At 64.8% G+C, this 54,785-nt stretch carries 55 protein-coding genes (1 of these 55 running past the window's edge); 34 read left to right on the top strand and 21 right to left on the bottom strand.

Going from position 1 to position 54,785, the window contains the following annotated elements; genetic code table 11:
• The 3 genes in view from AB6724_RS09050 to AB6724_RS09040 are tightly spaced (at most 24 nt apart) and all read left to right on the top strand, a layout consistent with a single transcriptional unit that may run on beyond the window.
• Positions 1-114 carry the final stretch of a DEAD/DEAH box helicase gene (locus tag AB6724_RS09050; RefSeq protein ID WP_369338188.1) on the top strand. 1,695 nt of this gene lie to the left of the window's left edge, so only the last 114 of its 1,809 coding nucleotides appear in the window; the start codon falls outside the window, past its left edge; the stop codon is at positions 112-114.
• A gap of 24 nt (positions 115-138) precedes the next feature.
• Positions 139-1,044 carry a DUF6731 family protein gene (locus AB6724_RS09045; RefSeq protein ID WP_369338187.1) on the top strand — a complete coding sequence of 302 codons (906 nt, stop codon included), beginning with the start codon at positions 139-141 and terminating at the stop codon, positions 1,042-1,044.
• Positions 1,001-1,543, top strand: coding sequence for a hypothetical protein (locus tag AB6724_RS09040; RefSeq protein WP_369338331.1), 543 nt, complete (start codon positions 1,001-1,003; stop codon positions 1,541-1,543). The genes AB6724_RS09045 and AB6724_RS09040 overlap by 44 nt, the downstream gene beginning before the upstream one ends.
• Before the next feature lie 1,555 nt (positions 1,544-3,098).
• On the opposite strand, the gene AB6724_RS09035 is transcribed toward AB6724_RS09040, so the two are convergent.
• The 3 genes from AB6724_RS09035 to AB6724_RS09025 all read right to left on the bottom strand — a co-directional run bounded on the left by AB6724_RS09035 (position 3,099) and on the right by AB6724_RS09025 (position 5,763).
• Positions 3,099-4,163, bottom strand: coding sequence for a sensor histidine kinase (locus AB6724_RS09035; RefSeq protein WP_369338186.1), 1,065 nt, complete (start codon positions 4,161-4,163; stop codon positions 3,099-3,101).
• Complete coding sequence (locus AB6724_RS09030) at positions 4,156-4,974, bottom strand: hypothetical protein (protein ID WP_369338185.1); 819 nt, start codon at positions 4,972-4,974, stop codon at positions 4,156-4,158. Before AB6724_RS09030 ends, AB6724_RS09035 begins: the two co-directional genes overlap by 8 nt.
• Positions 4,975-5,187: 213 nt before the next feature.
• Entirely contained in the window at positions 5,188-5,763 is a 576-nt protein-coding gene (locus AB6724_RS09025) for a flavin reductase family protein (RefSeq protein ID WP_369338184.1), read from the bottom strand.
• A 104-nt stretch (positions 5,764-5,867) separates the two neighbouring features.
• Here AB6724_RS09025 and AB6724_RS09020 point away from each other — a divergent pair, with 104 nt between their 5' ends.
• Positions 5,868-6,242: a VOC family protein gene (locus AB6724_RS09020; RefSeq protein ID WP_369338183.1), complete on the top strand. Its 375-nt coding sequence runs from the start codon at positions 5,868-5,870 to the stop codon at positions 6,240-6,242.
• 68 nt (positions 6,243-6,310) lie between these two features.
• On the opposite strand, the gene AB6724_RS09015 is transcribed toward AB6724_RS09020, so the two are convergent.
• Positions 6,311-7,468: an ankyrin repeat domain-containing protein gene (locus AB6724_RS09015; protein WP_369338182.1), complete on the bottom strand. Its 1,158-nt coding sequence runs from the start codon at positions 7,466-7,468 to the stop codon at positions 6,311-6,313.
• Between the two features lie 257 nt (positions 7,469-7,725).
• Between AB6724_RS09015 and AB6724_RS09010 the strand changes: the two genes are divergently transcribed.
• The 6 genes from AB6724_RS09010 to AB6724_RS08985 all read left to right on the top strand — a co-directional run bounded on the left by AB6724_RS09010 (position 7,726) and on the right by AB6724_RS08985 (position 12,835).
• Positions 7,726-7,968, top strand: a complete 243-nt coding sequence (locus tag AB6724_RS09010; protein ID WP_369338181.1) for a hypothetical protein — start codon at positions 7,726-7,728, stop codon at positions 7,966-7,968.
• Between the two features lie 174 nt (positions 7,969-8,142).
• Positions 8,143-8,754 carry a class I SAM-dependent methyltransferase gene (locus tag AB6724_RS09005; RefSeq protein WP_369338180.1) on the top strand — a complete coding sequence of 204 codons (612 nt, stop codon included), beginning with the start codon at positions 8,143-8,145 and terminating at the stop codon, positions 8,752-8,754.
• A 57-nt stretch (positions 8,755-8,811) separates the two neighbouring features.
• On the top strand, positions 8,812-9,570 hold the full coding sequence (locus AB6724_RS09000) for a hypothetical protein (RefSeq protein ID WP_369338179.1): 759 nt from the start codon (positions 8,812-8,814) through the stop codon (positions 9,568-9,570).
• A 99-nt stretch (positions 9,571-9,669) separates the two neighbouring features.
• Positions 9,670-10,494, top strand: a complete 825-nt coding sequence (locus AB6724_RS08995; protein WP_439329843.1) for a tRNA-uridine aminocarboxypropyltransferase — start codon at positions 9,670-9,672, stop codon at positions 10,492-10,494.
• A gap of 67 nt (positions 10,495-10,561) precedes the next feature.
• Complete coding sequence (locus AB6724_RS08990; RefSeq protein WP_369338178.1) at positions 10,562-11,317, top strand: sterol desaturase family protein; 756 nt, start codon at positions 10,562-10,564, stop codon at positions 11,315-11,317.
• 432 nt (positions 11,318-11,749) lie between these two features.
• Positions 11,750-12,835 (top strand): acyltransferase family protein, encoded by a 1,086-nt coding sequence (locus AB6724_RS08985; protein ID WP_439329842.1) that lies wholly within the window; start codon positions 11,750-11,752, stop codon positions 12,833-12,835.
• Here the strand turns inward: AB6724_RS08985 and AB6724_RS08980 are convergent.
• On the bottom strand, positions 12,832-13,488 hold the full coding sequence (locus AB6724_RS08980; RefSeq protein ID WP_369338177.1) for a DUF924 family protein: 657 nt from the start codon (positions 13,486-13,488) through the stop codon (positions 12,832-12,834). The two genes, AB6724_RS08985 and AB6724_RS08980, sit on opposite strands and share 4 nt — an antisense overlap.
• Positions 13,489-13,812: 324 nt before the next feature.
• Between AB6724_RS08980 and AB6724_RS08975 the strand changes: the two genes are divergently transcribed.
• Positions 13,813-14,343 carry a DUF1439 domain-containing protein gene (locus tag AB6724_RS08975; protein WP_439329849.1) on the top strand — a complete coding sequence of 177 codons (531 nt, stop codon included), beginning with the start codon at positions 13,813-13,815 and terminating at the stop codon, positions 14,341-14,343.
• A gap of 70 nt (positions 14,344-14,413) precedes the next feature.
• Here the strand turns inward: AB6724_RS08975 and AB6724_RS08970 are convergent, their stop codons facing one another.
• Positions 14,414-15,238, bottom strand: a complete 825-nt coding sequence (locus AB6724_RS08970; protein WP_369338175.1) for a substrate-binding domain-containing protein — start codon at positions 15,236-15,238, stop codon at positions 14,414-14,416.
• A gap of 169 nt (positions 15,239-15,407) precedes the next feature.
• Between AB6724_RS08970 and AB6724_RS08965 the strand changes: the two genes are divergently transcribed.
• A complete protein-coding gene (locus tag AB6724_RS08965) occupies positions 15,408-16,307 on the top strand; it encodes a LysR family transcriptional regulator (RefSeq protein ID WP_369338174.1) in 900 nt (299 codons plus the stop codon).
• Positions 16,308-16,319: 12 nt separating this feature from the next.
• Here the strand turns inward: AB6724_RS08965 and AB6724_RS08960 are convergent, their stop codons facing one another.
• Positions 16,320-17,333 (bottom strand): Bug family tripartite tricarboxylate transporter substrate binding protein, encoded by a 1,014-nt coding sequence (locus AB6724_RS08960; RefSeq protein WP_439329848.1) that lies wholly within the window; start codon positions 17,331-17,333, stop codon positions 16,320-16,322.
• Between the two features lie 174 nt (positions 17,334-17,507).
• Between AB6724_RS08960 and AB6724_RS08955 the strand changes: the two genes are divergently transcribed.
• From AB6724_RS08955 to AB6724_RS08945, 3 genes are all read left to right on the top strand, one after another.
• Entirely contained in the window at positions 17,508-18,230 is a 723-nt protein-coding gene (locus tag AB6724_RS08955) for a glutathione S-transferase N-terminal domain-containing protein (RefSeq protein WP_369338172.1), read from the top strand.
• 123 nt (positions 18,231-18,353) lie between these two features.
• Complete coding sequence (locus AB6724_RS08950; protein WP_369338171.1) at positions 18,354-19,400, top strand: pirin family protein; 1,047 nt, start codon at positions 18,354-18,356, stop codon at positions 19,398-19,400.
• A 100-nt stretch (positions 19,401-19,500) separates the two neighbouring features.
• Positions 19,501-19,986 (top strand): FKBP-type peptidyl-prolyl cis-trans isomerase, encoded by a 486-nt coding sequence (locus AB6724_RS08945; RefSeq protein WP_369338170.1) that lies wholly within the window; start codon positions 19,501-19,503, stop codon positions 19,984-19,986.
• A gap of 143 nt (positions 19,987-20,129) precedes the next feature.
• On the opposite strand, the gene AB6724_RS08940 is transcribed toward AB6724_RS08945, so the two are convergent.
• On the bottom strand, positions 20,130-21,047 hold the full coding sequence (locus AB6724_RS08940) for a phosphoribosylaminoimidazolesuccinocarboxamide synthase (protein ID WP_369338169.1): 918 nt from the start codon (positions 21,045-21,047) through the stop codon (positions 20,130-20,132).
• A gap of 435 nt (positions 21,048-21,482) precedes the next feature.
• Here AB6724_RS08940 and hpf point away from each other — a divergent pair, with 435 nt between their 5' ends.
• The 3 genes from hpf to hprK all read left to right on the top strand — a co-directional run bounded on the left by hpf (position 21,483) and on the right by hprK (position 23,469).
• Positions 21,483-21,845: a ribosome hibernation-promoting factor, HPF/YfiA family gene (gene hpf, locus AB6724_RS08935; RefSeq protein ID WP_369338168.1), complete on the top strand. Its 363-nt coding sequence runs from the start codon at positions 21,483-21,485 to the stop codon at positions 21,843-21,845.
• 156 nt (positions 21,846-22,001) lie between these two features.
• Positions 22,002-22,475, top strand: a complete 474-nt coding sequence (locus tag AB6724_RS08930) for a PTS sugar transporter subunit IIA (protein ID WP_369338167.1) — start codon at positions 22,002-22,004, stop codon at positions 22,473-22,475.
• Between the two features lie 34 nt (positions 22,476-22,509).
• Positions 22,510-23,469: an HPr(Ser) kinase/phosphatase gene (hprK, locus tag AB6724_RS08925; protein WP_369338166.1), complete on the top strand. Its 960-nt coding sequence runs from the start codon at positions 22,510-22,512 to the stop codon at positions 23,467-23,469.
• Here the strand turns inward: hprK and AB6724_RS08920 are convergent.
• From AB6724_RS08920 to fur, 3 genes are all read right to left on the bottom strand, one after another.
• Positions 23,466-24,680: a DUF1501 domain-containing protein gene (locus AB6724_RS08920; protein ID WP_369338165.1), complete on the bottom strand. Its 1,215-nt coding sequence runs from the start codon at positions 24,678-24,680 to the stop codon at positions 23,466-23,468. The two genes, hprK and AB6724_RS08920, sit on opposite strands and share 4 nt — an antisense overlap.
• Positions 24,681-24,701: 21 nt before the next feature.
• Positions 24,702-26,294 (bottom strand): DUF1800 domain-containing protein, encoded by a 1,593-nt coding sequence (locus AB6724_RS08915; RefSeq protein WP_369338164.1) that lies wholly within the window; start codon positions 26,292-26,294, stop codon positions 24,702-24,704.
• A 154-nt stretch (positions 26,295-26,448) separates the two neighbouring features.
• The gene (gene fur / locus AB6724_RS08910) at positions 26,449-26,874 is read right to left on the bottom strand and encodes a ferric iron uptake transcriptional regulator (protein WP_369338163.1); all 426 of its coding nucleotides are present in this window, start codon (positions 26,872-26,874) and stop codon (positions 26,449-26,451) included.
• A gap of 148 nt (positions 26,875-27,022) precedes the next feature.
• On the opposite strand from fur, the gene AB6724_RS08905 reads away from it, so the two are divergent.
• The 5 genes from AB6724_RS08905 to AB6724_RS08885 all read left to right on the top strand — a co-directional run bounded on the left by AB6724_RS08905 (position 27,023) and on the right by AB6724_RS08885 (position 30,360).
• On the top strand, positions 27,023-27,571 hold the full coding sequence (locus tag AB6724_RS08905; RefSeq protein ID WP_369338162.1) for an outer membrane protein assembly factor BamE: 549 nt from the start codon (positions 27,023-27,025) through the stop codon (positions 27,569-27,571).
• A 108-nt stretch (positions 27,572-27,679) separates the two neighbouring features.
• A complete protein-coding gene (dapB, locus tag AB6724_RS08900; protein WP_369338161.1) occupies positions 27,680-28,513 on the top strand; it encodes a 4-hydroxy-tetrahydrodipicolinate reductase in 834 nt (277 codons plus the stop codon).
• A gap of 58 nt (positions 28,514-28,571) precedes the next feature.
• Complete coding sequence (locus AB6724_RS08895) at positions 28,572-29,234, top strand: MotA/TolQ/ExbB proton channel family protein (protein ID WP_369338160.1); 663 nt, start codon at positions 28,572-28,574, stop codon at positions 29,232-29,234.
• A 12-nt stretch (positions 29,235-29,246) separates the two neighbouring features.
• Positions 29,247-29,690, top strand: coding sequence for an ExbD/TolR family protein (locus tag AB6724_RS08890; protein WP_369338159.1), 444 nt, complete (start codon positions 29,247-29,249; stop codon positions 29,688-29,690).
• Positions 29,691-29,982: 292 nt separating this feature from the next.
• A complete protein-coding gene (locus AB6724_RS08885; RefSeq protein WP_369338158.1) occupies positions 29,983-30,360 on the top strand; it encodes an HPF/RaiA family ribosome-associated protein in 378 nt (125 codons plus the stop codon).
• Between the two features lie 117 nt (positions 30,361-30,477).
• Here AB6724_RS08885 and AB6724_RS08880 read toward each other — a convergent pair whose 3' ends face one another.
• Both AB6724_RS08880 and AB6724_RS08875 read right to left on the bottom strand, forming a co-directional pair.
• Complete coding sequence (locus AB6724_RS08880; RefSeq protein WP_369338157.1) at positions 30,478-31,878, bottom strand: aspartate ammonia-lyase; 1,401 nt, start codon at positions 31,876-31,878, stop codon at positions 30,478-30,480.
• Between the two features lie 308 nt (positions 31,879-32,186).
• The gene (locus AB6724_RS08875) at positions 32,187-33,119 is read right to left on the bottom strand and encodes a pirin family protein (protein ID WP_369338156.1); all 933 of its coding nucleotides are present in this window, start codon (positions 33,117-33,119) and stop codon (positions 32,187-32,189) included.
• Positions 33,120-33,344: 225 nt separating this feature from the next.
• Here AB6724_RS08875 and AB6724_RS08870 point away from each other — a divergent pair, with 225 nt between their 5' ends.
• Positions 33,345-33,623, top strand: a complete 279-nt coding sequence (locus AB6724_RS08870) for a hypothetical protein (RefSeq protein ID WP_369338155.1) — start codon at positions 33,345-33,347, stop codon at positions 33,621-33,623.
• 70 nt (positions 33,624-33,693) lie between these two features.
• Here the strand turns inward: AB6724_RS08870 and AB6724_RS08865 are convergent, their stop codons facing one another.
• Both AB6724_RS08865 and AB6724_RS08860 read right to left on the bottom strand, forming a co-directional pair.
• Complete coding sequence (locus tag AB6724_RS08865; RefSeq protein ID WP_369338154.1) at positions 33,694-34,095, bottom strand: OsmC family protein; 402 nt, start codon at positions 34,093-34,095, stop codon at positions 33,694-33,696.
• 76 nt (positions 34,096-34,171) lie between these two features.
• Entirely contained in the window at positions 34,172-34,708 is a 537-nt protein-coding gene (locus AB6724_RS08860; protein ID WP_369338153.1) for a CcdC protein domain-containing protein, read from the bottom strand.
• Positions 34,709-35,139: 431 nt separating this feature from the next.
• On the opposite strand from AB6724_RS08860, the gene AB6724_RS08855 reads away from it, so the two are divergent.
• On the top strand, positions 35,140-36,306 hold the full coding sequence (locus AB6724_RS08855; protein ID WP_369338152.1) for a tetratricopeptide repeat protein: 1,167 nt from the start codon (positions 35,140-35,142) through the stop codon (positions 36,304-36,306).
• Positions 36,307-36,315: 9 nt separating this feature from the next.
• Here AB6724_RS08855 and AB6724_RS08850 read toward each other — a convergent pair whose 3' ends face one another.
• The 3 genes from AB6724_RS08850 to tkt form a co-directional block, all read right to left on the bottom strand.
• Positions 36,316-37,818, bottom strand: a complete 1,503-nt coding sequence (locus AB6724_RS08850; protein ID WP_369338151.1) for a rhomboid family intramembrane serine protease — start codon at positions 37,816-37,818, stop codon at positions 36,316-36,318.
• Between the two features lie 174 nt (positions 37,819-37,992).
• Positions 37,993-38,991, bottom strand: a complete 999-nt coding sequence (gene gap, locus AB6724_RS08845) for a type I glyceraldehyde-3-phosphate dehydrogenase (RefSeq protein ID WP_369338150.1) — start codon at positions 38,989-38,991, stop codon at positions 37,993-37,995.
• Between the two features lie 138 nt (positions 38,992-39,129).
• Positions 39,130-41,175, bottom strand: a complete 2,046-nt coding sequence (tkt, locus tag AB6724_RS08840) for a transketolase (RefSeq protein ID WP_369338149.1) — start codon at positions 41,173-41,175, stop codon at positions 39,130-39,132.
• A 143-nt stretch (positions 41,176-41,318) separates the two neighbouring features.
• Between tkt and AB6724_RS08835 the strand changes: the two genes are divergently transcribed.
• The 5 genes from AB6724_RS08835 (at position 41,319) to pyk (ending at position 47,141) form a co-directional block, all read left to right on the top strand.
• On the top strand, positions 41,319-42,086 hold the full coding sequence (locus tag AB6724_RS08835; RefSeq protein ID WP_369338148.1) for a nucleotidyltransferase family protein: 768 nt from the start codon (positions 41,319-41,321) through the stop codon (positions 42,084-42,086).
• A 280-nt stretch (positions 42,087-42,366) separates the two neighbouring features.
• The gene (locus AB6724_RS08830; RefSeq protein ID WP_369338147.1) at positions 42,367-43,215 is read left to right on the top strand and encodes a TSUP family transporter; all 849 of its coding nucleotides are present in this window, start codon (positions 42,367-42,369) and stop codon (positions 43,213-43,215) included.
• Positions 43,212-44,594 (top strand): aminopeptidase P N-terminal domain-containing protein, encoded by a 1,383-nt coding sequence (locus AB6724_RS08825; RefSeq protein ID WP_369338146.1) that lies wholly within the window; start codon positions 43,212-43,214, stop codon positions 44,592-44,594. Before AB6724_RS08830 ends, AB6724_RS08825 begins: the two co-directional genes overlap by 4 nt.
• 20 nt (positions 44,595-44,614) lie before the next feature.
• A complete protein-coding gene (locus AB6724_RS08820; protein WP_369338145.1) occupies positions 44,615-45,385 on the top strand; it encodes an abortive infection protein in 771 nt (256 codons plus the stop codon).
• Positions 45,386-45,704: 319 nt separating this feature from the next.
• Positions 45,705-47,141: a pyruvate kinase gene (gene pyk, locus AB6724_RS08815; protein WP_369338144.1), complete on the top strand. Its 1,437-nt coding sequence runs from the start codon at positions 45,705-45,707 to the stop codon at positions 47,139-47,141.
• Between the two features lie 177 nt (positions 47,142-47,318).
• Here the strand turns inward: pyk and AB6724_RS08810 are convergent, their stop codons facing one another.
• Genes AB6724_RS08810 through AB6724_RS08800 form a run of 3 tightly spaced genes read right to left on the bottom strand, consistent with a single transcriptional unit; the run spans position 47,319 to position 49,323 of the window.
• Entirely contained in the window at positions 47,319-47,903 is a 585-nt protein-coding gene (locus tag AB6724_RS08810; RefSeq protein WP_369338143.1) for a phosphatase PAP2 family protein, read from the bottom strand.
• A 33-nt stretch (positions 47,904-47,936) separates the two neighbouring features.
• Positions 47,937-48,674 carry a phosphatase PAP2 family protein gene (locus AB6724_RS08805; protein ID WP_369338142.1) on the bottom strand — a complete coding sequence of 246 codons (738 nt, stop codon included), beginning with the start codon at positions 48,672-48,674 and terminating at the stop codon, positions 47,937-47,939.
• A gap of 52 nt (positions 48,675-48,726) precedes the next feature.
• Positions 48,727-49,323, bottom strand: a complete 597-nt coding sequence (locus AB6724_RS08800) for a phosphatase PAP2 family protein (RefSeq protein ID WP_369338141.1) — start codon at positions 49,321-49,323, stop codon at positions 48,727-48,729.
• A 167-nt stretch (positions 49,324-49,490) separates the two neighbouring features.
• On the opposite strand from AB6724_RS08800, the gene AB6724_RS08795 reads away from it, so the two are divergent.
• From AB6724_RS08795 to AB6724_RS08780, 4 genes are all read left to right on the top strand, one after another.
• Positions 49,491-50,180 (top strand): response regulator transcription factor, encoded by a 690-nt coding sequence (locus tag AB6724_RS08795; protein ID WP_369338140.1) that lies wholly within the window; start codon positions 49,491-49,493, stop codon positions 50,178-50,180.
• Positions 50,177-51,541: a histidine kinase dimerization/phospho-acceptor domain-containing protein gene (locus AB6724_RS08790; RefSeq protein WP_369338139.1), complete on the top strand. Its 1,365-nt coding sequence runs from the start codon at positions 50,177-50,179 to the stop codon at positions 51,539-51,541. The genes AB6724_RS08795 and AB6724_RS08790 overlap by 4 nt, the downstream gene beginning before the upstream one ends.
• A 130-nt stretch (positions 51,542-51,671) precedes the next feature.
• Positions 51,672-52,736, top strand: coding sequence for a class II fructose-bisphosphate aldolase (fba, locus tag AB6724_RS08785; protein ID WP_369338138.1), 1,065 nt, complete (start codon positions 51,672-51,674; stop codon positions 52,734-52,736).
• Between the two features lie 241 nt (positions 52,737-52,977).
• Entirely contained in the window at positions 52,978-54,654 is a 1,677-nt protein-coding gene (locus tag AB6724_RS08780) for a long-chain-fatty-acid--CoA ligase (RefSeq protein WP_369338137.1), read from the top strand.
• Positions 54,655-54,785: the final 131 nt, after the last annotated feature.

The following is a 54,785-nucleotide window of genomic DNA, read 5'->3' as shown; positions in this document are numbered from 1 at the left end:
GTTACTTCGGATGAAGAGCGCAAGGCCAAGGATGTGAAGAAGGATGGGGCGTTGGAGGCTAGGCTGGTTTATGTGGCTTCTACACGCGCGACCGGCACAGTGTTTTATTCGTGATTGTTTAGTTTGAAAGAAATTGTGATGGCAGTTAAGCAAATGACAGCGGAATTTTATGCAATGCATGCATTCAATCCGAATGATTTTTCAGCGTTTTATGATTTCCTTGTTGAAAATAAGGATGGCCATGCTCCATCAATAGCACTAGATAAGAAGAATGATGGAACAGATGCAGACGAAAAATATCAGATTAGATCAATATCGACAAATAGATCTGAAACTGTTATTAAAGCTGTCTTTGGCCGATGCAGATTTAATGAAAATTTAGAGCAAGCCTCCGAAGGGTCGGATGATAAGGATGTAGAGCTTTTGCCTGGACATGGATTAGTTGAGAAAAATCATTTCTTGTTTTTCAAAGAAAATAACCTTGTCGTTTATCAGAAAAATGGAAATGGAAGTAATATTGGTAAGTTGCAAAGGTATTTAGTTAGAAATTTAAAAAAAGAAATAGCATTGGAGGCTGTTCTTACAGAGGATAGCTATCGAAAACTTCTTGACTCTGGACCTCTGAAAAAATTAGAAATATCGGTTGTTCCTCCCCCATTCTCAGAGATTGAAGAAGAAAATTACCTTAGGGACGTTATTAAAGAATTTGAATCAGATAACGCAAAAAGAATTAAGCTGGTGTTAAGTGCTGATGCGCAACATCCATTGCCCCCATTTTATAAACAGTCATTGGCTGATTTGACTCGTGCAGGGTGGACAAAGGTGGCTCGTGCGACAGTCGCTCCAATTGCTAATTTCGATAAATCAGATGATGCGCAGTTAAAGGATGAAATTATTGACTTGATCCTAAATAGGATTAAAAAAGATTTTGAAGTTGTATCTGATGATAAGAATAAAATTCCATCTTTGACTATTTGGCAAGGGCTGGCAAAGGCGAAAGATGAATGTAATCAAAAGCTCAAAGCATTCTTTGATCCGAACTAGATTTTTGGTTAACTGCCTTTTCTTGGTTGTGGGATTTGCCAGTATATATTTTTACTGGCCCCATCAAAATGGAAAAGAGGCAATTTCGGATTGGAAAGCTTTTACAACAATAATGAGTAGTGTTGCGGCTACTATGGTTGGATTTTTGGTCGCAGTAGGTGCGTTGCTCTATACTGTTGCAAACACTCCATTAGTGTCTTTCTTAAGAAAGTATGGTGTAGAAAAACGGATACTTTTTGATTTGTTTTCGGCAACTTGTTTTTGGTTGATTTGTTTGTTTTTTTCAATGTTTGCGAATTTTCCAATGGCTAATATCTCTCCGGAGATTAGTGGAATAATTAGCTTTGGATTCTCGATTTGTGGATTGTTATCTTTTTTTCCAATTGGATATAGTTTGTGGATGATTTTGTCTAATATAGATGCTCCTGAAGGGGATAAATCTACATTACCCAAAAATCAAGATGAAAATTTCTGGACTAAGCCAACTGACCTAGATTGAAAACAGTCTGGCCTGTTATTGTCTTTTCAGGTTTGTGAGGGCGGGTCTCGGCCCGCCAGCCGACCTACTTTCTTCCGCAAGAAAGTAGGCAAAGAGCCCGCCCCTACTGCCCACGACCCTCCGCTTCGCTACGGGGCAACCTGCGCCGTCAACCTCTTGTGGCGGTGCGGCAAAACTCGCTGCGTGCTTGCAGCACTCCGCTCAAACAGGTTGCCGCAAGTCAGAGCACGATGCGGCTGCACTCTGTGGTGCAACCGCGCGCCACAAGAGGCCGCCGTCGCAGGCGTGGGCACAAGGGGCAATAACGAATGCGGGTACCGGATAGCTTCTTTGTGTTTTTGATAGCGGCTACCGCTAGTGGGATAGGTGCTAGAGGCTGATTTCGCCACAACTCTCGCAGGCTGCCCGTATCCGCTCCCACCCGTGTGTCTGCGCCTGCGGCACGCGGTTCGGGCGGCGGGCATTGGCACCGCAGAGTGCCAATGCTTTGTCTTCAAATTTGCGGCAACCTGTTTGAGCGGCGCGCGTAGCGCAAAGCGAGTTTTGCCGCACCGCGGCCTGAATGGCGTGACGCAGGTTTGCCCGTAGCGAAGCGCAGGGACGCAGACAGTCGGGTCGCCTTTTCTTTGGGTACTGTTCTTTTGGCGAAGCAAAAGAAAGTACCTCGGCTGACGGGCCGAGACCCGTCCTCTGTCGTGTACGACAAAACGGCTTCTGTTTTGATAGCTGCTTGCGCTTTCTGTGATTGAGACAGAGGCCGATTGGGTTCGAAATTTCGGATTGAGTGCCATGCCTGATTGATGGGCAGAAGGCGGGTCTCGGCCCGCCATGCCGACTTACTTTCTTGCTGGTGCAAGAAAGTAAGCAAAGAACACCGCCCCTACTGCCCACGACCCCTTCGCTGCGCTACGGGGCAACCTGCGCCGTTAACCTCTTGTGGCTGTGCGGCAAAACTCGCTGCATGCTTGCAGCACTCCGCTCAAACACGTTGCCGCAAGTCAGAGCACGATGCGTCTGCACTCTTCGGTGCAGACGCCAGCCCCAAGAGGCCGCCGTCGCAGGCGTGGGCACAAGGGGCAATATCGAATGCGGGTACCAGATAGCTTCTTTGTGTTTTTGATAGCTGCTACCGCCCAGGGAATAAGCGCTAGAGGCTGATTTCGCCACAACTCTCGCAGGCTGCCCGTATCCGCTCCCACCCGTGTGTCTGCGCCTGCGGCATGCGGTTCGGGCTGCGGGCATTGGCACCGCAGAGTGCCAATGCTTTGTCTTCAAATTTGCGGCAACCTGTCTGAGCGGCGCGCGTAGCGCAAAGCGAGTTTTGCCGCACCGCAGCCTGAATGGCGTGACGCAGGTTTGCCCGTAGCGAAGCGCAGGGACGCAGACAGTCGGGGCGTGTTCTTTTGCCTTCTTTGCTTGCACGAGCAAGAAAAGAAGGTCGCCTGCCGGGGCGAGACCCGGCCTCTGTCGCAAGCGACGCAGCAAGTGGTGAACTCAGCGCAGTTGGAAATTGATAGCTGCAAGCGCTTAGTACACAAGCGCTACAGCCAAAAACTCAATCCTCAGAGCCCAGTACCAGCTTAGCCCTCAACACCGTCCGCCCCGGCGACGACTCAATCCCCAACAGTCCCCCGACCCGCGCAATCCGCACCGCCATGGAGCGCATGCCAACGCCCAGACCCGAGGCGTCTACGGCCTGCACGTCGAAGCCCACGCCGTCATCCTCGATCTCCAGCAGCAGCTCCTGCGCTTGAGGCTGCACAAAAGACAGACGCACATGGCGGGCCTGGCTGTGCTTGATGACATTGGTCAGCGCCTCCTCGATGAGCCGGGTCAGCGCCAGATATTGCAGCGCATTGGGCGGCAGGCTCCAGTTCTGCGGAAACTGCCAGTCGCAGCGTATGCCCAGGGCCTCGAACAGGTCGTTGAAGCGGCGGCGCAAGGGGGCCAGCCATTCCTGCGGCGTGGCGGGCACGCGCACCTGGGCCGAGGAATGGCTGTCTATGCTCTGGCGCAGGTCGTTGCGGATGAGCTTGAGCATGGACAGCACCTGGGGCCGGCTCAGGGCGCCGCTGCCCTGCTCGATGGAGGCAATCATGTGGACCAGTTCGCTGCCCAGGCCGTCGTGCAGATCGTGGGTCAGGCGCAGGCGCTCCTGCAGGCGCGCGTTGGAGAGTTTCTGGGCCTCCAGCTCGGCGCGCAATTGCTCGGACTTTTTCTGTTCGCTGATGTCGAAGGTGAAACCGATCAGCGCCGTGGGTTCGCCCCGCTCGTCGCACAGCACATGCACCACTTCCTTGACCCAGACAAAGCGGTTGTCGCTGGTCTGCGCCCGGTACTCGGCCTCGTGGTCCACGCCGGCCAGGCAGAGCTCCACGCAGCGCGAGACGGTCTGCTCGCGCTCGTCGGGGTGGATGCGCTCGGCCCAGTCGTTCACGGTTTGCCAGCTCTCGGGGCTCCAGCCCAGCAGGTCCGCGATCTGCGGGCCGATATAGCTGTACTTCTTGGTCGCCCAGTCGATCTTGAAGGGAATCGCTAGGGTGGACTCGAGCAGCGTCTGGTAGAGGCCGTTGTCCGTGTCGGGCTCGAGTGTGCGCAGGCGGGGGCGGGCTTCAAGCATGGGGCGCTCCTGTCGGGTCGAGAAGAGGGTGGGTGGTGGGCAGATCGTTCCAGAACCAGCAGAAATAGCTGTGCTCGGTTTGCAGCAGGGTCTGGGTTCGGACGCTGGTTTGCCCCAGGCCCTGCCAGCAGGCCAGGGCCGAGTTGCGGTTGCCGTGCAGGTCCAGGCAGCTCTGTTCCGACGAGCGTGGCCGGGGCGGCACGTACAGCGCCTTGCCGCGGGGCAGCCAGAGGTCGGCCAGGCAGATCTCCTGCCGCTGCGGCCAGTATCTGGCCACCGAAATCACCAGCGGCAGATGCGGGTCCACGGCGGCGAAGACATGCGGAAAGTCGTGGTGCTCGAGGTCGGTGCAGACCTTGGGCAGCAGGCGGTAGCCGGTGCCCAGATAGGGCGATCTGTGCCCCGCAAACATGCCGTATTTATAGTCGACCAGCGAAAGACATGGCTGCGGGCTGGTGATGCGAATGCCCTGGCCCGGCTCCGCCAGGGTCATGCCGAATGCGGCCGCCGTGTCGCTGGTGGCCCATAGGGGCCGGTATTCGACCTGATCGGCCAGAAATTCCAGCCGGGTCTGCTCGCCGTACCTGGGATCGGTCGGTTCGGTGGTGGCGCTGCGGACGCCATATCTGTTGCCCAGGGCCACCATGGGGTCGCTGATGCTGGGCTCCAGCAATTGCACACCGCTGGGCGGTACTTCGAAGTAGCGGGCAAAACCGCCGAGGTTGCAGAAAAACGGGGTCCGCGAAAGATGGATGGGCGTCTTCGCCCCCTCTTTGATGAACAGTACGGGATCAAAATACTCTTGCGCCATGGCCCACAACGTCCGGTGATTGATCGGAGGGATTGCTGCTCGGTGCGCCAGCAATCACTGGCTTGCTGCCCTGCCAGCTGCCGCAGTCTAAATGAAGCAGTCGGCGCTGGGCCTGCGCGGCCGCAGCCGCGAGCCGCGGTCAAAAGCAAGGCTCGGAGTATTTTTGATAGCTGCAAGCGCTTGATAGGCAAGCGCTGCAGCCATGCAGAACGCTTATTTCACCGTCACCGATTCGCCGATCGCATAGAACTGCCCGCCCGCCACATAGTGCAAGGTGCGCAGCTCGGCCGGCGCGCCGTCGAACTCCCAGTGCCCGTCGCGGAACACGCGCTCGTCGGCCCAGGCGGCCACGACTTCGCCTATGAACAGGTCGTAGGCCTGCTGGTTGTGCGGCTCGGGAATCAGCTTGCAGACCAGCCAGGCCGCGCAGCCTTCGACCAGCGGCATATCCAGCTGCGGCGCGGCGAACAGCCGCACGCCGTGGCGCTCCAGCTTGTCGGGCATGGTGGTGGCGCTGTCCGTGCCTATGGCCTTGGTCAGCGCGGCCATGGGCACGGTGGGCAGCTGCAGCGCGAACCGGCCGCTGGCCTCGACCAGGGCGCGCGTGCGCGTGGCCTTGTCCAGCACCACGGTGACCTTGGGCGGCGCAAAGTCCAGCGCGCAGGCCCAGGCCGCGGACATGGCGTTGCGCTCGCCCCCATGCTGGGCGGAGACGATGACCGTGGGGCCGTGGTTGAGCAGGCGGTAGGACTTGTCCAGCGGTACGGGCGTGAAGTGTTGTTCAGGCATGGCGAGCAAAGGTGACTGGAGTGGGGCGGGAAGCCGCTACGATGTGTGGCGACCGATTGCAGTCTGCAATCTTCGCCCGAATCCGGGCACCATGAGGAGAACCAATGTTTAGCCACATCATGCTGGGCGTGAATGAGCTGGAGCGCGGCAAGCGCTTCTATGACGCCATGCTCGGCCAGTTGGGCATTGCGCCCGGCATCGCCAACAAGAACCGCTTCTTCTACCGCAGCCCCACGGGCACGTTTGCGATCTCCACGCCCATCAACGGCGAGCCCGCCACGGCCGGCAACGGCGCGACCACGGGTTTTCTGGCCCAGTCGCCCGAGCAGGTGAATGCCGCGCATGCGGCAGGCGTGGCGGCCGGCGGCGTCTCCATCGAGGATGCGCCGGGCTGGCGCGGCGAGGCCATGTACCTGGCCTATCTGCGCGACCCCGATGGCAACAAGATCTGCCTGACCTACCGCAAGCCCAAGGCCTGAGGCAGGCACGCTGAAACGGAAAAGGCCGCTGACGCGGCCTTTTTTACATGGCGGGAGCCCGGTCCGCCTTATTGGGACTTGAGGGCGTTGGCCAGAGCCTGGACCTTGAAATACTGGCGCGCGAGATTGTTGCGCGCCAGCTGCTTCTGCTCCGCCGACAGAGGCATCTTGGCGACTTCGGCATCCATCTCGGCCAGCAGCTCCGGCGGGATCTTGCTGAAGTCCACGGGAGCGGCATCGGCCGCGGCGGGCTGCAGCAGCGCCGGTGTCGCACCGGCCGGGGCGGGCGCTGCCATGGCCGCGGGCCTGGCCCTGGGCTGGAGCAGGGCCACGATTTCGGGCGTGCCCTGGGCCTGTGCAATCTGCAGCGCAGTCTTGCCGCTGCCGTCCACGGCGTCGAGATTGATGCCGCCGCCGTCTATGAACAGCTGCACGGCCACATCGTCCTTGCGCCGTATGGCCTCGATGAACTGCGGCTGGGAGTGGTAGGTCATGCCCATGGCCGTGAGGTTTTTGCGCGCCTCCACCTTGGCCTGCAAAGGCGTGCCGGCCGCGGCCGGCGAGGCGGCGACCGCAGCCGCGACTTCAGCAGCCGGGGGAATCAGGGCACTCACGGCCTGCAGATCCGGGGTTTCCTGCGGGCGGCCGGGAATATCGATTCGCTCCACCAGCAGATTGGGCAGCTTGGCGCGAATGGCGTCGATGTTTTCCTTGAGCTGGCCCGCGGCCCGGTCTTCGTCGCTGCCGCGTATGGCCTTGGTGATGCCGTTGAACAGGCCCGAGGTCAGCGACTCGGTACGCTTGATGCTGTAGTACACCACATAGGCCTTGACGCCCTGGGCAAAGCTGTAGAGGCAGACCTGATGGCCTTCGGCGATGAAGGCAAAGGCGTTCTTGACGGGCGGGGGCTTTTTATAGATCTCGGCGTAGGCGTCCTCGCAGAGGTACTCGGGCGAGGGCACGGCTCCCGACACCTGCTTGAGCTTGGGCGCTCCGGGGCGCGCAGGCGGCGTGGACGGCATGGCGCGGTAGCTGAGGTTGGCGGGAATCGCGAACTGGGACAGCGCGTCCTTGATGCCATTGGCCGCATCCTGCGGCGGGCTGCCGGGGAACACCAGTTCCGCCTTGCTGATCTGAATGTCCCACTGGTCGCGAATGTCTGCCGCCAGCGCATTCATGCCCAGCGCCGTGCCAATCAGGGCCGCCAGCAACGTCTTCTTGTACACAAAATCTCCCTTGTTTTTCGCTTGCTCAAAGCCTGAAGAATAGCGGTTTTGAAGCATTTGGTAACAATCCTGGGCCGCAACCGAATGGAAAAAGCCGGGCCTGAACCGGCTTCACGGTCGGCCATGCCCGACCTGGCAGGGGTGGTGCTGGCCCGGCGGGCGATGCCAAACCGGGAGCGGCGGCACAATGGCGGCTTTTGCACCGCACCGACGCTCCAGGGAGCGGCTGCGGGGCACCATATTCCAAGCGCTGTTTCATGACCAAGACCACTCCTCCCGCCGAAGACCATTTGTGCGCCGCCTGCGCGGGCATCCAGCGCAACTGGCGCAAGGCCCCCGGCCATGCCGAACTCATGCAGCGCGGCAACCGCAAGGAGGAGCGCGGCTCGACCTCGGTGACGGTGACCCGCTATGTCTGCGAGCACTGCGGCACGGTCTGGGACTACGAGAACAACAAGCAGGATCAGCGCAAGGGCTGGTCCGTGGTGGGCCGGGTGTAAGCAGACCTCCCCCCCTGAGCCGCTTCGCGTCTTCCCCCCAAGGGGGACGGCGGCCTTTGCTGCGGGGCGGCGCGGCCGGCTCTGCTTGAGGGAGCGCCATGGCGCAGGCCGTGATGCAAAGCCAAGCTGTGCGGCGCCTTTGGGCGCCGTTTGTTTTGATCGGAAGGAGACTGCGTGCAATCAGCAAGCGACGAGTGGTTTGACGAGGCGTATTACCAGCGCTTTTACTTCGACAAGAAGACCAGCGTGATCGATCCCGAGCACGCGCAGCGGCTGGGTGCGTTTGTCTGCTCGTATCTCGCGTATCTGCGCGTGCCCGTGCGCCGCGTGCTCGATGTGGGCTGCGGCATAGGCCTGTGGCGCGAGGCCGTGGCCCGCCACTTTCCCGGAGCCAGCTATCAGGGCGTGGAATACAGCGAATACCTGTGCCAGCGCTACGGCTGGGAGCGCGGCTCGGTGGTCGATTACCGGCCGCGGGATGGCGAGCCCTTCGACCTGCTGATCTGCCAGGGCGTGCTGCCCTATCTGAGCCCCGCGGACCTGAAGACGGCGCTGGCCAATCTGGGCCGGCTGTCGCGCGGCGGCCTCTACATCGAGGCCGTGGCCCGCGAGGACTACGAGCGCGACATCATCGACGAGGAGCTGACGGACCCGCGTCTGTTCCGCCACCGCGCCGAGCTGTACCGGCGCGGCCTGCAGCCGCATTTCAAGGAGCTGGGCGGCGGCGTGTGGCTGAGCCGCCGGGCCGAGCTGCCGCTGTTCGAGCTGGAGTGCCTGGGCGGGTAAGTCGCCGGCGCCCGCGTATATTGCGCGGCTTGTTCCATAGATCGAGGGAGAAGGGCCGTGAGAGCCATCAAGACACGCGGCGCTGCCGCCCGGACGCTGGGCCTGCTGGCCTGTGTGCTGCTGCTGGGAGCCTGCGGCAAGCAGGCCGAGGCACCCGCCGCCGCGCCGCAGGCCCAGGCATCGGCGGCCCCTGCTGCCAAGCGCGTGGTGGACCAGCTGCTCAGCGTCGAGACCATAGGCATGAATCTGGCCCAGGTGAAAAAGCTGGCCGGGCCTGCCGTGCACTCGGAAGCCCACCGCCATCTGCTGCGGACGGACGGCTGCGACATCACGCTGCTCAGCGACGAGGCCGACAAGGTGGTGCAGGCCGTGGAAGTGGCGCTTGCGCCCAGCTGCCAGGTTTCGCTGCAGCCGCTGCTCGGCAGCCTGGCCGGCACGCCGCCGCAGCTGCTCGGCGAGCTGAGCATGGGCCGGTTCGAGCAGTTGCTGGGCGGCGCCTACTATGCCGACTGCCTGAGCATGTGCGGCAATGCGGCCGACCCCGTGGTCAGCCTGATCGCCGAAGGCCCGCGCGCCCTGCAGCTCATGGAATTCGCCGTGACCGTGCAACTGGTGGCGGGGCCGGCGCTGGAGGCCGCGGACAAGTGGCGCGACGCCATGCAGAAGGCCGAGTCCGAGGACTATGTGCTGGATACGCGTTTCAACTGCGAGCCCGAGCGCTTCAAGGACGTGGTGGGGCCGGCCTTTGCGGCCATCAAGCCGACCAGCTTTGTGTTCGGCAGCGGCCTGGGCTTCCAGTCGGGGGAGTGCGACTGATCCCACGGCCCGGCGCCGCGCAAGGTATCGCGGCGGGCCCGGCAGCCATGAGGGCGAGAGAGGACAATACGCGGCTTTGGTTGTTGCGGGTGCTCTCTCTTGTCTGATTCCACGTCCTTGCCGTCTTCCGTCCAGACTCCGCTGTCCCGGCTGCGCAGCGTGGATTCGGGCGTGGCGCCGCATGCGGTTGCGCGTCTGCGCACGGCGCGGCTGGCGCGCAGCACGCGGCCGTTTCTGTCGCGCGGCGGGCCGCGCGGCGAGCGCTGCGAGGGCTGCCGGCTGCGTCCCACGCATTGCATGTGCGAGCTGCGGCCGCAGCTGCCCACCCAGGCCGGCGTCTGCCTGCTGATGCACGATGCCGAGCCGCTCAAGCCCAGCAACACGGGCTGGCTGATCGCCGATGTGGTGCAGGACACCTGGGCCTTCGGCTGGTCGCGCACCGAGGCGAATCCGCAGTTCCTGGCCATGCTGGGCGACCCGCAGTGGCAGCCCTATGTGGTGTTTCCGGGCGAGTTCGTGCAGCCGCCCGAGCGCGTGGTGCACGAGCTGCCGCAGGACGGCGGCGGGGCCGGCCGCAGGCGCCCGCTGTTTATCCTGCTCGACGCCACCTGGCCCGAGGCGCGCAAGATGTTCCGCAAGAGCCCGTATCTGGACCGCTTCCCGGTGCTGAGCCTGCACCCCGAGCAGATCTCGCGCTACCGGCTGCGCCGCTCCAAGCGCGAAGACCATTTCTGCACCAGCGAGGTGGCGGCCCTGTGCCTGGAGCTCGGCGGCCATGCGCGGGATGCGCGTGCGGGCCGCGTGCTGGAAGCCTATCTGGCCGTGTTCACCGAGCGCTATCTGCAGGCCAAGCACCAGCAGCCGGCCGACCCCGCCAGCGCCGCGCATCTGCAGCTGCAGGCCTGCATGGCCGAAGACCGCTAGCTGCCGGCCCGGATATCGGCGGGGCCGCGGTTTGCCGCTAGACTGCCCCCAACCCAATGGAGCTGCCGTGCTGGAGTATCTGGTCTATCCGCTGATCGCCCTGATGTTTGTCGCCGTCTTCACGCGCGAGGTGATCGCGCCCGCGTCGCGCAATGCCTGCGACCGGCGCTGGCTGATCTACAGCACGGGCCTGGGCGCGCTGACCATGGCCTCGGCCCTGGCCCTGGGCTATCTGCTCGAGGACCGCATCCGCGCCCATGCGCTGCTGGATCTGGGCTCGCGCTGGAACCCGCTGCTCGTGGGCCTGCTGAGCTTCTTCCTGACCAGCTTTGTCTTTTACTGGTGGCACCGGGCCACCCATGCCTCCGACCTGCTGTGGCGCGTGTTCCACCAGCTGCACCACAGCGCGCGCCGCGTGGAGGCGCTGACCTCGTTCTTCGCCCATCCGCTGGATTCGGCGGCCGCGGTGATGCTGAGCACGCTGTCCAGCTACTGGGTGTTGGGCGCGAGTCCCGCGGCGGCGGCCGTGGCCCTGGCGCTGACGGCGGCTTTCGACCTCTTCACCCATGCCGACATGCGCACGCCGCGCTGGCTGGGCTATGTGCTGCAGCGCCCCGAAATGCATACCGTGCACCACCGCCATGGCCACCATGCGCAGAACTACGGTCTGCCGCTGTGGGATCTGCTGTTCGGCACCTGGGTCAATCCGGCCGAGCGCGCCCCGCGCCTGGGCTTCGACGACGAGAAGTCCGAGCGCCTGGCCGAGATGCTGCTGTGGCGCGATGTGCATAAGAGCGGACCGGCCTGCGAGCGCAGGCCTTGAGAGCTATCAAGATTGATAGCTGCTGGCGCAGGTGGCAGTAGCGGAATCTGCGGTTTTTGTGCTTTTTTGTTAAAACGGCCGCGCCGAACGGAACTCGGGCCCGCCCGGCCGTATCCGAGGTTTGGGCGCTTCAGAATTCTGTTCAAATCGCCCGCGTCGGCCCGCCCCATGGCGGACCGCACCCGCCCTGGCACCGGTACAACACAACATTCGCGCCCTGTTTTCGAGGCCGCGCGAGCCAAGAAACCACCGTCCAGGCATTCGCTCCCGGCCCTGGCGCCGCGTGCATCCCAGGCCCCAGGGCCGCTGCAAAGAGCTGTTACCAGCCTCTTGCGCAATTTCTGAATACTGCTTTGGCCGGGCCTCGCGCCCGGCTGCTTTGCTTCATTGCAAGCCCGGCCCGTGCCCGGGCGAAAGGAAAGGTGTCCGGTTTTGGTGGAGTCGGTTTTCAAGCTGCGCTACAACCCCGCGCTCGACGGTCTGCGGGGCGTGGCCATTGTGCTGGTGATTCTCTCGCATGCGCATGCACCGCTGTTCGACGGCGCGTTCTTCGGCGTCGATCTGTTCTTCGTGCTCAGCGGTTTCCTCATCACCTCGCTGCTGTTGATGGAGTTTCAGACCCAGGGCCGGCTCGATTACTGGCGCTTCTATCGCCGGCGCTTCTTCCGCCTCATGCCGGCGCTGGCCCTGTTTCTGGGCGTGTACTGCCTGCTGGCCCCCTTCATCTGGCCCGAGCTGAGCGACATCTATTCCGACGCCCTGGTCTCCATCCTCTATCTGGCCGACTACGGCATCGCCTTCTTCGACAGCCCGGACACGCTGCTGCACATGTGGTCGCTGTCGGTGGAGGAGCATTTCTATCTGCTCTGGCCGCCGCTGCTGGTGCTGTTGCTGCGCAAGGCCACGCCGGGCCGGGTCTGGGCCCCGCTGCTGGCGTTGTGGCTGCTGAGCACGCTGTGGCGCGTCTTTTGGGTGGCCCAGGGCCAGCAGTTCTATGAAATTTTCTTCCGCTTCGACACCCGGGCCTCGGGCCTGCTGGCCGGCGCGGCGCTGGCGGCGCTGATGCAGGAAAAGCCGCGCTGGATGGAGCGTCTGCAATCCCTGCGCGCCTACACCATGTGGCTGGTGCTGGCCGTGCCGCTGATCATGGAGCTGGGATGGGACAACCAGCATGCCATGCTCTGGGGCATCACGGTGGTGGAGTGCGCGGCCGTCGTCGTGTTGCTGGCGGTGCAAAAGCCTGAGGGCCTGGTCTACGAGATGCTGACCGCGCCGCTGCTGATACGCCTGGGCAAGCTGTCCTACGGCATCTATCTCTGGCATTACCCGGTGGTGCGCTATCTGCGCGCCGACTATTCGTGGCCGGTCACCGTGCTGGCGGGGCTGGCGATCTCGACGGCGCTGTCCGCGCTGTCGTTCTACACCGTGGAGCGCTGGGCCCTGAGGCGGCACGATGCGGGCCGGCAGCCCGCTCGCCAGCCGCGCCGCGAGCCCGTGCTGCGCGAGGCCGGCGGCTAGAAGCCGGAGCCGGGCTGGGCCAGATAGGCCAGCTCGGCCGCCGTGCTCCGGCGGCCCAGGATCGCATTGCGGTGGGGGAAGCGGCCGAAGCGCTCTATCACCTCCCGGTGGCGCCGCGCATAGTCTAGCGAGCCCGCCAGATAGTCGCGGGTGGCGGCATCCGGCGCCGTCTGCAGCAGGGTTTCGAACACCGCCACGCTGCGCTCCTGCATGGCCGGGTCCTCGGCATGCTCGAGCGGCAGGTACAGAAAGGTGCGCGCCACCTCGGGCAGCTCCAGATCGGCGCCCAGCTCCCGGGCCTCGAGCGCCAGGGATAGGGCCTGCGCGTCGCCCGCAAAACTCTGGGGCGTGTTGCGGAAGATGTTGCGGCTGAACTGGTCCAGCAGCAGCACCAGGGCCAGCCGCTGCCACGCGCCTTGCGCGGCCCAATGCCGCAACCGCCCATCCAGAGCGGCCTGCACGGCGGCGCCGAAGCGCTGGCGCAGCTGTGCGTCGAAGGCCGGTGATTTGGTGAACCACTGCAGCTTGTGCTGCAGCGCACTGTCGTTGTCGGGCCGGGCCTGGCCAAACCACTGGGTCAGAATCCGGTCGGGCAGCGCGGCATCCCGGGCCGGATCGGCCCGGTGTTCCATGGGGTCGGTGTTGCAGCTCATGCGCCTATTGTGGGGCCGCCGCGCCTCGCGGCTCGAAGCTTGCAATTTCTTGTCTTGCGCTGCGGCAGCGTCAACCCGCCGGCGCCTGCCGCGTTAAAGATACCTGCGGTTTGAAGGCAAAAGCGCATCAAATGCGGGAACTTCATTCACCCATGGGGACTCTGGGGAATAGCGGCCGGAGAGAGAATGAGGCTTTCAAAAAACATAGCGCAATGCGCTGAATTTTCAACCGCTTTCGCGGTTCAGGGTTTGAGTAATTTACGGAGTCGGGCTGTTGTGATGAATCGGCGCTCATGGTTGATGATGGCGGTGGCTGGCGCGGGTCTGGCGGCCGCGGGTTGCTCGGGCAAGACGGTGCCCAGCAGCGTGAGTGTGAGCCAGCAGAAGCTGCAGGAGATGGTGTCCCGGCGCTTTCCCAAGCAGTTTCCCGTCGCGGGTCTGCTGCAGCTGGATCTGACGGCGCCGCAGCTGAACCTGGTGCCCGAGCGCAATATGCTCAACGCGGTGATCCCGGCCGAGCTCAGCGGCAAGGTGCTCAAGGAAAAATACAACGGCCAGCTGAATGTGGATTTCGCGCTGCGCTATGAGCCCACGGACCGTACGCTGCGCGCCCACCAGATCAAGGTCAACAGCCTGGAGATGAACGGCCTGGCTCCGGCCATGAGCGATATGCTGGCCACCTATGCCACGGCTCTGGCCGAGCAGGCCCTGGGCCAGGTCGTGCTCTACCAGTTGCAGGACAAGGATCTGGCGCTCGTGGATGCCCTGGCCATGGAGCCCGGCGCCATCACCGTGACCCCCCAGGGGCTGACGGTGGCCCTGGTGCAGAAAAAGGCCAAGTCCCAGACTCCCTGAGCCGGGACGGCAGAAACAGAAAAGCCCGCGGCCAGCATGGCCGGCGGGCTTTTTGCTTTGCCGCGGCGGCTCAGCGCGGCGCGGCGATCGGCTCCAGGCCGGTGTCGCGTATGGCCTTGTGGGCCGCGGGCGAGGTGTAGAACTTGAGCAGCTGCTCCAACCCCTGCGGGTTGGTCGAGCTGCTGGCCGTGCCGGCCGAGAAGACGGTGTAGTGCTGGACCGAGTCGGGCAGCGTGCCCACATAGCTGATGCCGGCGATGGGCAGCAGCTCGCTGACCTGCTGCAGGCCGATCTCGGCCTCGCCGCGCGCCACGATGGTGCCCACGCGCTCGGTCACGATCTTGCGGCTCTTGGGCAGGACCTGGTCCTCTATGCCCAGCTTCTTGAGCATCTGGGTTTCGTAATAGCTGCCGCTGGCGCTGGCCGAGTAGGCGATGCTCTTGGCGCCCAGCAGCACCTGGCGCAGCTTGTCCTCGGTGCTGATGTCGGGGATGGGGGCACCCTTTTTCACGGCCACGCCCACGGCCGAGCGCACCAGATCGATCTGCGTGCCGGGCCTGACCAGGCCCTGGCTTGCGAGCTGGTCCAGCGCGCCGCGCGCGAGGATCACCACATCGGCCTTTTCGCCCTTGCTCAGGCGGTTGGGAATGGAGGTGGGCGAGGCGCCCATGGACGAGCCGTAGGCCGATTCCACGGCAATGCCGGTCTGCGCCGTGAACTGGGGTGCGAGCAGCTTGTGGGCCGCCGTGAAGCCGCCCGAGGTCATGAGCCGCACGGGCTCCTGGCTGGGGGCGACCGTCGGCTGCTGGGCGCAGCCCGCGGCCAGCAGCAAGGCGCCCAGCAACAGGGCGCGGCGGCCCCAGAGCGGCGCGGCGGTGGTGAGCGAGGTCTTCATGTCTGTCTCCTGGGAAATTCTTGTTAGGCCCAATACAGGGTGGAAAGCCTTGTGGAACATGCGCGGCGCACTATGCTTGCGATAGCGGTCCGGGCTGCGCGCATTGTGTGGGTCCGCGCTCGCAGCGTCCAATACTGTTTGCGTCTGAACCTGATATGAATTTCGTTTTATGGATTTGCGCCGCCTGAACTGTTTTCTGGCCGTGGCCGAGGAGCTGAACTTCAGCCGTGCGGCCCAGCGCCTGCACATGAGCCAGCCGCCGCTGAGCCAGCAGATACGCCTGCTGGAGCGGGAGATGGGGGTACAGCTGTTCGAGCGCTCGCGCCGCGCGGTGGCGCTGACGCCGGCCGGCCTGCTGCTGCAGGACAAGGCGCGGCAGATCGTGGCGCTGCACCGGCAAGCCGGCGAGCTGTGCCGCATGGCGGCCTCGGGCCTGGCCGGGCGGCTGCGCATCGCGTTCACGGCCTCGGTGCCGCTGTTCGCGGACTTCTCGCGCCTGCTGGGCGAGTTCCGCCAGCGCTATCCGCAGGTGGAGCTGGACCTGCAGCACATGACCACGGGCGAGCAGATCGCGGCGCTGGCGGCCGGGCAGATAGATCTGGGCTTTATGCGGCCTTCGCCGGCCTTCCGCATTCCCCTGCCCATCCGCGAGCGCACGCTGTGGCGCGACGAGCTGATGCTGGCCCTGCCGGCCGCGCACGAGCAGGCCAGGTCCGGCGCGCCGCTGGCGCTGCAGGCCATGGCCGAGCAGGCTTTCGTGCTGCACCCGGCCGTGCTCGGCGGCGGCCTGCACGAGCATATTCTGGCGCTGTGCAGCGAGGCCGGCTTTGTGCCGCGCATCGCCCAGCCCGCGCGCGAAACGGCCACCATGCTGGCCCTGGTGGCCGCGGGCCTGGGGGTCTCGGTGGTGCCCAGCGTCTACGCCAGCATCTGCCCGCCGGGCGTGGTGTTGCGGCCGCTGGCCGATGCGGCGCGCCACTCGCGCATCGCCATGGTCTGCCGCCAGGACGAAAGCCTGCCCTGCGTGCAGATGTTCTGGCAGCAGCTGTGCGCGGCCCGGGCCGCGTGAGCGCCGGCGTGGCTAGTCGGCGCGGATATGGGTGGCCTGTATGACCTCGGCCAGCTTGCGGGTCTCGGCCTGGATGAAACCGGCACACTGGGCCGGCGTGCCGCCCCTGAGCGTGGCCCCCATGTCCGACAGCGTCTGGGTGACGGCCGGCGTGGCCAGGCTTTTGTTCAGCGCCTCGTTCAGCGTCTGGATCAGCGGCGCGGGCGTCTTCCTGGGCGCGACCAGCCCCCACCAGACCGTGGCCTGCAGGTCCAGGCCTTGCGCACGGGCCGTGGGTACCTTGGGCAGCAGCGGGGAGCCGTCGCGGTTGAGCATGGCCAGCGCGCGCAGCGTGCCGCTGTTCACATGGCCGGCCACCTCCAGCGGGTTGGTGGCCATGAAGTCCAGACGCCCGCCCAGAAGGTCGGTCATGGCCATGGCGCCGCCCTTGTAGGGCACGCGTACGGCCTGGAAGCCCGCGGCATGCTCGAGCTGGGCGCTGGCCATATGGCCCGAACTGCCCGCGCCGGCCGTGCCGTAGGAAATCGCGCCGGGCCGGCTCCGGCCCGCGGCCACCAGCTCGGCCAGGGTCTTGTGGGGGGAGCGGGCATTGACCACCAGCACCAGCGGCGCCTCGGCGATGAGGCCTACGGGACTCAGGTCGCTGGCCGGGTCGAAGCGCAGCCTGGGGTGCAGCGCCTTGCTGGTGGTCAGCGTGTTCGAGGCCAGCAGCAGGGTGTAGCCGTCGGGCGCGGCGCGGACCACGGCGTTCATGCCGATATTGGTGGCGCCGCCGGGCCGGTTGTCGACCACCACGGGCTGGCCCAGGATGTCGCCCATGGGCGCGGCCACCAGGCGCGCGACGATGTCCACGCCGCCGGCCGGCGCATAGGGCACGATGACCGAGAGCGAACGCTGCGGAAAGCCCGCGGCCCGGGCATCGGCGCCCAGCCACAGCCCGGCCGCCAGCGCGGCGCCCAGATTCAAGGCCTGGCGGCGGTGGAGGCTGGAGAGCGGGTTGCGGGCGATAGGGGGCAGGCTGGGCATGCAAAAGGTCTTGGTGGATTCAGCCGACATGCTACGTGCCCGCGCGCGGCTCAGGGGGCTGTGGCGGGTACGCAGATTTGCGTAGGCCGGTTCCTGCATGGCCCGCGGCACACGGGCTTGGGGCTCTGCCGTTAGGATGGCCTTCTGTCCCAGGCATTGTTTCCAAGGAATCCCATGACTCAGAATTCGCCACTCGCCGGCTATTCCGTGACGCGCAAATGGCCGCCCCGCCATCCGGGCCGCATCCAGCTGTATTCGCTGCCCACGCCCAATGGGGTGAAGGTGTCGATCGCGCTGGAGGAGATGCAGCTGCCCTACGAGGCGCATCTGGTCAGCTTCGAGACCCACGACCAGCTCACGCCCGAGTTCGTGGGCACCTTCCCCAACAACAAGATACCGGCCATCATCGATCCGCAGGGCCCGGGCGGCAAGCCGCTGGTCCTGTTCGAGTCGGGCGCCATCCTCATCTACCTGGCCGAGAAAAGCGCCAGTCCGCTGCTGCCTGCCGATCCCGTGGCCCGCTACGAGACCCTGCAGTGGCTGATGTTCCAGATGGGCGGCGTGGGGCCGATGTTCGGCCAGGTGGGCTTTTTCCACAAATACGGCGGCAAGGACTTCGAGGACAAGCGCCCGCGCGACCGCTATGTCCACGAATCCCGGCGCCTGCTGGGCGTGCTGGAGCAGCGCCTGCAGGGCCGCGAGTGGATCATGGGCGACAGCTTCACCCTCGCCGATATCGCCATCTGGCCCTGGGTGCGCAACATCACCCTGCCCACGGGCTATAACGCGGGCGAGCTCGTGGGCTGGAACAACTTCCCCGAGCTGCAGCGCGTGCTGGGCGCCTTCGAGGCCCGGCCGGCCGTGCAGAAGGGTCTGAACGTGCCGCTGCGCGGCTGAGCCCGCCCAGCGTTGCAAAAACGCGGCTCACTGTCCCAGCCATGGTGTCTTTGATTGCCGGCGAATGCCTGCATATTCCTGCCATCGGCTCGCGCCCGAAGCGCGGGCCATCAAGGAGAACCCATGAGCAACCCGATTCTCGAAAGCGCGCCGCTGGGGCCGCGCTGGCCCTGCCTGGACCCGTTTCTGTTCTGTGCCCATCACGACGACAGCTATCCGGCCAGCGATGGCAAGATGGGCGTGCAGGCCGTGGAGCTCGAAGGCCGTGAAATGGGCAGCGATTTCAGCGCCAAAGACGGTTTTTCGATGTACCACGGCGACAGCGTGCCGGGCTTTCCCGGCCATCCGCACCGCGGCTTCGAGACCGTGACCCTGGTGCGCAAGGGGCTGATCGACCATTCCGACTCGCTGGGCGCGGCCGCGCGCTTCGGCGGCGGCGATGTGCAGTGGCTCACGGCCGGCAAGGGCATACAGCACTCGGAGATGTTCCCGCTGCTCAACGCCGACCGGCCCAATCCGCTGGAGCTGTTCCAGATCTGGCTGAACCTGCCCGCGCGCAGCAAGATGGTGGCGCCGCACTTCACCATGTTCTGGAACGAGCGCATTCCGCGCCTGGAGCATGCCGATGCGACCGGCAAGAAGACCACGGTCACCGTGGTGGCCGGTGAGCTGCCGGGCACCGAGCGGCCGCTGATGCCGCCGCCCGAGTCCTGGGCCGCGCAGTCCGAGGGCGATGTGGCCATCTGGACGCTGGCGCTGGAGAGCGGCGCGCGCTGGACCATGCCCCGCGCCAAGGGCGAGGGGACGCACCGCATGCTCTACTTCTTCGTGGGCCAGAGCCTGCAGATCGCCGGCCAGGACGTGGAGAGCCACCAGGCCATGCATATAGCCGCGCACAGCGACCTGGAGCTGGTCAACACCGGCGGCGACACGGTGGAGCTGCTGCTGCTGCAGGGCCGGCCCATCGGCGAGCCCGTGGCGCAGTACGGCCCGTTCGTGATGAACACCCAGCAGGAGATCATGCAGGCCATGCAGGACTACCGGCGCACCGAGTTCGGCGGCTGGCCCTGGCAGCAGAACGACCCGGTGCACGGGGCCGAGAACCGGCGCTTTGCGCGCTATCCGGGGGCGGCCGAGGACGATCTGCAGCCGGAGGCGCCGACGCGCTGAGAAAGACCGCTGTCCGCCGGGACTTCAATCGCTGACACAATGTCGGCCTGACCGCCACGACTCCAGGTCGTGGCGGCTTTGTTTTGATCAGATGCAAGCCATGAACATCACCAAAGACACCGCCGTCACCATCAACTACAAGATTCACGAGCTGCTCGCGGGCGGCGTGGCCGTCAAACTGCTGGACAAGGGCGATGTGGCCTATCTGCATGGCGGCTACGACAACATCTTTGCCAAGGTGGAAGCCGCTCTGGACGGCAAGCAGAAGGGCGATACCGTCACCGTGGACCTAGCCGTGGCAGACGCCTTCGGCGAGCGTGACGAAAGCCTCAAGCGCACCATCCCCAAGGGCGAGTTCCCCGCGGGCGTGAAGGTGGGCGGCCAGCTGCGCGGCACCAACGACCAGGGCCTGCCCCAGATCTACAACGTGGTGAAGATCAAGGGCCCCGAGGTGCTGCTGGACGGCAACCACCCCCTGGCCGGCTTGGCGCTGCGCTTCAGCTGCGTGGTCGACGAAGTGCGCGAGGCCACGTCCGAAGAAATCGAGCACCGCCATGTGCATGGCGGCCACGGTCACCACCACTAAAAACATAGCTGCTGGCGCACCATGATAAAGGGATTCAGCGGTATTTCAAGCTGAGTTCATTTGTCTGCAGGCGCGGGTAGCTATCAAAACAAAGGCCCCCGGATTTTTTGTCCGGGGGCCTTTGGTTTTCAGGAATTGATCGCTCAGGCGGTCAGACGATCCAGCGCTTCGCGGTACTTGGCAGCGGTCTTGTCGATCACTTCCTTGGGCAGGCGGGGCGCGGGAGCCTTCTTGTCCCAGGCCTTGCCGTTGACCTGGGCCTGCTCCAGCCAGTCGCGCACGAACTGCTTGTCGTAGCTGGGCGGGTTCTCGCCCTTGGCCAGCGCGTCGGCATAGCCTTCCACGGGCCAGTAGCGCGAGCTGTCGGGGGTCAGCACCTCGTCCATCAGCACCAGGGTGCCGTCCTCGGTCAGGCCGAACTCGAACTTGGTGTCGGCAATGATCATGCCCTTGGTCAGGGCGATCTCGGCCGCTTCCTGGTAGATGCGGATGGCCGTGTCGCGGATCTGGGCGGCCAGCTTCTCGCCCACCATTTCCACGGTGCGCTCGTAGGTGATGTTCTCGTCATGGTCGCCCATCTCGGCCTTGGCGGCCGGGGTGTAGATGGGCTCGGGCAGCTTGGCCGCATTGGTCAGGCCGGCTGGCAGCTTCACGCCGCAGACGGCCTGCGATTCCTGGTATTCCTTCCAGCCGCTGCCGGCCAGATAGCCGCGCACCACGGCCTCGATCAGCACCGGCTTGAGGCGCTTGACCAGCATGGAGCGGCCCGCGACCTGCTTGACCTCCTCGGGCTTGACCACGGACTCGGGGGCTTCGCCGGTCAGGTGGTTGGGGCAGATATGGCCCAGCTTGTCGAACCAGAACAGCGCCATCTGCGTCAGCAGCACGCCCTTGCCGGGAATGGGCTCGCCCATGATCACGTCAAAGGCCGACAGGCGGTCGGAGGCCACCATCAGGATGCGGTCATCGCCCACGGCATAGTTGTCGCGGACCTTGCCGCGCGCGAGCAAAGGCAGCGAGGCAATGTTGGAAGTGTGCAGAGCAGAAGACTGGGTGGTCATGGTCGGATAGGAGGCTGTCTGGCAGTTCAGGCGATGCAGTCGGTCGGCGGGCGCCTGAGGCCCCAAGGGCTGCCAGCGTCGCAGGCGGAAAAAGCGGCTGCGTAAAAACGCAATTTTACCGGTGCCTAGGCCTGCCGCGAGCGGCACGGTCTTTGCACCGGCTCCCCTGCCGGAGGGTGGATTGCACGTAGGACAAGGCTTACGTGAAATTCAAAGCCGACCATTGTGCGCCCAAACCCTGCAAGCACCAAATCGGGGCCTAAGGCCCCGTGCCGGCCTGCGCTATCCGCGCGTTTCCGTTGCCTTTGCCGCAGGCCGGGCGCATAGTGGATTCGCAGGCAACGACGAATGCGCATTCCGAACTGCAGGGCTGCGGGTAGCCATGGACGGCCATGGCCCGCAGCGGTTTTACCGAGAGCTAAGGAGTGTTTTGTTATGAATCTGACGATTAGCGGGCATCACCTGGAGGTCACTCCCTCACTGCGCAGTTACGTGATGGCAAAGCTGGAACGCATCCTGCGGCATTTCGATCAGGTCGTGGACGTGAAGGTCTTGCTGACGGTCCACAAGCAAAAGGAAAAAGACAAACGCCAGCGTGCCGGTTGCACGGTGCGCGTCAAGGGACAGGACCTGTTCGTGGAAACCCAGCACTTCGACCTGTATGCGGCCGTGGATGCGCTGGCGGACAAGCTGGACCGCGCCGTGATGCGCTACAAGACCCGCCAGCAGGGCGGGCGGGCGGTCACCGCCAAGCGTCTGAGTGCCACGGATCTGCAGGTGGCCGGGGTGTCAGTTTGATGACAGCGAGGCGCAGGCACAGCGTTTGCGCCGGTTTGTTGCAAGGCTGTCGCCTTGTTACAACGCCAAAAACGCCGCCCTACGGGGCGGTTTTTGATGGTGATCAGGGTTTCCCCACGGTTTTCAGCGCTGCGGTGCATAATTGTTGATCACACCATGAATCGCCTAGCCTCTATCCTTCCCGCCGCTCAAGTGCTCGTGAGCGTTGATGTCACCAGCAAGAAACGCGCTTTCGAGGAAGCGGGTTTGCTTTTTGAGAGCCTGCATGGACTGTCTCGTGCCCTGATTACCGACAGCCTGTTCGCCCGCGAGCGCCTGGGCTCCACCGGTCTGGGGCATGGTGTCGCCATTCCCCATGGTCGGATCAAGGGCTTGACGGCTCCCATGGCCGCGGTGTTTCAGCTGGCCAATCCCATAGGCTTCGATGCACCCGACGAACAACCCGTGGGCCTCCTGATCTTCCTGCTGGTGCCCGAAGCGGCGACGCAAAAGCATCTGGAGATACTCTCCGAGATCGCCGAGCTGCTCAGCGACAGCCAGCTGCGCGAGCGCCTGAAGTCCAGCAGCGATGCCCAACTGCTGCACGGCATGATCGCCAGCTGGCAGTCTTCGGCCGCGCCGCTGGTCTAAGCCTCTTCTTTTCAGCCATCTTCAGGGCCTTGCCATGAGACCCAGCGCCATCAGCGCCGACGTATTGTTCGAGGCATTTCGCAATTCCAGTCTGCGCTGGCAGTGGATCGCGGGCCTGGGAGCCTCGGAGCGCCGCTTCGACGAGATGGCCGTGCGCTCGGCCCGCTCGGGCGCCGATCTGGTGGGTTATCTCAACTACATCCACCCCTATCGCCTGCAGGTGCTGGGCGAGCGTGAAATCGCCTATCTGACGAACGCCACCTCGCAGGACTGCCTGCGCCGCATTGCGCGCATCGTCACGCTGGAGCCGCCGGTGCTGGTGCTGGCCGACGGGCAGGAAGCGCCCGACGAGCTGATCTCCATGTGCGAGCGCGCGCATATTCCGCTGTTCACCACCAAGGAGCAGTCGGCCTTCGTGATCGACGTGCTGCGCGCCTATCTGTCCAAGCACTTTGCCGATCGCCTCACCATGCACGGCGTGTTCATGGACATTCTGGGCATGGGCGTGCTGATCACCGGCGAATCGGGCCTGGGCAAGAGCGAGCTGGGGCTGGAGCTGGTCACGCGCGGCAACGGTCTGGTGGCCGACGATGCGGTGGACCTGTACCGCATCAACCAGACCACCATCGAAGGCAAGTGTCCCGAGCTGCTGCAGAACCTGCTCGAGGTGCGCGGCATAGGCCTGCTGGATGTGCGCTCCATCTTTGGCGAAACGGCGGTGCGCCGCAAGATGCGGCTCAAGCTCATCGTGCATCTGGTGCGCAAGGAAACCATGGAGCGCGAATACGAGCGCCTGCCGGCCGAGCCGCTGACCCAGGACGTGCTGGGCGTGCCGGTGCGCAAGGTGGTGATCCAGGTGGTGGCGGGCCGCAATATCGCCGTGCTGGTGGAAGCCGCGGTGCGCAACGCCATCCTGCAGCTGCGCGGCATCGACACCTACCAGGAATTCGTGATGCGCCACCGGCGCGCCATGGAAAGCGGCGAGTCGTTCTAGACCAGCTGCAACTTGCCCGGCTGCGAGGCCGGAAAGATCTGCTGCACCTGCTGCTCGCTCAAGCCATACATGCGCGCGAACAGGCCGCCGAGCACCGAACGGTATTCGTTGAGCACGGGGTAGTCGCGGTTCTGGAACAGCGCTTTTTCGCTGACTTCGATCTGCTCGCCCACGATCTTGCCGCCCGCCTGGGCCGACAGTCCGCCGCCCAGAAACCAGTAGGCCGTGCCGTGGCCGTGGTCCGTGCCCCGGTTGCCGTTTTCGCGGAAGGTGCGGCCGAATTCGCTGATCACGGCCACCACGGTATGGCGCCAGGTCTCGGGCCCCATGGCCTCGGCAAAGCTCGCCAGGCCCTGGCTCAGCTCGCCGAGCCGGTTGGCCAGATTGCCGCTGGCGCCGCCCTGATTCACATGGGTGTCCCAGCCGCCCACATCGACAAAGCCCAGGTCGAACTGATCGCGCATCAGGTGGGCCATGCGCTGGGCCACCAGGCCGAAGCCCCTGGCGCTGATGGCATTGCGCCCAGCCTGATCCATTTCCTCCTGCACGCTGCGCTGCACGGCGCTCTGCACCGCAAAGCCCTCGCGTACCGATGCGTCCAGCGCCGAGCCCTGGTACATGGAGGCAATGACCTGGCTGCGGTTGCCGTCCACGGCCGACTTGCGCACCGAAGCCAGCGCCATGTTCGCCACCTGGGCGCTGCCGCGCATGCACAGCGGCAGCTGCGCGGTGAACGCCATGGGCGTCGTGCCGCGCTGGCGGTCCTGCTGCAGCAACTGGGCCAGCCGGTTCATGAAACCGGATTGAAAGCTTCTGCCGCCTTCCAGCGGCTGGCCTAGCTCTATGGAGTCCTGGGTCTCGAAATGGCTGCGCGAGAGATCATTGCTTCCTGCGAACGGCACAAAGCAGGCCTGGCCCTGTGCGTACAAAGGCAGCAGGCTGGCCTGCAGGGCCGGGTGCAGGCCCCAGTCCGGGCCCAGAGGCAGCGCGCCATTGGCCGCACCGGGCCGGGCAATCGCAATCGTGGGTCTGGCCTGGTAATAGAAGTCGCTGTGGGTGGGCACCAGCAGATTGCAGCAGTCATAGGCGCCACGCAGAAACACCAGCAGAAAACGTGGCGAGCTGGCCTGCAGGGGCGCGGCCAGGCCCTGGCCCAGATGGCAGGCCAGGGGCAGAGCGGCGCCCAGACCGAGAAAATGACGTCTTTGCATTGAGGACTCCTGGGCACCGCTTCAGCGGAACATCATCTCGGGCGCGGACAGGAAGTAGGTGTTCCAGTCCGCGGGATTTCTGGCCTGTGCCAGGGCCGCCCGCGTGGGGGCGCCAAGGGCTGGCAGGCGGGCCTGGACGCTGGCCCGCTGGGCGAGGTCCGGGTAGGGCGGTTTTTCCAGCGGCTCCTGCGGGCTGCCGCGGAACAGCACGGCGCCGCGCGTGCCTATCTGCCGGGCCACTTCAAAGCGGCTGTTCATCTGGCCGGAGCTGGACCAGTCCGACTGGGCCTGCGGATAGCCGTCCGGCGTTTCATGGCCGTACAAAGGCTCGCCCAGCTGGTTGAGCCAAGCCTGTATGGGGCCGACATCGCTGGCCAGGCGCTGGTCGTAGGCCAGGCGTATGGAGCCCAGCACATAGTGGGCCGGATCCTTGAAGCGTCGGCCGAAATTCATGGCCTCGGGCGCCGTCAGCAGGCTGGCCAGGGTGGCGGCGATGTCGCCATGGCTGCGCGTGAAGGCCTGTGCCGTGCGCTCCACGGCCGCCGGAGGCGGGTCGTCGCCGAGAAAGTACACCGCCAGCTTGCGCGCTATGAAGCCTGCGGTGGCCGGGGCCGCCACGATGCGGTCCAGCGCCTCGTCGACCTGGGCCATGCCGCTTTTGTGTAGGGGCTGGCCCAGAAAGACCTGGGGCGTGTAGTCGTGGCGGTTGGGGTTGAATTCGAAAAAGCCCCGGCGCAGATAGTCGGCCTGGCGCTCGGGGCGCAGCCTGGGCGGCGGCGCATCGGCGTCGCGGGTGCTAAAGCCCACGCCGGTGAGCACATGGGCCATGGCCTGGACATCGGCCTGGGTGTAGCCGCTGCCCACGCCCATGGTGTGCAGCTCCAGCAGCTCGCGCGCATAGTTTTCGTTGATGTGGCCGGCGGCGTTGCTGGCATTGTCCAGGTACAGCAGCATGGCCGGGTGGCGCATGCTGGCGGCCAGCAGGTCGCGGAAGCGGCCCAGCGCATGGGGACGGATGGCCTGCTCCTCATAGTCGCCCACCCACAGGCGAACCTCGCCCTTGCGCGTGCTGACGTTGAAATGGTTCATCCAGAACCAGGTCATCTGCTCCTGCAACTGCTGCGGCGAATACAGCGCACGCCAGATCTGGCGCTTCTGCGCTTCGGCGCCAAGCTGGTTGAGCTGTCTTTGCACCTCCTGCCTGAGCCTGGCCGCTTCGTCGGGGTCCTGGGCCTGGCGTATGGCCTGGCGCTGCTCGGCAATCTCGCGCTGGATCTGCGCCATGGGCTTTTGGCTGATGGTGAGCGCATCGATGCGCTGCTGGACCGGCGCGGGCATGGGCGCCGCGGCCGGGGTCAGCTGTTCGGCCAGCCATTTTTTCAGGCCCTGCTGCTGCAGCTGGGCGGCATCGCGGTCCGTTGCACCCCAGGTGACCCGGTCCAGCCATTGCTGGCGCTGCAGCTCGCCGGGCCGGTCGGGCAGATGGCTGCTGTCCAGCGTCTCCAGGGCTTGCGGGCTAAGCCTGCCCGCAGGTGCCAGCGGCGCACAGGCCGTCAGAACGGCAGCGGCCAGGCCGGCCAGACTCTTGATGGGGAATATGCGCGCCAGCTGCATCGACAAGCCTCCTCCAGCTCCCGGGAATGAGCGCAGCATAGGCTGCCCGGCTGAATATTGGCTTGATGCGATGTCTGGCGATGTAAAGAAGCGGGCACAAAACGTAAAAAGGGCAAGGCATGCCTGCCTTGCCCCGCCCTGGACACGCTGCGCCTTATCTGGCGCTGCGTGCCGCGCAGGCCGCGCATTGGCCGTACAAGGCCATGGAGTGGTCCTGGATCACCCAGCCCTTGTCCTTGGCGATCAGGTTCTGGCGCTTTTCGATCTCGGCATCGTAGAACTCCTCGACCTTGCCGCAGCTGGTGCAGACAAAGTGGTCATGGTGCTGGCCTTCGTTGAGTTCATAGACCGCCTTGCCGCTTTCGAAGTTGCTGCGGATCAGAATGCCGGCCTGCTCGAACTGGGTCAGCACGCGGTAGACCGTGGCCAGGCCTATGTCCGAGCGTTCATCGAGCAGCACGCGGAACACGTCTTCGGCCGTCATATGGCGCTGCGCGCCCTTTTGGAAGATTTCCAGGATTTTCAGACGCGGCAGAGTGGCTTTGAGGCCTGTGCTTTTGAGTTCATCAATATTCTTCATGTCTGTATCTCTTGGTGGACTGTTGGCACATCAGAAGGCGCAAGCGCGCCCGCGCAGAAAAACCTTTACACGCAGTGCGCGGGAATCTACGGGGGCTGGCAGGGCCTGCCGCTACAATGAACCTGATCATATCCCTATGCCATTACCCATGCATGTTCAAGCCCGTAGCCGCGCAGGTCTGGCCCTGACGTTGGCAATCGCAGCGGCACTGGCCGGCTGCTCCAGTATCGATGGGGTCGCGCACCGAGTCGCCAATGTCGTCACGCCCTACAAGGTGGACGTGGTACAGGGCAATTTCGTGTCCAAGGAACAGGTCGCCGCACTGCAGCCCGGCATGAGCCGCCAGCAGATCCGCGACATCCTGGGCACGCCGCTGGTGACCAGCGTATTCCACGCCGACCGCTGGGAATATGTGTTCACCATCAAGCGCCCCGATGTCGACCCCCAGGTGCGCAAGCTCACCGTGTTCTTTGACGGAGACCGTTTCGTGCGTGCCGAAGGCGACGAGATGCCTTCGGAGGCCGAGTTCGTGGCCAGCCTCAACGGCATGAAGGGCAAGCCCAAGGTGCCGCAGCTGGAAGCCACCGAGGCCCAACTGGCCAAATACCCGCCGCGCAAGCCCGATGAGGACGCAGACCAGGCCGGCAGCAATGCCGCACCGGCCGCCACCAGCTATCCGCCGCTGGAATCGCGTTAAGCCTCAGAACTCCATGATCCCGGCTTGCAACAAGCGCGGGATGCTCTCTTTTTAAGGACGGCACGCCGAGCCGGCGGTCGTCTGTTCATTTGACCAAGTGATAGCGCCATGACTGCAGCCACCACCACTACCCCTATCCGTCAGCGCGTTGCCGTGGCAGGAGCTTCCGGACGCATGGGACGCATGCTGATCGAGGCGATTCTGAACAGCGGCGACTGCGTGCTGGCTGCCGCACTGGACCTGCCGGACAGCCCCTCCCTGGGCTCCGACCCCTCGGCTTTTCTGGGCAAGCCCAGCGGCCTGCAGATTGAAAGCGATGTGCGCTCGGCCCTGTCCAAGGCCGACTGCCTGATCGACTTTACCCGCCCCGAAGGCACCATGGGCCATCTGGCCGTGGCCGCGGAGCTGGGCGTGAAGGTGGTGATCGGCACGACGGGTTTCTCGGACGAGCAGAAAGCCCAGATCGCCGCATACGCCGAGAAGACCGCCGTGGTGCTCTCGCCGAACATGAGCGTGGGCGTGAACGTGACCTTCAAGCTGCTGGAGATGGCGGCCAAGGCCTTGCAACAGGGCGGCTACGACATCGAGATCGTCGAGGCCCACCACAAGCACAAGGTCGATGCGCCCTCGGGCACGGCCCTGAAGATGGGCGAGGTGATTGCCGAAGCCCAGGGCACCCAGCTGGCCGACCGCGCCGTCTACGAGCGCTACGGCCACACGGGCGAGCGCAAGGCCGACTCCATCGGCTTTGCCACCGTGCGCGGCGGCGATATCGTGGGCGACCACACCGTGCTGTTCGCGGGCACGGGCGAGCGCATCGAGATCGCGCACAAGTCCAGCAGCCGCGCCGGCTACGCCAACGGCAGCCTGCGCGCCGTGGCCTATCTGGCCGACAAGAAGAGCGGCCAGTACGATATGTACGATGTGCTGAAGCTGCGTTGAGGCGCTGATTGCAAAGGGGCCGCGATGGCCCCTTGCTGTTTTTGGAGTGAGGTAGGCAATGTCTGCAGGATTGTGGCAATGGCTGGCGGAAGGCGATGCGGTCACCTGGGGCACGGCGGCGGTGATGCTGCTGATGTCCGTGGTCAGCTGGGTGGTCATCCTCTACAAGCTCTGGTTCATGGCCGTGGCGCGCGCCAGCGTGCCGCGCGCGGTGGATGCCTTCTGGCAGATGCCCGATGTGGCCCGGGCCCAGGCCCAGGTCAAGGCGCTGGACCGCCATGGCCTGGTGCAGCCCATGGCCGATGCGGCAGCGCAGGGCGGTGGCAGCCAGGCTTCGGGCGGCACGCTGGCACAGAGCGCCGCGCGGGCGCAGCGTCTGATGCGCAGCCTGCGCGCGGCGCTGGGCATGGCGGCCAGCCAGCTGCAGTGGGGGCAGACCCTGCTGGCCACGATAGGCGCGACGGCGCCCTTCGTGGGTCTGCTGGGCACGGTCTGGGGCATTCACCATGCGCTGGGAACGCTGGCGGGCAGCGGCCAGGTGGATATTGCCCAGCTGGCCGGCCCGGTCGGCGAAGCCCTGGTCATGACCGCCGCAGGCCTGGCCGTGGCCTTGCCGGCCGTGCTGGCCTACAACCTGCTGGGCCGATCGGCGAGCACGCTGGAGGCGCTGCTCGAAGGCTTTGCCCATGACCTCCAGGCGCAATTCGGCGCCGATGCTTGAGGCCTAGCGATCATGGCATTCGGACGCATGAACAGCCGCCAGGGCGCGGACGCTCCCATCAACAGCATCAACGTCACGCCTCTGGTGGATGTGATGCTGGTGCTGGTGGTGATCTTCATCCTGGCGGCGCCCATGCTGGCGGCCACGCTGAGGGTGCAGCTGCCCAAGGCCCAGGCGGTCACCCGGCAGGCTCCCGAGGCCGGAAGCGATGCGCTGACGGTGGAGGTGAATCCTCAGGGCGAGATCTGGATCCAGGGCGCGGCCACCGAGGATGCTGCGGTGCAGCAGCAATTGCAGGAGCTGGGGCGGCGCAACCCGCAGGCCGAGGTGCAACTGCGCGCCGACACCAGCGTGCCCTATGGCCGCGTGGTGCAGATCATGGGCTGGGCCCATGCCGCGGGTCTGACGCGCATCGGTTTCGTGAGCGAGCCCGAGCGCAAGGCCGGCGGTAACTGACGGTCACCGGCGTAAGCACCGGGCCGCCCGAGGCCGGCGGCCGCGGATTTCTGCCCTGGATCAAGAGCCGCCCAGATAGTCCCGGCGCCCGTCGCCAGCGGCGCCAGGCCTGCGCACAATAGGCAAAGCCCCTGTCTTTTACGAGCGTAACAAGCGAGGATGGGCAGATCGGGGTTCTGGCGTTACGATGATCTCGTCTGCTTCAGGAGTGTGTGATGCGCTCCGCCTGGCAAGGCGCCCCGACAACTTTTCGCCGCAGCGGTTGCGGCATTTGGTGACTAGGAGGATTTGCATGCAAGTACAGGTTCATGCCGACGATTCCATCCAGGGTGGTGAGTCTCTGGCTCAATGGGCGCAGGAGGAAATCAATGCCAAGCTGGCCCGCCTGAAGGAATATGTGGTGCGTGTAGAGGTCTTCCTCACGGGCGTGGATGCCCTCAAGTCCACGGGCGGCCCCGGTAAGCGCTGCGTGCTCGAGACCCGGGCCACGGGCCGACCTCCCATCGCCGTGAATGCGGAGGCGGAAAAGGTCAAGGATGCATTCAGCGCCGCGATCGAAAAGCTGCGCCGTGCGGTGGAGACCGATCTGGGCAAGCTCAAGGACAAGAATCTGCGTGAAAGCGTGCGCGGTGTGGATGATTCCAGCGCCGAGAACGCGGCGGCGGTTTGAGCAGGTTGCGGGGCTGAAGCCCTTTGAGTACTGGCGCTGATAGCTACCAAAACCATATCTGAATCAAAAGGGCATGTGCATCGCGAACATGCCCTTTTTGTATGGCCAGCGGCGGGCTCAGGCCGCGGTCAGCGCCCCGGCCTGGGTCAGCTTGTCGGCCACCAGCAGCTTCTTGATCTCGGCCTCGCTCATGATGCCCAGCTCCTCGGCCACCACGGCGATCTGCTTGCCGTTGGCGATCGCGGCCTTGGCGATCTGGGCGGCTTTTTCGTAGCCGATCAGCGGGTTCAGCGCCGTCACCAGCGTCACGGATTCGGCGATGCGCGCATCCAGCAGTCCCTCGTTGGCCACAATGCCCTCCACGCAGTTAAGCTGCAGCGTCTTGCAGGCGCTGGCCAGGTGGCTCAGGCTCTTGTGCAGCGCCCAGGCCATCAGCGGCTCGAAGGCGTTGAGCTGCAGCTGGCCGGCTTCCACGGCCATGGTGATGGCGGCGTCGTTGCCTATCACCTCAAAGCAGACCTGGTTCATCACCTCGGGGATCACGGGGTTGACCTTGCCCGGCATGATGGACGAGCCGGCCTGGCGCGCGGGTAGCTTGATGTCGGCCACACCGGCCTGAGGGCCCGAAGACAGCAGGCGCAGGTCGTTGCTGATCTTGGAGAGCTTGACCGCAACACGCTTCAGGATGCCGGAGATGTCGGCAAAAGCACCGGTATCGCCGGTGGCGGCAATCAGGTCACCGGCCTTGACGACGGGGACGGCCGAAATCTCGGCCAGGGCCCGGATCACCACATCGGTATAGCCCACGGGTGCATTGATGCCCGTGCCTATGGCCGTGCCGCCCATGTTGACCTCGGTCATCAGATAGGCGGACTCGCGCAAACGCTTTTCATCGTCGGCAATCATGGCCGCAAAAGCGGTGAACTCCTGGCCCAGTGTCATGGGCACGGCGTCTTGTAGTTGTGTGCGGCCGATTTTCAGGATATGGGCGAATTCGCCGGCTTTGGCTTCAAAAGCTGTGCGCAACTCGGCCAGGGCGATCAGCAGCTTCTGGATGCCAGCATAGGTGGCGAGCTTGACGGCCGTGGGATAGGAGTCGTTGGTGCTTTGCGAGGCGTTGACGTGATCGTTGGGGTGGATCACCTCATAGCTGCCTTTGGGCAATCCCAGGTGCTCCAGGGCACGGTTGGCGATCACCTCGTTGGCATTCATGTTCGTGGAGGTGCCAGCGCCGCCCTGGATGACGTCGACCACGAACTGCTCGTGCAGCTGGCCGGCAATCAGGTCATCACAGGCTTGGGAAATGGCGGTGGCTTGTTTGAGATTGATGGCGCCGAACTGCAGATTGGCCTGGGCGGCGGCTTTTTTGACGAAGGCATAGGCGCGGATCAGCTCGGGCATGTGGGCGAGCGAGAGGCCGGTGATGGGGAAGTTCTCCACTGCGCGTGCGGAATGAACGCCCCAGTAAGCGTCGGGAGGGATGGTCTTGATGCCGATGAAGTCATGTTCTTGACGCATTGGATCTGCTTTCTTGATTCCAGAGTTGAGGGGCCAGGTGCGCAAACACCGGACGTGGCAACGCCCTGGTCGAAAAAGCGGCGGTCGCGTTCTCGTGGCCAGGGCGTTGGCCCGCATTATGAAAGCAAGATCTGCATGAGTCCAAACGTTTTAGGCATAACGTCACTGGAGCAGCCGGCGGCAGATTTTGATGTCTTTAAAAGTCGATAAAAATCATGAAATTTGATTTAAAGTTCGTGATTTTGTGAAAATATCGAATTCATTTCGCACCAATTTGGTGCGAAATGAATATCGCCGCAGCGATCGGCTCAGCGCGAGGCGAGCAGCGAGACGCCCTCCAGCGATGGCGCGTGCAAGGCCTTTAGCGGCGAAGCGACGGGCGGGCCGAAGCGGCGCGGCTGGCCATCGATGGTGGCCGCATCCGTGACGGCTTCGGCTTCCCACTGGGCGCGGGCCTGCTGCATTTCCTCGGTGGTGCGGGCGACAAAGTTCCACCACAGCAGAATGGCCTCATCCATGGGCTCGCCGCCGATGACGATGAGGCGGCTGTCGGGCGCGCATTCCAGGTTCACGGCCCCGGTGCCTGCGGGCAGATAGATCAGCTCCTGCTCGGGCAGGTGCTGGCCTTCCACCTTCACATGGCCCGAGAGGCTCATCACCGCATGCTCGAAGTCCTGGCGCAGCGGCAGGCGGGCCCGCGCGGGCGCTGCCTGGTCAGAGGCATGCAGGTCCACGCCCATCAGCGGCGTGTATACCTCGGCGGGGGATTTCAGGCCCAGGGCCTCGCCCGCGAGCACGGTGGCGTCGAAGTCGCCCACCCGGGTCCTGGGCAGCTCGGGGTAATGCTGGAAGCGCGGCGGGATATGGCGGTGGCTGTCCGGCAGGGCAATCCACAGCTGGGCCGCGTGCACATGGGTGGTCTGGCTTTCCTCCGAATGCGCGATGCCGCGGCCTGCGGTCATCAGATTGACCTGGCCGGGGCGGATGATCTGCTCGCTGCCCAGGCTGTCGCGGTGCAGCACTTCGCCGCGAATCATCCAGGTAAAGGTCTGCAGGCCTATATGCGGGTGAGGGCCAACCTGCATGCCGGGCGGCGGCGGCTCGGCCGGGCCCGCATGGTCGAGAAAACACCAGGCGCCCACTTTGCGCAAGCTGCGCTGGGGGATGGCGCGGTGGATGGGTATGCCGCCCACATCGGCGATGCGGGTGGGCAGACGTTGTAAGGGCTTTGATTCACTCATGACAAATCCTGACGGCAAGGGCTTTGAGTGTGCGTGGAAACACGGTTTTAGCGCAATCGGGCCGCAGAATGCTCCGACGCCTTGCACACGGTTACACCCGCGCTAGTTGGCTTACAGCAGCAGCTGTGTGAACCGGTTAATTTGAAGGCATGAACCGTCTGCGGCGGTTGCAGCGGTCGCTGATTTCGTCGGCGGCTCCACCCAACTCTGGCAAGAGGAAAAGTCATGAGCGAACACACCACCCAGGGCAATCAGATCTCGGCTGTCGAGGTCCAGATTTACCCTGAGCATTTCCAGGCGCGTGTGACCGGCAAGGTCGAGCATCGCGTGGGCGACGGCCCATCCGAGATCATTCCGGTCGGCACCGTCATGGCGGTGGATACGGCCATCGCCAGCTATGTGCTGTCATGGAGCGGCAAGGACCAGCAGCCCGAGACCACCTATCTGGCCAAGCGCGAGTTTGAGTACTATGCGGAAATCGGCGCGCTGGAGATCAGTTTGTAAGCGCATTCGCTGCGCCCGGCAAAAAGCCCTGCAGTTTTTGCTGCAGGGCTTTTTTCATGGGGCGGCAAGTTCAGGTCAGGCTGCTGGGAATCTCCACCTTGCCTTCGAGCAGCTTGTGCACGGGGCAGGCATTGGCGATCTGCAGCAGGCGCTGGCGCTGCTCGTCATCCAGCCCGCCGTGCAGGGTGATGCTGCGCTTGATCTGGTGGCCATCGATGGGCTTGCCATCGGGATTGAGCTGCAGGTTCACATCCACATGGGTCAGGGGCCATTGCTTGCGGCCCGCATACATATGCAGCGTGATGGCCGTGCAGGCGCCCAGGGCCGAAAGCATGAGCTGCATGGGGTTGGGCGCCGTGTCGGCGCCGCCGTCGGCCAGGGGTTCGTCGGCATGCCAGGTGTGGCCCTGGCCATCGCTCAGGGTGACCTGGTAAGGGGTGTTGCTGCTGCGTGCATTGGCGCTATGAATCATTCAGTGGTCTCCAAAAACGGAGACCACTTTAAGCGTTCGGCGGCCCGCGGCCTGTCACCGGGGCCATAGGCGGGTGCTACGGGGCGCTCTCGCGTGCGCGCCTGGCCGCAAGCACGCGCCGGCGCCATAGGAACAGGGCCAGCGCATAGCCGGTGTTATGCCCGGCCATGAGGCCGAACACCGCCATGGTCAAGGGGCTGGCCACAAAAGCATGTAGGCAGGCTTGGGATTCGGGCAGCAGCCAGATGATCTCGACCACCCGCCAGGCGATGCGCGCCAGGAACAGCGCCAGCAGCGCAATGCCCAGATGGGTGTGGGGCGTGTAGTACAGGCCCTGGGGTGTGGGCTCCAGCCGGGTCTGCCGCCAGGCCCAGCATGCCAGCAGCCAGCCCGCGCCAAGACCGCCGGCCAGCGCCTGTAGCGCAGGCGTCTGGCCCCAGACGGCCCGGCTCAGCAGGCCCAGCAGCAGCGCGTAAATACCCATGACCACCCAGGGCCGGTATGGGTTGGTGCGTTGACGACCGATCAGCCGCTTGTAGCGTGAGCGCAGTCGCCAGGCCAGCAGCGGCAGCAGCACGATCAGCGTGGTAGTGGTGGAGGCATGTACGGCCATGGCAGCAAAACGTGGGGTTGGTTCGCAGTGTGGCGGTTAAAGCGCCGCGCCGCAATAGCGGCTCCAAGTCAGGGAGAATAAGCAGATTTTTTGCGAAAAGAAAATCAATTTGCCGATAAAAATTCGGTATTTATCGGTAAAAACATGGTTCTGATTCAGAATCAGATAAACCTGCTGAGCAGGGGAAAGACTCGGCAATATAAGAATGAATGGGAACAGGACAAACCAGGTTTTACGGTTTGCGACCCGGCCATAAAGCAAAGTGGGGAGTAAAGACATTGAATTCAATACATGGCGTGCGCCATTCAGGGGATTCTTCCGAATGGAAAATCCCGCCGTTCTGGCAAAAGCTCAATAGCTTCTTTTTATTCCCGTTGCAGGCGGAGCCACTGCTTTATGCGCTGCTGCTGTCCGCGTGCAGCTACGGCCTGATGTTGGGCTTTATCGGGATATTCGCGGTGGGCCTGGGGCTGATGCTGGCCGTGAGCCGCTATGCCTTCAAGGTTTCGGCGCTGGCTTCGCGCGGCATTACCCATAGCTCGGATTTCCGCAGCAGCCAGGTCGACGAGGACTGGAAATGGTTGCCCTGGAAATTCTTCGGCGTGCTGTTTGTATTTGGTATTTTTGTGGGTTTTCTTGCCAGCCGCAGCGTGAGCTTGGGCGTAGTGGCCAATCTGGTCGTGGCATTTCTGATTCCCGCGACCTGGATGGTGCTGATCAATACCAACAGCCTGAGTTCGGCCATCAATCCTTTTGAGTTGCTGGCGACGATTTTCGGAATCGGCAAATCCTATCTGCTGCTGTGTTTCTTCCTGTTCCTGCTGCAGCAGGGCTCGCCCATGGTCATGCTGATGCTGCTCGAGGTGGCGGCGCCGGCGCTGGTCCTGCCCCTGATGAGTTTTGTGGTGATTTATTTCACCTGGGTGATGGCGGCCATGATCGGCTATGTCATGTACCAGCACCATGCGGCTCTGGACATCGATCCCGTGCAGGCTCCCGATGGGCCGGCCACGGTGCAGTTCGATCCCGCGGCTCAGGAAGCCAAGCGCCGCGATGCAGTGGTGGCGCAGCTGGTGCAGGGCAACAAGATGGACGAGGCCCTGAGCCAGGCGCGCGAATGGCAGCGCGAGGATCATCAAAGCCTGCCCGATCAGCGCCGCTACTTCCGCGTGCTCAAGCTGACCGAGAGCGCGGATGCGCTGGCCGACCATGCGCAGCGCTTCATCCCCCTGTTGATCGCCCAGCAGCGCAGCGGCGAGGCGCTGGAGGCCTGGGTGAGCTGCGTCAAGCGCAAGCCCGGCTTCAGGCCGGACTCCGCCGAGGCCTGTTACGAGCTGGCGCAGCAGGCCTGGCGGGTCGGCAAGCCCAAATACGTGCTGCTGCTGGCCCAGGACGCCGACAAGCGCTATGCGGGCAGTGCCCTGGTGCCGTCCATGCTGGAGCTGGCGGTGCGCGCCTTCCACCAGGGCCTGGCCCAGCCGATACAGGCCGTGCATGTGTATATGCGCATGAAGCGGCTGTTCCCCGATCACGCCAGCACCCAGGAGGCGGAATGGATGCTGCGCGAAGAGCTGGAGAAGCTTGGCGCCAAGGCCTAGGCTGCGGGCTCAGCCCTGCTGGGCCAGCCAGCGCGTCACCGGCTCCCCGGGCGCCAGCTGCTGCAGCATGGGCAGCCAGGCCTTGGCCTCCTGCACGCGGCCGGCCTGGGCCAGGCCGTTGACCAGCAGCAGCAGGGTGGCGGGCCACTGCGGGTGCTCGGCGCTCTGGCGCAGCGACTGGCAGAGCTTTTCCGCTTCGGCCAGGGCGCCCAGGCGCACAAAGCTGCGCACCAGCCCATGCATGGTGTCGACGCTGATGCGCATGCCGGGCCTGGCCCGCTCCTGGTAGCTGCGGTAGCTGGAAAGCTGCAGCTGGCGCTCGGCATCCGTGGTGGCCGGCAGCTTGAAGATGCGCCTTGCCGCGGCATGAAAATCCTCGCCACCCGGATGATGGCGTGCGCTCTCGAACCAGGCGCGCAGGATGTCGGGGTCCGTGGGCGCCAGGCGCGCGGCCTGGCGCCAGGCCGGCGCGGCGCGGTCAAAGTCCAGGGCCTCGGTATAGCGCTGGGCCTTGGTCACGGCATCGGCCAGCGGCTTGGCGGCGGCCCTGGCCTGTTCCGCCGCGTTGAAGGGGGCTTCCACGGCCTGCAGGCGCATATAGGCCCACATCAGCACGGCGCCCGTCAGCAGGCCGCCAAAGTGAGCCATATAGGCCACCTGCTTGCCGCCCCACAGGTGCTGCAGCAGCTCCACCCCCATCCAGACCGGCAGCATGACCAGCGCGGGCCAGGTGGCGTAGTTGAAGTAGAACAGCAGCATGTAGAAAAAGCGTATGCGCCGCATGCGGTACATCACCGCATACATGGCCATCAGCGCCGAGATTGCGCCCGAGGCGCCCAGGCCATAGCCGCCCATGCCCGCATAGAACTGCAGCGCGAACAGCGAGGCACCGACACCGCCGATCACATAGAAGGCCAGATAGGTGAAGGCGCCCAGCGCGATCTCCAGCGTGAAGCCGAACAGGAACAGAAACACCATATTGCCCAGCAAGTGGCCGGTGCCGCCGTGCAAGAAAATCGAGGTGAAGGCCTGCAGCGGCTGCCAGCCCGCGCCGGGCTCATAGCTCATGGACCAGCGCTCGGTGAAGCCGCTGCGCGGCTCCTGCGGCGCAAACGCGGCGCGCGCCTCGCGCCACTGCGCGTAACGCGGATGGCCGGCGGTGATGACCTGACCGTCGAGCAGGCGCTGGCGGAATTTCTTCTCCTGCCACATCAGCGCATACAGCTGGGCATAGGCCTGGTGCTGGTACAGGCTCTGGGCGGCCTCCACGGTATGGCGTTCATAGCGCGCCGTGCCCTGGGCCGCCTGCTGCTGCAGATAGGTCAGGAACAGCGGCAGCTCCATGCGGGGCAGCGCGGTCTGGGCGTATTGCGCGCCCGCGCGCTCCACGGCCGCTTCCTCGGGGGCCTGCCAGCCCCAGAAGATCAGGCAGTTGACGACGATGAGCAGCACCGTCATCCAGGGCGGGGAGCGCCACGACGGCTTGTTCTCAAGAGGAATGGCAAGAAACATGGTCGGGGCGTGCGGCGCTCTATGAACTGCCAAGGACTTTAGCTCAGCCCCTGTTTTGGGCCAGTGCCAGGCGCAACAAAAAAGCCAGCAACGCTGCCGCTGCTGGCTTTCTTGATAGCTGACAGCGCTGATGGAACAAGCGCTGCAGCCGGGTTGGGCCGTAATCCGCGAGGATTACTTGGCCACCACGCGCACCATTTCCAGGCACTTGTTGGAGTAGCCCCACTCGTTGTCGTACCAGGACACGACCTTGACGAAGGTCTTGTCCAGGGCGATACCGGCTTCGGCGTCGAACACGGAGGTGCAGGTTTCGCCGCGGAAGTCGGTAGCGACCACCTTGTCTTCGGTGTAGCCCAGCACGCCCTTCAGAGCGCCTTGGGACTGGGCCTTCATTTCGGCACAGATTTCTTCGTAGGTGGCTTCGCTGTTCAGTTCCACGGTCAGGTCAACCACGGACACGTCGGACGTGGGCACGCGGAAGGACATGCCGGTCAGCTTCTTGTTCAGCTCGGGGATCACCACGCCCACGGCCTTGGCAGCGCCGGTGCTCGAAGGAATGATGTTTTCCAGAATGCCGCGGCCGCCGCGCCAGTCCTTGTTGGACGGGCCGTCCACGGTCTTTTGCGTGGCGGTTGCAGCGTGCACGGTGGTCATCAGGCCGCGCTTGATGCCCCACTTGTCGTTCAGCACCTTGGCCACGGGAGCCAGGCAGTTGGTGGTGCAGGAAGCGTTGGAGATCACGTCCTGGCCGGCATAGGTCTTGTCGTTCACGCCGTACACGAACATGGGCGTCGCGTCCTTGGAAGGCGCGGACATGATGACCTTCTTGGCGCCGGCGGCGATGTGCTTGCGCGCGGTTTCGTCGGTCAGGAACAGGCCGGTGGATTCGATCACCACTTCGGCGCCGACTTCGTTCCACTTCAGGGCGGCGGGGTCGCGTTCCTGGGTCAGGCGGATCTTCTTGCCGTTGACGACCAGGGTGTTGCCTTCGACGGAAACTTCGCCGTCAAAACGGCCGTGCACGCTGTCGTACTTGAGCATGTAAGCCAGGTAGTCGGGCTCGAGCAGGTCGTTGATGCCGACGATTTCGATGTCCGAGAAGTTTTGCACTGCGGAGCGCAGCACGTTGCGGCCAATGCGGCCGAAGCCGTTGATACCAACCTTGATCGTCATAGTTGCCTCGTAGATAGTGAGTAATGAAACCGGAGCGGATTGTGCCCGGACCGATTCATACAGAGCCTAGTCCGGACGGCTGATTTGTGCCCAAGCGCAAACTTCAGCCGGAAAAAAGGGGCACGAGGCCCCTTCTGCTTACTTGCCAGCGTTCTGCAGGGCCACCTGCACGGTATCGGCCACGTTCTCGGCCGTGAAGCCGAAGTGCTTGAACAGCACGCCTGCGGGAGCGGACTCGCCATAGCTGTCGATGCCGACCACGGCCGCGCAGCCGTACTTCCACCAGAAGTCGGTCACGCCCATTTCCACGGCGATGCGCGGCAGGCCGGCGGGCAGCACGGACGTCTTGTACTTCACGTCCTGACGGTCGAAGGTCGTGGTGCTGGGCATGGAGACCACGCGCACGGCGATCTTGCGCTCGGCCAGCAGCTTTTGCGCGGCCAGGGCCAGCTGCACCTCGGAGCCGGTGGCGATGATCACGGCCTGGGCCTTCTTTTTGAGGCCGATGTCCTTGGGCTCGCTCAGCACATAGGCGCCGCAGGCGATGTCGTCCAGCGCCTCTTCGCTCTTGGGCGAGTAGGCCAGGTTCTGGCGGCTCAGCAGCATGGCCGTGGGCTTGTTCCTGTGGCTCAGGGCCACGGTCCAGGCCACGGCGGTCTCCGTCGTGTCGGCGGGACGCCACACGTCCAGGCCCGGGATCAGGCGCAGGCTGGCTGCGTGTTCGATGGACTGGTGGGTGGGGCCGTCTTCGCCCAGGCCGATGGAGTCGTGCGTGAACACATGGACCACGCGCTGCTTCATCAGAGCCGCCATGCGGATGGCATTGCGGCTGTAGTCGGAGAAGGTCAGGAACGTGCCGCCGTAGGGGATGAAGCCGCCGTGCAGGGCGATGCCGTTCATGATGGCGGCCATGCCGAATTCGCGCACGCCGTAGTTGATGTGGCGGCCGATCTTGCCGTCTTCGGTCTTGACCACTGCACCCTTGTCGTCCACACGCAGCGAGGGGGTGAACTTGGTGTTGGTCAGGTTGGAGCCGGTCAGGTCGGCAGAGCCGCCCAGCAGCTCGGGCAGAGCGGCGGTCAGGCCTTCCAGGGCCAGCTGGCTGGCCTTGCGGCTGGCCACGGTGGCGGCGGCGTCATGCGCGTCGGACGCGATCTTGGCCGCAGTCTCGAGGAAGTTGGCGGGCAGATCGCCGGCCATGCGGCGCTTGAACTCGGCAGCCTGCTGGGGGTAGGCCTTCTCGTAGGCGGCGAACTTGTCGTTCCAGGCGGCTTCGGCCTTGGCGCCCTGGCCCTTGGCATCCCAGTCGGTGTAGACCTCGGCGGGAATCTCGAAGGGGCCGTAGTTCCAGCCCAGCGCGGCGCGGGTCAGCACGATTTCCTCGGCGCCCAGGGGTTCGCCGTGGGCCTTGGCCGTGTCCTGGCGGTTGGGCGAGCCCTTGCCGATATGGGTCTTGCAGCAGATCAGCGTGGGCTTGTCGGCGCTCTTCTTGGCGGCGGCAATGGCCTTGTCCACGGCGTCCACATTGTGGCCGTCAACGGCGCGGATCACGTTCCAGCCGTAGGCTTCGAAGCGCTCGGGCGTGTTGTCGATGAACCAGGGGGTGACCTTGCCGTCGATGGAGATGCCGTTGTCGTCGTACAGGGCGATCAGCTTGTTGAGCTTCCAGGCGCCGGCCAGGGCTGCGGCTTCATGGCTGACGCCTTCCATCAGGCAGCCATCGCCCAGGAACGCGTAGGTGTGGTGGTCAACGATGGCGTGCTGGTCCTGGTTGAACTCGGCGGCCAGCAGCTTCTCGGCCAGCGCAAAGCCCACGGCATTGGTGATGCCCTGGCCCAGGGGGCCGGTGGTGGTTTCCACGCCGGGAGTAATGCCCACTTCGGGGTGGCCCGCGGTCTTGCTGTGCAGCTGACGGAAGTTCTTCAGCTCTTCGATGGGCAGGTTGTAGCCGCTCAGGTGCAGCAGCGAATAGATCAGCATGGAGCCGTGGCCGTTCGACAGGATGAAGCGGTCGCGGTTGGCCCAGTGAGGATTCACGGGGTTGTGCTGGAGGTGGCGGCTCCACAGTGCAACGGCCATGTCGGCCATGCCCATGGGGGCACCGGGGTGGCCGGAGTTGGCTTGTTGAACGGCATCCATTGCGAGTGCGCGGATCGCATTCGCCATTTGTTGAGTGTTGGCCATCAGGGCGCTCCGAAAAGGAGAAGGTAATTCTGCTAAGCCCTCCATTTTAATTGAGGCCCAATTTTCGCAGGCGGGATGCGGGTCAATGCACTACAGTGCAGCCCAAGAAACGGGCGGTTGCCCTGTTGAAAAAGCCGATCCGCATGACTGTTGAAGCCTCTGCTCCCTCCTTTGTTCAACCCGTTGCCATGTTGCTGGCGGCCGGCCGCGGCGAGCGCATGCGGCCGCTGACGGATGCCACGCCCAAGCCGCTGCTCAAGGTGCAGGGCCGGCCTCTGCTGCAGCACCATCTGCAGGCCCTGGTCGCGGCCCGCGTGCCGCGTGCCGTGATCAACACCGGCTGGCTGGGGGAGCAGATTCCCGCATACTTCGGTGAGGTTTTTGCGCCCCGGGCGGCCGGGGATGAGCACGGGCGGCTGCCGCTTGCGTATTCCTCCGAACCCGCCCAGGCCTACGAGACCGCGGGCGGCATCAGCCGTGCGCTGCCGCGGCTGGGCGACATGTTCTGGCTGGCCGCCGGCGATGTCTATGCGCCGGACTTCCACTTTCCCGCGGCGGCGGCCCAGGCCTTTGCGCAAAGCGATGAACTGGCCCGTCTGTGGCTGGTGCCCAACCCCGCGCACAACCTGCGCGGCGACTTCGGACTGAGTGAGGATGGCAAGGCGCTGGACCTGCCCGAGGGCGACACCCGTCCGCGCTACACCTACAGCACCATCGCGCTATTGAAAGCGCAGCTGTTTGCACAGCCCTGGTTTGACGTCGAGCCCGGAAACCCCCAAGGCCTGCGCGCGCCGCTGGCCCCGCTGCTGCGCCGCGCCATGGCCGACGGCCGCGTGGGCGCATCGCTGTACACCGGCCGCTGGGTGGATGTGGGGACGCCCGAGCGACTGGCTCAGCTCAATCGGGACTGAGGCGTGAGCACACGCAGCATTGACTGGCAGGGCAAGTCCATGGTTCACGCCTGCACGGCCAATGCGAGCCGGGGCTGCTGCTGCCGGCCAAGGACGGGGTTTGAATCTGGATTCCTTGCAGCGCTTGTCCATCAAGCGCAAGCAGCTATTGATTCGAGAGTCTTCTGCGGATTGCACGGACGCTTGTCATGGCAAGCGTCTGCTATGCTTTTTACCTTTCTGACTGGCGCAACCGGATGCAAATCCACAGTTCCTCTTGTGGCCGTCGTCGGGTGAGTGCATGCAAATCGTTTTCTTCATGGCCCTGGTGGGGCTGGCCGCGTTCTGCCAGAACCTCACGGGCTTCGCGTTCGGCCTGATCTTTGTCGGCGTGGCGGGGGCCTCGCGGCTGATGGACATCGCCGATGCGGCCAATGTGGCCTGCCTGCTGTCCATCGTCAACGGCGCCAGCTATATGCGTGCCCACCGCTTCCAGCCCGACTGGTCCATGCTCAAGCCCATGCTCGTCAGCAGCCTGCTGGGCGTGGCGGGCGGCGTGCTGCTGCTGCACTGGCTCAGCGGCAATACGCTTAACGGCTTGCGCATGGCATTGGGCGCGGTGATCGTGCTCTGCGCGCTGCTGTTGCTGATGCAGAAAACAGCGCTGGGCCAGCCCTCCGGGAAGGGCGCGCTGTGGCTGGCGGGCCTCTCGTCGGGCGTTCTGGGCGGGCTGTTCGCGACGCCGGGGCCGCCCATGGTCTACCACCTGTATCGCCAGCCGCTGGACCGGATGCTGGTGCGCCACTGCCTGTTCGCCATGTTCGTCACCTGCGCGGTCTTGCGCGCCATCATGGTGGCGGTAGAGGGGCAACTCAACGCAGCGGTGTTCGGCTGGACCGCACTGGCCTTTCCGGTGGTCACCGGCGTGACCTGGTGGAGCGCCAGGCATCCGCCGGCCTTGCCCAGGAAGCTGGTGGAATGGCTGGTCTGCGGCTTGCTGCTGCTGGCGGGTGCCAGCCTGTTCTGGTCGGGCTGGCAGGCGGGCCGGCCCGAGGCCGTGGTGCCCGACGACGCGACGGCCCTGCTGATGCATACCCTTGGATGTAAGCCGATGTACAGCGGTCCATCCGGCAGTACGATAGACGCATGACTTCTGTATACGCCCAACGCCGCGCACGCTTGGCCGCCCAGTTGGGCGACGGCGGTGTCGCCATCATCCCCACGGCTCCCGAGCTGAACCGCAATCGCGACACCGAATATCTGTATCGCCACGACAGCTATTTCTACTATCTCACCGGCTTCAGCGAGCCCAACACCTGCCTGGTGCTGAGCGGCGACGGCCGGAGCGTGCTGTTTTGCCAGCCCAAGGATCTGGAGCGCGAAATCTGGACCGGCTATCGCCTCGGGCCCGAGGCGGCCAGGGCGCAGCTGGCCGTGGATCAGGCGTTTTCCAGCGACGAAATCAATGCGCGCCTGCCGCGCCTGCTCGAAAACCGCGAGCGGGTCTGGTTTCCGTTCGCCACCCACCAGGGCCTGGCCGAGCGTGTCGAAGGCTGGCTGGGCCAGGTGCGCGCCCGTTCGCGCTACGGCGTGCTGTGCCCGACCCAGCAGGGCGATGTCTGCGCGCTGCTCGACGAGATGCGTCTGGTCAAGGACGAGCAGGAGCTGGCCATCATGCGCCGGGCCTCGCAGATCAGCGCCCGCGCCCATGTGCGCGCCATGCAGCGTTCGGCGCGCATGATCCGCAACGGCGAGGAGGTGCGCGAATACCATCTCGACGCCGAGCTGCTGCATGAGTTCCGCCAGCATGGCTCGCAATACGTGGCCTATGGCTCCATCGTGGCCGCGGGCGCCAACGCCTGCGTGCTGCACTACCAGGCCGACAAGGCGCCGGTGCGGCCCGGCGAACTGGTGCTGATCGACGCGGGCTGCGAGCTCGACGGCTATGCCAGCGACATCACGCGCACCTTTCCGGCCGACGGCAGGTTCACCGGCCCGCAGCGCGCGCTCTACGACCTGGTGCATGCGAGCCAGGAGGCGGCCATCGCGGAGATCCGGGCCGGCAAGCGCTTCAACGACCCGCACGAGGCCACCGTGGCCGTGCTGGCCCAGGGCCTGCTGGACTTGGGGCTGCTGGATCGCACCAAGTACGGCACGGCCGCGGACGTGATCGAGTCGCGTGCCTATTTCCAGTTCTATATGCATCGCACGGGCCACTGGCTGGGCATGGACGTGCACGACTGCGGCAGCTATGTGGAGCCCACGGAGCTGGGCGTGGTCAGCGAGCGCAAGGACCCGATCTCGGGCGAAGTCATCGCCAACCGCCCCAGCCGCATCCTGCGCCCCGGCATGGTGACCACGGTCGAGCCCGGCCTCTATGTGCGGCCCGCACCCGGCGTGCCCGAGCAGTTCCACAACATCGGCATCCGCATCGAGGACGATGCCGTGGTGACCGAAACCGGCTGTGAGCTCATCACCCGCGGCGTGCCGGTCAAGGCCGACGAGATCGAAGCGCTGATGCGTGGCTGACCCGTGCGAGACGGCTGCCCATGACCGACTCCCTCCCCAAGGACGCCAAGAGCTCCGCGACGCAGAGCGGGCATCTGGGCATCTGGCTCTGGGCCCTGGGTCTGCCGGGCGTGCTGTCGCTGGCCTGGACGGTGCGGCCCGAGTGGCTGGGCGCGCTAACCTCCCAGCATTCGATCTTCATGGCGCGCTGGCTGGCGGCGGCAGGCCTGAGCCTGCTGCTGGCGCTCAGCGTCTGGCTGGGCGTGAGGCTGGGGCCGCAGGTAGGCCTGGGCACGCCCCTGGTCAGCATCGTGGTCCAGGGGCGGTCACCCTGGCGCGGCATACGCTTTCTGAGCCTGCCGGGAATGGCGGGCGGCATCATAGGCGCGGTCTGGCTGGTGACGCTGGCCGTGCTCTGGCCCGAGAGCCTGGCCATGGTGGACCCGGTCTACGGCCTGCCGCTGCTGCCCAAGCTGCTGTATGGCGGCATCACCGAGGAGCTGCTGCTGCGCTACGGCGGCCTGTCGCTGGTGATGTGGCTGCTGTGGCGGCTGTTCGGCGACGGCCAGCAGCGCCCGAGCTGGCTGCTGGGCTGGTGGGCCGTGGTCGTCACGGCCTTGCTGGCGGGCGCAATCCCGGTGTACTTCGCCTGGTCCATGGTGGCCCATATTTCGGCCCCGGTGATGGCGCAGCTGCTGCTGTGCGAAATCGTCTACGGGCTGCTGGCCGGCCTGCTGTTCTGGCGCTACGGCCTGGAGGCCGCGATGCTGGCCCATGTGGTGACCTATCTGTTCTCCCACGGGCTGGTTTAAGAGCGTGTTCACGCTCTCAGCCCGCACATTTGAACCTGCGGGGTAAAACTGTTTCAACGCCGCTCTTGATGCACTGCACAACGAACGCGCGAACAGTCCTCATTACCTCTGGGAGTGCTCTTTGATTGATAGCGTTTTGCGCTTGCAATGTATTGATTGCACGCGAAGTTTGCGGTGATCGCTAGAAACGGCCAGCGGATAAAGCTACAGTTTTAGTGGATGTCGCGGCCTGTTGCCGCGTTGTCGAAGATGCGGTCATGTAACCGCTTCCGTGCCAGAATTGAAACCCGATTACATTCCATCGCGAGAGAGACATTTCATGCAAATCCGTCGTGCTACCAAGATCGTCGCCACACTGGGCCCCGCTTCCAGCGATCCGCAGCTGCTTGAGCAAATGGTGCGCGAAGGCGTGAACGTCGTGCGCCTGAACTTCAGCCATGGCAAGGCCCAGGACCATATCGACCGCGCCGTCATGGTGCGCGAAGCCGCCCAGCGCGCGGGCCGCGAGGTCGCCATCATGGCCGACCTGCAGGGTCCCAAGATCCGCGTCGGCAAGTTCGCCGAGGGCAAGGTCTGGCTGGAGCCCGGCATGCGCTTTGTGCTCGACGCCTCGCGCACCGAGCCCGGCGACATCCACGGCGTGGGCCTGGACTACAAGGAGCTGCCGCGCGATGTGAAGGCCGGCGATGTGCTGCTGCTCAACGACGGCCTGATCGTGATGACGGTGGAAGCCGTGCGCGGCGAGGCCGTGCACACCATCGTCAAGCTCGGCGGCGAGCTGTCCAACAACAAGGGCATCAACAAGCAGGGCGGCGGCCTGACGGCCCCGGCGCTGACCGCCAAGGACATGGAAGACATCAAGACCGCGATGAGCTTCCAGGCCGACTATGTGGCCGTGAGCTTTCCCAAGAATGCCACCGACATGGAAATGGCCCGCCAGCTGTGCAATGTAGCCGCGGCCCAGTACGGCCACAAGCCCGGCCTGATCGCCAAGATCGAGCGTGCCGAAGCCATTCCGCGCCTCGAGGAAATCCTCAAGGTCTCCGACGGCATCATGGTGGCGCGCGGCGACCTGGCCGTGGAAGTCGGCAATGCCGCCGTGCCCGCGCTGCAGAAGAAGATGATCCGCATGGCGCGCGACATGGACAAGGTGGTCATCACCGCGACCCAGATGATGGAGTCCATGATCACCAACCCCGTGCCCACGCGCGCCGAGGTCAGCGACGTGGCGAATGCCGTGCTCGACGGCACCGATGCCGTGATGCTCAGCGCCGAAACCGCGGCCGGCAAGTACCCGCTGGAAACCGTGCGCGAGATGGCCGCCATCTGCGCGGCCGCCGAGGCCGCCGAAGATCGCGTCAAGGATGCAGACTTCAGCAACAGCCAGTTCAAGCGTACCGACCAGGCGATTGCGCTGGGCGCGCTGTTCACGGCCCACCATCTGGGCGCCAAGGCCATCGTGGCCATGACGGACAGCGGCTCCACGGCGCTGTGGATGAGCCGCCACCGCATCCATATCCCCATCTATGCGCTGACGCCGCGTCTGGCGACCCAACGCCGGATGGCGCTGTACCGCAATGTGCGGCCTCTGCTGATGGACACCAGCGCCGACCGCGACACCGCGCTGGACCAGGCCAAGGGCCATCTGCTGGAGCGCGGCATCGTGCAGTCGGGCGATGTGTATGCGATCACCTGCGGCGAACCCATGGGCCAGCCGGGCGGCACCAATATGCTCAAGATCTGCCGCGTGGAGTGATTGAGGGCTTCCCCCTCTCTCTGCGGGAGGGGGACAACAGCCTCGCTGCGGGGCGGCCCTTGCTCGCTGTTTCCTGGTTGGGCTGTGCCTCATTAAAAAGCTGCCAGCGCTTGATGCATAAGCGCTGGCAGCTTTTGTTTTAATAGCGTTGGTCTCAGTCCCTGAGTGACGGCTCCGTTATTCGGAAGCCTGGGGCGCTGCGGGCGGTGTCGCGGCGCGCCTGAGGCCATGGCGGCGCCTCGCCCACCACAGGCCCGCATGCCAGGCGCAGACCGCGCTGGTGCAGCCGACGACGGCGCCGGCCAGGATGTCCGAGGGGAAATGCACGCCCAGCACCACGCGGCTCAGGGCCATGGCGCAGGCCAGCAGCCAGACCAGGGGCGGCAGCCAGGACCTATGGCGCGTCACGCCCAGCTGCACGCTCTGCGCCAAGGCAAAGGCGCCGGCCGCATGCATGCTGGGAAAGCTGGCGCTGCCGCCGTGCTGAATCCATTGCTGGCCCATGCCGAGCTGGGCCGGGCGCGGCATGGGAAAGCCCCAGCGTATGAGGCGGCAGGCCACCCAGGCCAGGGCCATGGACAGCAGGGCCAGTTGCAGGCTGCGGCGCCAGCCCTTGCCCATGGCCAGCAGACCGGCGGCAATGGGCAGGGCGGACAGCACCGGCAGCCAGTTGGAGGCAAAGCGCGCCATGGGCACCAGCCATTGCGGGCTGTGGGTGCTGGCGTTCAGATAGTGAAAGAAGGAGGGATCAAAGAACAGCATGAATACTCTCTCGCTGAAAAGCTGCGGCGCGCCTCAGTCGGCAGACAGCAGGGTGTCGGGCTCGGCGGGCGGGCGCGCCGGTGTCTGCCGGGCCAGGTGGCGGGTGACGAGCAGATCGCAGAGCCAGCTGCAGGACCAGCACAGCCAGGCCGTCCACAGCGTGTGGCTCATGAAGTGCGCGCCGCGCATCTGCTGGGCCAGGCCCAGCGCGAAGCCGGCCAGCAGGGCCGCGGCCAGCCAGCAGCGCGCGGCCCGCGGCTGCGTATGGCGCAGCGCGAAATAGCCGCTGATGAAGGCAAAGCCCGCCGAGGCATGGCCGGCCGGAAAACAATGGCCGCCGCCGCCGTCCGCCACGCCCCAGGCCCAGTGCGAGACCAGGTGGCCGATGCCACCAAAATCACTGAGATCCCAGGGGCAGCTGGTGATGCTGATGCGCTTCATCACGGTCATCACGGCCAGGCCCAGCATGGCGACCGCCACCAGCTGTACGCGCCTGGCATAAGGCAGGCGCCGCAGCAGGCCGACCGGCCACCAGATGCCCAGGCTCAGGCCCAGGACCAGAGCCCAGGCCAGCTTGCGCGCGCCATCGTGGGCAATGGTGACCATGAACCAGTTGTGCTGCAGGGCAAAGCCCTGGTCGTTGCCAAACCAGTGGGCCATGGGCAGATCCAGCCCGCTCATGTCCCAGGCCAGCACGCAGCCCAGCGCAACCACGGTCCAGCTCAGCAGCTGCGGCGTGGACTGCAGGGAAGGGCTGACAGGCTTGACCATGCCTGCCACGATAGAAAGCGCTTCTTAACAATGGCTTAAAAGCGCGGCGCTGCTATCGGCTGCCCAGCCAGGCGAAGCGCAGCTGCCTGAGGCGCGGCGCCAGACGCAGGCGCAGATGCCGTCCGCGGCGCAGCCGCCAGGCGAGGTTCCAGACCAGCATGGCGCTGGCGCAGCCGACCAGGGCGCCGGCCATCACGTCCGAGGGGAAGTGCACGCCCAGATGCACGCGGCTCCAGGCGATGGCAACGGCCGCGGCCCAGGCCAGCAGCACCAGCGGTCGGGAGCGGCGCGTGCTGCCCAGGCTCAGGGACATGGCCAGCGCAAAAGCGCCGCAGGCATGCTGGCTGGGAAAGCTGGCACGGCCGCCATGCGCAATCCATTGCATGCCCAGGTTCAGCTGGAAGGGGCGCGGTGTGGGGAAGCCCCAGCGTATCAGGCGTGCGATCAGCCAGGCGGTGGCCATGGACAGCAGCAGCAGCAGCATGCTGCGGCGCAGGGCCGGGGAGCCACGCAGCAGCGCGAGGACGACCAGGATTCCACTCAGCTGGGGCAGCCATGCGGACAGCAGGCGGGCGGCCTGGATGCTCAGCCAGGGCGTCTGCGCATCGGCATTGACCAGCGCGTACAGGAGTGGATCAAAGAAGAACATCGAGCGCGCGCCAGGGATGAGTGAGCTGCGCATCATAGAGGACGGCAGCGGCCGCGAAATTGCAGTTTTCCCGCCTGTAGCGCGGCTGCAACCGCAGAGCGGCCGGGCGCGTGGGCGGCAATCGCCTTGCGGCCGGCGGGGCCGGTATTGCCAAGCACAATGCGCTCATGCGAATTCTGGTGGTCGAAGATAACGAGGGCATTGCAGCCGGCCTGCGTGCCAATCTCATGCAGCGCGGCTATGCGGTGGATGTCTGCGCCAGCGTGGCCGAGGCCTGGCATGCGCTGAGCATCGAGCGTTTCGATGCCGTGCTGCTGGATCTGGGCCTGCCCGACGGCGACGGCAGCGAGGTGGTGCGCCGCCTGCGCTCCCAGGCGGCCCGGCCCGGCCAGCTGCCGGACGCGGCCACGCCGGTACTGATACTGACGGCGCGGGACCAGGTGCGCGACAGGGTCGCGGGGCTGAACCTGGGGGCCGACGACTATCTGGTCAAGCCCTTCGACATGGACGAGCTGGAGGCCAGAATGCGCGCCATGCTGCGCCGGGCCGCGGGCCAGGCCTCGCCCGTGATCCGTCACGCGGCCCTGGAGGTGGACCCGGCCGCGCGCATCGTCAGGCAGGCGGGACGCGTGGTGGAGATCTCGCCGCGCGAATTCGCCGTGCTCTGGGCTCTGCTCCAGGCCCGGGGGCGGGTGCTGTCGCGCCAGCAGATCGAGGAGCATCTCTACAGCTGGGGCGATGCGGTGGAGAGCAATGCCGTCGAGGTCTATGTGCACCATCTGCGCAAGAAGCTGGGCCAGAAGATCATCGTCACCATGCGCGGCGTGGGCTACTTCATGCCGCAGGAGCAGGAATGACGCCGGCCGCGCCGCCCAGGCGCCGCAGCTCGCTGCAGCTGAATTTGCTGGCCTGGGTGCTGGCGGCGCTGGCCCTGGTCTGGGGCAGCTTCGTGGTCTGGGGCTACCAGACCGGCGTGCAGGAGGCCGACGAGCTGACGGACGGCCATTTGGCCAGCGTGGCGGCGCTGGCGCTGAACTGGCATGTGCAAGGCGATGTGCGCCCCAGTCCGCCGACCGCGGTCAAGCCGCCGCCGGGCCTGCATGCCCACGACTACCAGGAGTCGCTGAGCGTGGTGCTGTGGAATGCGGGCGGGCAGCTGATCGCGCGCAACGGCTCCGCGCCCCTGCCCGACTTCGGGATAGAGCAGGGCTTTGCCACGCTCAAGCTCGGGCCGCAGAGCATATGGCGCAGCTACACGCAGTGGAGCGCCGATCGCGCGGCCAAGGTCACGGTCATGATCGCCCTGCCCGAGCGCGACAGCCTGGCCGACGACATCGCCATGCAGATGATTGAGCCGGGCTTCTGGCTGCTGCCGGTGATCGTGATCGTGCTGGGCATTGCCATGCGCCGCGGCATGCAGCCGCTCCATCTGCTGTCCCAGGAGGTCGAGGCCCTGGACCTGAGCCGCGACCAGCGCGTCTCCGACGCGCATGTGCCGCGCGAGCTGGCGCCCATGGTCACCTCCATCAACACCTTGCTGGACCGGCAGCAGGCCGCGCTGGAGCGCGAGCGCAATCTGGCCAACGAGGTGGCCCACGAGCTGCGCACGCCGCTGGCCTCCATCGTGCTCCAGGCCCGGGCGCTGGAGTCCGCTCCGCATAGCGCCGGCGATGCGGCCGCCACGCGCCTGGCCTTGCAGCGCATAGGTCAGGATGCGCTGCATGCGGGCCATGTGCTGGACCAGCTGCTGGCCCTGGCCAGGGCCGGGCGCAGCCTGCCCGATGCGGCCTCGCTGCCGCCCGTGAACTGGGCCGACGTGGCGCGCGCCGTGGCGGCGTCCCAGGCCCAGAGCGCCTGGGACCGGCAGGACACGCTGGCCGTGGAGGCCCCCCCGACCCTGTGCGTGCGCGGCAACGCGCTGCTGCTGGAATCGGCCCTGCGCAATCTGGTGGAGAACGCGGTGCGCCACACCCCTGAGGGCACGCAGATCGAGGTACAGGCGGGCCTGGATGCCGAGCTGGGCCTGGCCTGGGTTCAGGTCTGCGACGACGGGCGGCGCGATGCGGCGGAGCCGGCGGTCCCGCCGGCCGACAGCCTGCGCCTGGGCCATGAAATCGTGGCCCGCATTCTGCAGGCCCATGAGGGGCGCTTTGCCGCGGCCCAGGCACCGCAAGGCTTCACCACCTGCTACCGCATGGAAATACCGGCGGCCGGTTAAAATCTGCGGTTACTAAGCGGTTACCTCCGGGTAGCTGCTGGTTTTTCCCCAGGCCGCAGCGGCTTTGCATACAGCGCAAGCCATGCATCGGCAGGGGCGTTGCCTCTCAAAACTTTGAACGGAACCCACCATGCCTCTTATCTCGATGCGCGAAATGCTCGACCATGCTGCAGAACACAGCTATGGCATTCCTGCCTTCAACGTCAACAACCTGGAACAGGTCCAGGCCGTGATGTCGGCGGCTGACGAAGTCGGTGCGCCCGTGATCCTGCAGGCCAGCGCCGGTGCCCGCAAATACGCCGGCGAGCCCTTCATCAAGCATCTGATCCAGGCCGCCGCCGAGATGTATCCCCACATCCCCCTGGTGATGCACCAGGACCACGGCACCACGCCCGAAGTCTGCCAGGGCGCGCTGAACCTGGGCTTCGGCTCGGTGATGATGGATGGCTCGCTGATGAGCGACGGCAAGACGCCTTCGTCCTTCGACTACAACGTGGACGTGACCCAGAAGGTCGTGGCCATGGCCCACCAGATCGGCGCCACCGTGGAAGGCGAACTGGGCTGCCTGGGCAATCTGGAAACCGGTGATGCCGGCGAGGAAGACGGCATCGGCGCCGTCGGCAAGCTGGACCACAGCCAGATGCTGACCGACCCCGAAGAAGCCGCGGTGTTCGTCAAGGCCACGCAGCTGGACGCACTGGCCATCGCCATCGGCACCAGCCACGGCGCCTACAAGTTCTCGCGCAAGCCCACAGGCGACATCCTGGCGATTTCCCGCGTCAAGGAAATCCACGCCCGCATCCCCAACACCCACCTGGTGATGCACGGCTCCTCCTCCGTGCCCCAGGAATTGCTGGCCATCATCAACCAGTACGGCGGCAAGATGAAGGAAACCTACGGCGTGCCCGTCGAGGAAATCCAGGAAGCCATCAAGTACGGCGTGCGCAAGATCAATATCGACACCGACATCCGCCTGGCCATGACCGGCGCGGTGCGCAAGTTCCTGGCCGAGAACCCCGACAAGTTCGACGCCCGCGAATGGCTCAAGCCCGCGCGCGAGGCCGCCAAACAGGTCTGCAAGGCCCGCTACATCGAGTTCGGCTGCGAAGGCCAGGGCGCCAAGATCAAGGGCTACAGCCTGGATCAGATGGCCAAGAAGTACGCTGCGGGCGATCTGGCCCAGCTGGTCAAGTAAGCCTCTGTTTTGATAGCTGCCAGCGCTTATCCGCCAAGCGCTGCAGGCTGGAAACATTCAAAGCCCGTCAGGCCTGTGCCGACGGGCTTTTTGCTGCTCCGTGCTCCAGGCCGGGCAGGGCTTGCGGGCAGGCTGTCGCCTAGGCAACTAGAGACTAGCCCTAGGGTTACTACAGTATCGAACGATCGTGCTTTTTATGAGAATAGTCTGATCAGACGATAAGACAGCGGAGACCAAAAGAATGAGTGACCGTCCTTGGCTGAGTGCCTATCCCGAGGGAGTTCCGGCCGATATCGATGCCTCGCAATACCCGTCGCTGGTGGCCTTGATGGAGGAGGCTTTCACCAAGCATGCGAACAAGGTGGCCTATTCCTTCATGGGCAAGGAGCTGACCTTTGCCCAGGTCGATGCGCAGAGCAAGGTGTTTGCGGCCTATCTGCAGAGCCTGGGCCTTGAGCGCGGCGACCGCGTGGCGCTGATGATGCCCAATATGCCGCAGTACCCGGTGGCCGTGGCCGGCGTGCTGCGCGCGGGCTTTGTGCTGGTCAACGTCAACCCGCTGTACACGGCGCGCGAGCTCGAGCACCAGCTCAAGGATTCGGGCGCCAAGGCCATCGTCATCATCGAGAACTTTGCCAAGACCCTGGAAGAGGGCATGCACGGCAGCGCCATCCAGCACATCGTGCTCTGCGCCATGGGCGATGAGCTGGGCCTGCTCAAGGGGGCGCTCGTCAACTTCGTGGTGCGTTCGGTCAAGAAGATGGTGCCGGCCTTCAATCTGCCCGGCGCCGTGCGCTTCAACGAGGCTCTGGCCAAGGGTCGCGGCGCGAAATTCACGGCTCCGGCCATCAAGCCCGACGACATGGCCCTGCTGCAGTACACGGGCGGCACCACGGGAGTCAGCAAGGGTGCGGTGCTGATGCACCGCAACATCATCGCCAACGTGCTGCAGTCCGAGGTCTGGAATGCTCCGGTCATGCAGAAGGTGCCGGCCGGCGAACAGCCGGCCAGCATCTGCGCGCTGCCGCTGTATCACATCTTCGCCTTCACGGTGAACATGATGCTGTCCATGCGCACGGGCGGCAAAACGGTGCTGATCCCGAATCCGCGCGATCTCAAGGCCACGCTCAAGGAGCTGTCCGGGCACCGCTTCCACAGCTTCCCGGCCGTGAACACGCTGTTCAACGGCCTGGCCAACCACCCCGATTTCAACACCGTGGACTGGTCGCATCTCAAGGTCTCGGTGGGCGGCGGCATGGCCGTGCAAAGCGCGGTCGCCGAGCTCTGGCTCAAGAAGACCGGCTGCCCCATCTGCGAAGGCTACGGCCTGTCGGAAACCAGTCCCTCGGTCACCTGCAATCCCGTCACCACCACCGCCTACTCGGGCACCATAGGCGTGCCCCTGCCCAGCACCTACGTCAAGCTGATAGGCAGCGACGGCCAGGATGTGAGCGAGCCGGGCCAGTCCGGCGAAATCGCCGTGCTGGGCCCGCAGGTCATGGCCGGATACTGGAACCGGCCCGATGAAACGGCCAAGAGCATGACGGCCGACGGCTATTTCCTCACCGGCGATATCGGCGTCATGGACGAGCGCGGCTACGTCAAGATCGTGGACCGCAAAAAGGACATGGTCATCGTCAGCGGTTTCAACGTCTACCCCAACGAGGTGGAGGACGTGGTCTCCAACTGCCCCGGCGTGCTCGAATGCGCGGTGGTCGGCGTGCCCGATGAAAAGTCGGGCGAGGCCATCAAGCTCATCATCGTCAAGAAGGATGCGCTGCTGACCGAGCAGGCCGTGCGCGACTACTGCCATGCCAATCTCACGGGCTACAAGCGCCCGCGCCACATCGTCTTCCGCACCGAGCTGCCCAAGACTCCCGTGGGCAAGATCCTGCGCCGGGAGCTGCGCGACGCCTGATTTCATCTTGTCTTCCAAGGCAATTTCACTGGGTGCTTAGGCACCCATTTTTTTTGGCTCTGTCTGCGTTCAGTGTTGAACTCTCCATATTTCCCGCCAGTCCAACGTACATGTAGGACTGTCGGGAGACT

The sequence above is a fragment of the Comamonas guangdongensis genome, from assembly GCF_041079535.1.
Taxonomy (GTDB): domain Bacteria; phylum Pseudomonadota; class Gammaproteobacteria; order Burkholderiales; family Burkholderiaceae_C; genus Comamonas; species Comamonas guangdongensis.
Note: the sequence above shows the minus strand (reverse complement) of the source record. Positions and strands in the feature narration are given on the sequence as shown.

Excerpts from the sequence above, each read along its gene's own strand:
- pyk (WP_369338144.1), top strand. The coding sequence starts at position 45,705 with ATGCAAATCCGTCGTGCTACCAAGATCGTCGCCACACTGGGCCCCGCT.
- AB6724_RS08895 (WP_369338160.1), top strand. The coding sequence starts at position 28,572 with ATGTCTGCAGGATTGTGGCAATGGCTGGCGGAAGGCGATGCGGTCACC.
- AB6724_RS08860 (WP_369338153.1), bottom strand. The coding sequence starts at position 34,708 with ATGGCCGTACATGCCTCCACCACTACCACGCTGATCGTGCTGCTGCCG.
- AB6724_RS08790 (WP_369338139.1), top strand. The coding sequence starts at position 50,177 with ATGACGCCGGCCGCGCCGCCCAGGCGCCGCAGCTCGCTGCAGCTGAAT.
- AB6724_RS08880 (WP_369338157.1), bottom strand. The coding sequence starts at position 31,878 with ATGCGTCAAGAACATGACTTCATCGGCATCAAGACCATCCCTCCCGAC.
- AB6724_RS08825 (WP_369338146.1), top strand. The coding sequence starts at position 43,212 with ATGACTTCTGTATACGCCCAACGCCGCGCACGCTTGGCCGCCCAGTTG.
- tkt (WP_369338149.1), bottom strand. The coding sequence starts at position 41,175 with ATGGCCAACACTCAACAAATGGCGAATGCGATCCGCGCACTCGCAATG.
- AB6724_RS08810 (WP_369338143.1), bottom strand. The coding sequence starts at position 47,903 with ATGCTGTTCTTTGATCCCTCCTTCTTTCACTATCTGAACGCCAGCACC.
- AB6724_RS08820 (WP_369338145.1), top strand. The coding sequence starts at position 44,615 with ATGACCGACTCCCTCCCCAAGGACGCCAAGAGCTCCGCGACGCAGAGC.
- gap (WP_369338150.1), bottom strand. The coding sequence starts at position 38,991 with ATGACGATCAAGGTTGGTATCAACGGCTTCGGCCGCATTGGCCGCAAC.
- AB6724_RS09040 (WP_369338331.1), top strand. The coding sequence starts at position 1,001 with ATGAATGTAATCAAAAGCTCAAAGCATTCTTTGATCCGAACTAGATTT.
- hpf (WP_369338168.1), top strand. The coding sequence starts at position 21,483 with ATGAATCTGACGATTAGCGGGCATCACCTGGAGGTCACTCCCTCACTG.
- AB6724_RS08865 (WP_369338154.1), bottom strand. The coding sequence starts at position 34,095 with ATGATTCATAGCGCCAATGCACGCAGCAGCAACACCCCTTACCAGGTC.
- AB6724_RS08955 (WP_369338172.1), top strand. The coding sequence starts at position 17,508 with ATGACTCAGAATTCGCCACTCGCCGGCTATTCCGTGACGCGCAAATGG.
- AB6724_RS08965 (WP_369338174.1), top strand. The coding sequence starts at position 15,408 with ATGGATTTGCGCCGCCTGAACTGTTTTCTGGCCGTGGCCGAGGAGCTG.
- dapB (WP_369338161.1), top strand. The coding sequence starts at position 27,680 with ATGACTGCAGCCACCACCACTACCCCTATCCGTCAGCGCGTTGCCGTG.
- AB6724_RS09025 (WP_369338184.1), bottom strand. The coding sequence starts at position 5,763 with ATGCCTGAACAACACTTCACGCCCGTACCGCTGGACAAGTCCTACCGC.
- AB6724_RS08920 (WP_369338165.1), bottom strand. The coding sequence starts at position 24,680 with ATGCAAAGACGTCATTTTCTCGGTCTGGGCGCCGCTCTGCCCCTGGCC.
- AB6724_RS08805 (WP_369338142.1), bottom strand. The coding sequence starts at position 48,674 with ATGGTCAAGCCTGTCAGCCCTTCCCTGCAGTCCACGCCGCAGCTGCTG.
- fba (WP_369338138.1), top strand. The coding sequence starts at position 51,672 with ATGCCTCTTATCTCGATGCGCGAAATGCTCGACCATGCTGCAGAACAC.
- AB6724_RS08930 (WP_369338167.1), top strand. The coding sequence starts at position 22,002 with ATGAATCGCCTAGCCTCTATCCTTCCCGCCGCTCAAGTGCTCGTGAGC.
- AB6724_RS08885 (WP_369338158.1), top strand. The coding sequence starts at position 29,983 with ATGCAAGTACAGGTTCATGCCGACGATTCCATCCAGGGTGGTGAGTCT.
- AB6724_RS09020 (WP_369338183.1), top strand. The coding sequence starts at position 5,868 with ATGTTTAGCCACATCATGCTGGGCGTGAATGAGCTGGAGCGCGGCAAG.
- AB6724_RS08980 (WP_369338177.1), bottom strand. The coding sequence starts at position 13,488 with ATGAGCTGCAACACCGACCCCATGGAACACCGGGCCGATCCGGCCCGG.
- AB6724_RS08945 (WP_369338170.1), top strand. The coding sequence starts at position 19,501 with ATGAACATCACCAAAGACACCGCCGTCACCATCAACTACAAGATTCAC.
- AB6724_RS09035 (WP_369338186.1), bottom strand. The coding sequence starts at position 4,163 with ATGCTTGAAGCCCGCCCCCGCCTGCGCACACTCGAGCCCGACACGGAC.
- AB6724_RS08780 (WP_369338137.1), top strand. The coding sequence starts at position 52,978 with ATGAGTGACCGTCCTTGGCTGAGTGCCTATCCCGAGGGAGTTCCGGCC.
- AB6724_RS08850 (WP_369338151.1), bottom strand. The coding sequence starts at position 37,818 with ATGTTTCTTGCCATTCCTCTTGAGAACAAGCCGTCGTGGCGCTCCCCG.
- AB6724_RS08870 (WP_369338155.1), top strand. The coding sequence starts at position 33,345 with ATGAGCGAACACACCACCCAGGGCAATCAGATCTCGGCTGTCGAGGTC.
- AB6724_RS08835 (WP_369338148.1), top strand. The coding sequence starts at position 41,319 with ATGACTGTTGAAGCCTCTGCTCCCTCCTTTGTTCAACCCGTTGCCATG.
- AB6724_RS08940 (WP_369338169.1), bottom strand. The coding sequence starts at position 21,047 with ATGACCACCCAGTCTTCTGCTCTGCACACTTCCAACATTGCCTCGCTG.
- AB6724_RS09045 (WP_369338187.1), top strand. The coding sequence starts at position 139 with ATGGCAGTTAAGCAAATGACAGCGGAATTTTATGCAATGCATGCATTC.
- hprK (WP_369338166.1), top strand. The coding sequence starts at position 22,510 with ATGAGACCCAGCGCCATCAGCGCCGACGTATTGTTCGAGGCATTTCGC.
- AB6724_RS08960 (WP_439329848.1), bottom strand. The coding sequence starts at position 17,333 with ATGCCCAGCCTGCCCCCTATCGCCCGCAACCCGCTCTCCAGCCTCCAC.
- AB6724_RS08915 (WP_369338164.1), bottom strand. The coding sequence starts at position 26,294 with ATGCAGCTGGCGCGCATATTCCCCATCAAGAGTCTGGCCGGCCTGGCC.
- AB6724_RS09030 (WP_369338185.1), bottom strand. The coding sequence starts at position 4,974 with ATGGCGCAAGAGTATTTTGATCCCGTACTGTTCATCAAAGAGGGGGCG.
- AB6724_RS08905 (WP_369338162.1), top strand. The coding sequence starts at position 27,023 with ATGCATGTTCAAGCCCGTAGCCGCGCAGGTCTGGCCCTGACGTTGGCA.
- AB6724_RS08795 (WP_369338140.1), top strand. The coding sequence starts at position 49,491 with ATGCGAATTCTGGTGGTCGAAGATAACGAGGGCATTGCAGCCGGCCTG.
- AB6724_RS08800 (WP_369338141.1), bottom strand. The coding sequence starts at position 49,323 with ATGTTCTTCTTTGATCCACTCCTGTACGCGCTGGTCAATGCCGATGCG.
- fur (WP_369338163.1), bottom strand. The coding sequence starts at position 26,874 with ATGAAGAATATTGATGAACTCAAAAGCACAGGCCTCAAAGCCACTCTG.
- AB6724_RS08830 (WP_369338147.1), top strand. The coding sequence starts at position 42,367 with ATGCAAATCGTTTTCTTCATGGCCCTGGTGGGGCTGGCCGCGTTCTGC.
- AB6724_RS09010 (WP_369338181.1), top strand. The coding sequence starts at position 7,726 with ATGACCAAGACCACTCCTCCCGCCGAAGACCATTTGTGCGCCGCCTGC.
- AB6724_RS08890 (WP_369338159.1), top strand. The coding sequence starts at position 29,247 with ATGGCATTCGGACGCATGAACAGCCGCCAGGGCGCGGACGCTCCCATC.
- AB6724_RS08950 (WP_369338171.1), top strand. The coding sequence starts at position 18,354 with ATGAGCAACCCGATTCTCGAAAGCGCGCCGCTGGGGCCGCGCTGGCCC.
- AB6724_RS08970 (WP_369338175.1), bottom strand. The coding sequence starts at position 15,238 with ATGAAGACCTCGCTCACCACCGCCGCGCCGCTCTGGGGCCGCCGCGCC.
- AB6724_RS08875 (WP_369338156.1), bottom strand. The coding sequence starts at position 33,119 with ATGAGTGAATCAAAGCCCTTACAACGTCTGCCCACCCGCATCGCCGAT.
- AB6724_RS08855 (WP_369338152.1), top strand. The coding sequence starts at position 35,140 with ATGTTGGGCTTTATCGGGATATTCGCGGTGGGCCTGGGGCTGATGCTG.